Origin of the sequence: Pseudomonas paraversuta (genome assembly GCF_904067025.1) — a bacterium.
GTDB lineage: Bacteria > Pseudomonadota > Gammaproteobacteria > Pseudomonadales > Pseudomonadaceae > Aquipseudomonas > Aquipseudomonas paraversuta.
Map to the genome: position 1 here is coordinate 3,944,097 of NZ_CAJFDA010000001.1, position 57,671 is coordinate 4,001,767.

General features: G+C 59.2%; 49 protein-coding genes (1 of these 49 only partly in view). 22 read left to right on the top strand and 27 right to left on the bottom strand.

The window, feature by feature from the left end; translation table 11 throughout:
* Nucleotides 1–7: 7 nt before the first annotated feature.
* From nagA to nagE, 4 genes are read left to right on the top strand one after another with little or no spacing between them, the layout of a single operon-like run.
* Nucleotides 8–1,105 (top strand): N-acetylglucosamine-6-phosphate deacetylase, encoded by a 1,098-nt coding sequence (gene nagA / locus JQ848_RS17930; protein WP_003440214.1) that lies wholly within the window; start codon nucleotides 8–10, stop codon nucleotides 1,103–1,105.
* A 13-nt stretch (nucleotides 1,106–1,118) separates the two neighbouring features.
* Complete coding sequence (locus tag JQ848_RS17935) at nucleotides 1,119–2,129, top strand: SIS domain-containing protein (protein ID WP_160628436.1); 1,011 nt, start codon at nucleotides 1,119–1,121, stop codon at nucleotides 2,127–2,129.
* 36 nt (nucleotides 2,130–2,165) lie between these two features.
* Nucleotides 2,166–4,682, top strand: coding sequence for a phosphoenolpyruvate--protein phosphotransferase (gene ptsP / locus JQ848_RS17940; RefSeq protein WP_202210992.1), 2,517 nt, complete (start codon nucleotides 2,166–2,168; stop codon nucleotides 4,680–4,682).
* 31 nt (nucleotides 4,683–4,713) lie between these two features.
* The gene (nagE, locus tag JQ848_RS17945; RefSeq protein ID WP_202210993.1) at nucleotides 4,714–6,417 is read left to right on the top strand and encodes an N-acetylglucosamine-specific PTS transporter subunit IIBC; all 1,704 of its coding nucleotides are present in this window, start codon (nucleotides 4,714–4,716) and stop codon (nucleotides 6,415–6,417) included.
* A gap of 111 nt (nucleotides 6,418–6,528) precedes the next feature.
* Here nagE and JQ848_RS17950 read toward each other — a convergent pair whose 3' ends face one another.
* Together JQ848_RS17950 and purL are read right to left on the bottom strand one after the other, a co-directional pair.
* Nucleotides 6,529–6,840, bottom strand: coding sequence for a YqfO family protein (locus JQ848_RS17950; RefSeq protein ID WP_003440210.1), 312 nt, complete (start codon nucleotides 6,838–6,840; stop codon nucleotides 6,529–6,531).
* Between the two features lie 4 nt (nucleotides 6,841–6,844).
* Nucleotides 6,845–10,741 (bottom strand): phosphoribosylformylglycinamidine synthase, encoded by a 3,897-nt coding sequence (gene purL, locus JQ848_RS17955; RefSeq protein WP_010655988.1) that lies wholly within the window; start codon nucleotides 10,739–10,741, stop codon nucleotides 6,845–6,847.
* A gap of 285 nt (nucleotides 10,742–11,026) precedes the next feature.
* On the opposite strand from purL, the gene mltF reads away from it, so the two are divergent.
* Complete coding sequence (gene mltF / locus JQ848_RS17960) at nucleotides 11,027–12,484, top strand: membrane-bound lytic murein transglycosylase MltF (RefSeq protein WP_010655989.1); 1,458 nt, start codon at nucleotides 11,027–11,029, stop codon at nucleotides 12,482–12,484.
* A 37-nt stretch (nucleotides 12,485–12,521) separates the two neighbouring features.
* On the opposite strand, the gene pdxJ is transcribed toward mltF, so the two are convergent.
* The 8 genes from pdxJ to lptF all read right to left on the bottom strand — a co-directional run bounded on the left by pdxJ (nucleotide 12,522) and on the right by lptF (nucleotide 21,283).
* On the bottom strand, nucleotides 12,522–13,265 hold the full coding sequence (gene pdxJ / locus JQ848_RS17965; RefSeq protein ID WP_003440201.1) for a pyridoxine 5'-phosphate synthase: 744 nt from the start codon (nucleotides 13,263–13,265) through the stop codon (nucleotides 12,522–12,524).
* Between the two features lie 50 nt (nucleotides 13,266–13,315).
* The gene (gene recO, locus JQ848_RS17970) at nucleotides 13,316–14,005 is read right to left on the bottom strand and encodes a DNA repair protein RecO (protein WP_010655990.1); all 690 of its coding nucleotides are present in this window, start codon (nucleotides 14,003–14,005) and stop codon (nucleotides 13,316–13,318) included.
* 438 nt (nucleotides 14,006–14,443) lie between these two features.
* Nucleotides 14,444–15,346, bottom strand: coding sequence for a GTPase Era (gene era, locus JQ848_RS17975; protein WP_010655991.1), 903 nt, complete (start codon nucleotides 15,344–15,346; stop codon nucleotides 14,444–14,446).
* On the bottom strand, nucleotides 15,339–16,028 hold the full coding sequence (rnc, locus tag JQ848_RS17980; protein ID WP_003440162.1) for a ribonuclease III: 690 nt from the start codon (nucleotides 16,026–16,028) through the stop codon (nucleotides 15,339–15,341). The genes era and rnc overlap by 8 nt, the downstream gene beginning before the upstream one ends.
* A gap of 260 nt (nucleotides 16,029–16,288) precedes the next feature.
* A complete protein-coding gene (gene lepB, locus JQ848_RS17985) occupies nucleotides 16,289–17,143 on the bottom strand; it encodes a signal peptidase I (RefSeq protein WP_010655992.1) in 855 nt (284 codons plus the stop codon).
* A gap of 5 nt (nucleotides 17,144–17,148) precedes the next feature.
* Nucleotides 17,149–18,948 carry a translation elongation factor 4 gene (gene lepA / locus JQ848_RS17990; RefSeq protein ID WP_029612404.1) on the bottom strand — a complete coding sequence of 600 codons (1,800 nt, stop codon included), beginning with the start codon at nucleotides 18,946–18,948 and terminating at the stop codon, nucleotides 17,149–17,151.
* Between the two features lie 162 nt (nucleotides 18,949–19,110).
* Nucleotides 19,111–20,172, bottom strand: a complete 1,062-nt coding sequence (gene lptG / locus JQ848_RS17995) for an LPS export ABC transporter permease LptG (protein ID WP_003440153.1) — start codon at nucleotides 20,170–20,172, stop codon at nucleotides 19,111–19,113.
* Nucleotides 20,165–21,283: an LPS export ABC transporter permease LptF gene (gene lptF, locus JQ848_RS18000; protein ID WP_003440150.1), complete on the bottom strand. Its 1,119-nt coding sequence runs from the start codon at nucleotides 21,281–21,283 to the stop codon at nucleotides 20,165–20,167. Before lptF ends, lptG begins: the two co-directional genes overlap by 8 nt.
* Before the next feature lie 318 nt (nucleotides 21,284–21,601).
* Here lptF and JQ848_RS18005 point away from each other — a divergent pair, with 318 nt between their 5' ends.
* The 5 genes from JQ848_RS18005 (at nucleotide 21,602) to rlmF (ending at nucleotide 28,121) form a co-directional block, all read left to right on the top strand.
* A complete protein-coding gene (locus tag JQ848_RS18005) occupies nucleotides 21,602–23,092 on the top strand; it encodes a leucyl aminopeptidase (RefSeq protein WP_003440147.1) in 1,491 nt (496 codons plus the stop codon).
* Nucleotides 23,093–23,154: 62 nt separating this feature from the next.
* Entirely contained in the window at nucleotides 23,155–23,595 is a 441-nt protein-coding gene (locus tag JQ848_RS18010; protein ID WP_003440143.1) for a DNA polymerase III subunit chi, read from the top strand.
* Between the two features lie 7 nt (nucleotides 23,596–23,602).
* The gene (locus JQ848_RS18015; protein ID WP_003440142.1) at nucleotides 23,603–23,986 is read left to right on the top strand and encodes a hypothetical protein; all 384 of its coding nucleotides are present in this window, start codon (nucleotides 23,603–23,605) and stop codon (nucleotides 23,984–23,986) included.
* A 173-nt stretch (nucleotides 23,987–24,159) separates the two neighbouring features.
* A complete protein-coding gene (locus tag JQ848_RS18020; protein ID WP_003440140.1) occupies nucleotides 24,160–27,006 on the top strand; it encodes a valine--tRNA ligase in 2,847 nt (948 codons plus the stop codon).
* 98 nt (nucleotides 27,007–27,104) lie between these two features.
* On the top strand, nucleotides 27,105–28,121 hold the full coding sequence (rlmF, locus tag JQ848_RS18025) for a 23S rRNA (adenine(1618)-N(6))-methyltransferase RlmF (protein WP_003440138.1): 1,017 nt from the start codon (nucleotides 27,105–27,107) through the stop codon (nucleotides 28,119–28,121).
* 166 nt (nucleotides 28,122–28,287) lie between these two features.
* On the opposite strand, the gene JQ848_RS18030 is transcribed toward rlmF, so the two are convergent.
* Nucleotides 28,288–28,569: an HU family DNA-binding protein gene (locus tag JQ848_RS18030; protein WP_003440137.1), complete on the bottom strand. Its 282-nt coding sequence runs from the start codon at nucleotides 28,567–28,569 to the stop codon at nucleotides 28,288–28,290.
* 386 nt (nucleotides 28,570–28,955) lie between these two features.
* On the opposite strand from JQ848_RS18030, the gene yejK reads away from it, so the two are divergent.
* On the top strand, nucleotides 28,956–29,960 hold the full coding sequence (yejK, locus tag JQ848_RS18035; RefSeq protein WP_003440136.1) for a nucleoid-associated protein YejK: 1,005 nt from the start codon (nucleotides 28,956–28,958) through the stop codon (nucleotides 29,958–29,960).
* A complete protein-coding gene (locus JQ848_RS18040) occupies nucleotides 29,960–30,310 on the top strand; it encodes a glutaredoxin family protein (RefSeq protein ID WP_003440135.1) in 351 nt (116 codons plus the stop codon). The genes yejK and JQ848_RS18040 overlap by 1 nt, the downstream gene beginning before the upstream one ends.
* Before the next feature lie 159 nt (nucleotides 30,311–30,469).
* Here JQ848_RS18040 and JQ848_RS18045 read toward each other — a convergent pair whose 3' ends face one another.
* From JQ848_RS18045 to JQ848_RS18090, 10 genes are all read right to left on the bottom strand, one after another.
* Nucleotides 30,470–31,405 carry a glutathione S-transferase family protein gene (locus JQ848_RS18045; RefSeq protein WP_010655995.1) on the bottom strand — a complete coding sequence of 312 codons (936 nt, stop codon included), beginning with the start codon at nucleotides 31,403–31,405 and terminating at the stop codon, nucleotides 30,470–30,472.
* 43 nt (nucleotides 31,406–31,448) lie between these two features.
* Nucleotides 31,449–31,724, bottom strand: coding sequence for a GIY-YIG nuclease family protein (locus JQ848_RS18050; protein WP_029612406.1), 276 nt, complete (start codon nucleotides 31,722–31,724; stop codon nucleotides 31,449–31,451).
* The gene (locus JQ848_RS18055) at nucleotides 31,721–32,191 is read right to left on the bottom strand and encodes a nuclear transport factor 2 family protein (protein WP_161717976.1); all 471 of its coding nucleotides are present in this window, start codon (nucleotides 32,189–32,191) and stop codon (nucleotides 31,721–31,723) included. Before JQ848_RS18055 ends, JQ848_RS18050 begins: the two co-directional genes overlap by 4 nt.
* Before the next feature lie 65 nt (nucleotides 32,192–32,256).
* The gene (locus JQ848_RS18060; protein ID WP_127196034.1) at nucleotides 32,257–33,552 is read right to left on the bottom strand and encodes a CynX/NimT family MFS transporter; all 1,296 of its coding nucleotides are present in this window, start codon (nucleotides 33,550–33,552) and stop codon (nucleotides 32,257–32,259) included.
* Between the two features lie 524 nt (nucleotides 33,553–34,076).
* Nucleotides 34,077–34,910, bottom strand: coding sequence for an IS3 family transposase (locus JQ848_RS18065; protein ID WP_202210380.1), 834 nt, complete (start codon nucleotides 34,908–34,910; stop codon nucleotides 34,077–34,079).
* Nucleotides 34,907–35,203, bottom strand: a complete 297-nt coding sequence (locus tag JQ848_RS18070; RefSeq protein ID WP_010656393.1) for a transposase — start codon at nucleotides 35,201–35,203, stop codon at nucleotides 34,907–34,909. The genes JQ848_RS18065 and JQ848_RS18070 overlap by 4 nt, the downstream gene beginning before the upstream one ends.
* A gap of 128 nt (nucleotides 35,204–35,331) precedes the next feature.
* Complete coding sequence (locus JQ848_RS18075; protein WP_003440122.1) at nucleotides 35,332–36,096, bottom strand: amino acid ABC transporter ATP-binding protein; 765 nt, start codon at nucleotides 36,094–36,096, stop codon at nucleotides 35,332–35,334.
* Between the two features lie 13 nt (nucleotides 36,097–36,109).
* Nucleotides 36,110–37,207, bottom strand: coding sequence for an amino acid ABC transporter permease (locus JQ848_RS18080; RefSeq protein WP_003440119.1), 1,098 nt, complete (start codon nucleotides 37,205–37,207; stop codon nucleotides 36,110–36,112).
* 10 nt (nucleotides 37,208–37,217) lie between these two features.
* The gene (locus tag JQ848_RS18085; protein WP_003440117.1) at nucleotides 37,218–38,399 is read right to left on the bottom strand and encodes an amino acid ABC transporter permease; all 1,182 of its coding nucleotides are present in this window, start codon (nucleotides 38,397–38,399) and stop codon (nucleotides 37,218–37,220) included.
* A gap of 65 nt (nucleotides 38,400–38,464) precedes the next feature.
* Nucleotides 38,465–39,493 (bottom strand): amino acid ABC transporter substrate-binding protein, encoded by a 1,029-nt coding sequence (locus tag JQ848_RS18090; protein ID WP_003440115.1) that lies wholly within the window; start codon nucleotides 39,491–39,493, stop codon nucleotides 38,465–38,467.
* 419 nt (nucleotides 39,494–39,912) lie between these two features.
* Here JQ848_RS18090 and JQ848_RS18095 point away from each other — a divergent pair, with 419 nt between their 5' ends.
* On the top strand, nucleotides 39,913–40,569 hold the full coding sequence (locus JQ848_RS18095) for an alpha/beta hydrolase (RefSeq protein WP_003440112.1): 657 nt from the start codon (nucleotides 39,913–39,915) through the stop codon (nucleotides 40,567–40,569).
* Between the two features lie 84 nt (nucleotides 40,570–40,653).
* Nucleotides 40,654–42,144, top strand: a complete 1,491-nt coding sequence (rhlB, locus tag JQ848_RS18100) for an ATP-dependent RNA helicase RhlB (RefSeq protein WP_003440111.1) — start codon at nucleotides 40,654–40,656, stop codon at nucleotides 42,142–42,144.
* A 71-nt stretch (nucleotides 42,145–42,215) separates the two neighbouring features.
* Here rhlB and moaE read toward each other — a convergent pair whose 3' ends face one another.
* The 3 genes from moaE to moaC are packed head-to-tail and all read right to left on the bottom strand — an operon-like array spanning nucleotide 42,216 to nucleotide 43,386.
* On the bottom strand, nucleotides 42,216–42,668 hold the full coding sequence (gene moaE / locus JQ848_RS18105) for a molybdopterin synthase catalytic subunit MoaE (protein WP_003440110.1): 453 nt from the start codon (nucleotides 42,666–42,668) through the stop codon (nucleotides 42,216–42,218).
* Between the two features lie 2 nt (nucleotides 42,669–42,670).
* Nucleotides 42,671–42,916, bottom strand: coding sequence for a MoaD/ThiS family protein (locus JQ848_RS18110; RefSeq protein WP_003440108.1), 246 nt, complete (start codon nucleotides 42,914–42,916; stop codon nucleotides 42,671–42,673).
* A complete protein-coding gene (gene moaC, locus JQ848_RS18115) occupies nucleotides 42,913–43,386 on the bottom strand; it encodes a cyclic pyranopterin monophosphate synthase MoaC (protein WP_010655998.1) in 474 nt (157 codons plus the stop codon). Before moaC ends, JQ848_RS18110 begins: the two co-directional genes overlap by 4 nt.
* 147 nt (nucleotides 43,387–43,533) lie before the next feature.
* Here moaC and JQ848_RS18120 point away from each other — a divergent pair, with 147 nt between their 5' ends.
* Nucleotides 43,534–43,980, top strand: coding sequence for a DMT family transporter (locus JQ848_RS18120; RefSeq protein ID WP_010655999.1), 447 nt, complete (start codon nucleotides 43,534–43,536; stop codon nucleotides 43,978–43,980).
* A 215-nt stretch (nucleotides 43,981–44,195) separates the two neighbouring features.
* Here the strand turns inward: JQ848_RS18120 and JQ848_RS18125 are convergent, their stop codons facing one another.
* The 3 genes from JQ848_RS18125 to JQ848_RS18135 form a co-directional block, all read right to left on the bottom strand.
* Nucleotides 44,196–45,095 (bottom strand): LysR family transcriptional regulator, encoded by a 900-nt coding sequence (locus JQ848_RS18125; RefSeq protein WP_003440101.1) that lies wholly within the window; start codon nucleotides 45,093–45,095, stop codon nucleotides 44,196–44,198.
* Nucleotides 45,096–45,277: 182 nt separating this feature from the next.
* Nucleotides 45,278–46,672 (bottom strand): PhoH family protein, encoded by a 1,395-nt coding sequence (locus JQ848_RS18130; RefSeq protein WP_003440099.1) that lies wholly within the window; start codon nucleotides 46,670–46,672, stop codon nucleotides 45,278–45,280.
* 329 nt (nucleotides 46,673–47,001) lie between these two features.
* A complete protein-coding gene (locus JQ848_RS18135) occupies nucleotides 47,002–48,123 on the bottom strand; it encodes a polysaccharide deacetylase family protein (protein WP_010656000.1) in 1,122 nt (373 codons plus the stop codon).
* Between the two features lie 210 nt (nucleotides 48,124–48,333).
* On the opposite strand from JQ848_RS18135, the gene yaaA reads away from it, so the two are divergent.
* The 7 genes from yaaA to algG all read left to right on the top strand — a co-directional run.
* A complete protein-coding gene (yaaA, locus tag JQ848_RS18140) occupies nucleotides 48,334–49,113 on the top strand; it encodes a peroxide stress protein YaaA (RefSeq protein ID WP_003440096.1) in 780 nt (259 codons plus the stop codon).
* Nucleotides 49,114–49,746: 633 nt separating this feature from the next.
* A complete protein-coding gene (locus tag JQ848_RS18145) occupies nucleotides 49,747–51,063 on the top strand; it encodes a nucleotide sugar dehydrogenase (RefSeq protein ID WP_010656001.1) in 1,317 nt (438 codons plus the stop codon).
* A 75-nt stretch (nucleotides 51,064–51,138) separates the two neighbouring features.
* Nucleotides 51,139–52,620, top strand: coding sequence for a mannuronan synthase (gene alg8 / locus JQ848_RS18150; RefSeq protein WP_408003738.1), 1,482 nt, complete (start codon nucleotides 51,139–51,141; stop codon nucleotides 52,618–52,620).
* 35 nt (nucleotides 52,621–52,655) lie between these two features.
* Complete coding sequence (locus JQ848_RS18155; protein ID WP_161717964.1) at nucleotides 52,656–53,825, top strand: alginate biosynthesis protein Alg44; 1,170 nt, start codon at nucleotides 52,656–52,658, stop codon at nucleotides 53,823–53,825.
* Between the two features lie 2 nt (nucleotides 53,826–53,827).
* On the top strand, nucleotides 53,828–55,309 hold the full coding sequence (gene algK / locus JQ848_RS18160) for an alginate biosynthesis TPR repeat lipoprotein AlgK (RefSeq protein ID WP_003440091.1): 1,482 nt from the start codon (nucleotides 53,828–53,830) through the stop codon (nucleotides 55,307–55,309).
* Nucleotides 55,306–56,781 (top strand): alginate export family protein, encoded by a 1,476-nt coding sequence (locus JQ848_RS18165; RefSeq protein ID WP_010656006.1) that lies wholly within the window; start codon nucleotides 55,306–55,308, stop codon nucleotides 56,779–56,781. Before algK ends, JQ848_RS18165 begins: the two co-directional genes overlap by 4 nt.
* A gap of 26 nt (nucleotides 56,782–56,807) precedes the next feature.
* On the top strand, nucleotides 56,808–57,671 hold the 5' portion of the coding sequence (gene algG / locus JQ848_RS18170) for a mannuronan 5-epimerase AlgG (protein WP_202210994.1). 708 nt of this gene lie beyond the right edge of the window; only the first 864 of its 1,572 coding nucleotides appear in the window; its start codon is at nucleotides 56,808–56,810; its stop codon lies off the right edge, out of view.

Genomic DNA, 57,671 nt, shown 5'->3' on the forward strand with positions numbered 1-57,671 from the left:
GCTGTACATGTCCGAAGACAACATCCTCACGCCCCAAGGCTGGGTCCGCGGCCGCCTGCTGCACGAGAACGGCAAAGTCCTCGGCATCCAGGGCAGCCCTTGTGACCCGGCCGACAACGACTTGCCTTACCTGCTGCCCGGTTTTATCGACCTGCATGTGCACGGCGGCGGCGGCAAAGACATCATGCAAGGCGCACCGGCCTTCGACACCATCGCCCGCACCCACTTGCGCTTCGGCACCACGGCAATGCTGGCCACCACCATGACCGCGCCGAATCACGAGATCAGCCGCGTGCTCGGTGCCCTCGGCGAGTTTTGTCAGCAACGGCCGGCCGGCTGCGCCCGGGTACTGGGGGTGCATCTCGAAGGTCCGTTTATCAACCCCGGCAAACTCGGCGCTCAACCCAACTTCGCCCATACCGCGCTGATGGCCGAAGTCGAGGACTACCTGAGTCTGGCGCCGATCAAAGTCATCACCATCGCGCCTGAAATCGCCGGCCATATCGAATTGATCGGCGCCCTGAGCGCCCGGGGCATTCGCATGCAGCTGGGGCATACCCTGGGCAGTTATGAAGAAGGCGTGGCCGCACTGGATGCGGGCGCCACCAGCTTCACCCATTTGTATAACGCCATGAGCCCGCTGCATCACCGCGAGCCCGGCATTCTGGGTGCCGCCCTGGCCCATGCGCGTTTTGCCGAACTGATCCCCGACTTGCTCCACGTGCATCCCGGCGCCATTCGCGCAGCCTTGCGTGCGATTCCGTGCCTGTATTGCGTCACCGACTCCACTGCAGCCACCGGCATGCCCGATGGCGAGTACCAACTGGGCAGCCACACCGTCACCAAATGCCTGGGCGGCGTACGCCTGGCAGACGGCACGCTGGCGGGCAGCACGCTGACCATGGATCAGGCACTGCGCAACCTGGTGAAAATCGGCCTGCCACTGGCCGAAGCCTCGCAACGCCTGTCGCAGTACCCGGCCGACTACCTCGGCATTACCGAACGCGGGCGTTTGCAGCCCGGTAGCTGGGCCGACTGCGTGCGCCTGGACCGTTCATTGAATCTCACCGCTGTCATGGTCGAAGGGGAAGCACTTGTCTTCTAACAAGCCGTCAAAAATGCTGGAAGAGGCCCGGTCCGCGAGCGAAGCGGTGGAACGTCAACTATTCAACCTGGAGTCGCGCCTGATCGACCTTGCCCGCGACCTGCGGGCCAGCCCGCCCGACGTAGCCATGACCCTGGCCCGTGGCAGCTCCGACCATGCCGCCAGTTACTTTGCCTACCTGACCATGCAGCATGTGGGCGTGCCCGTGGCGTCGTTGCCGATGTCAGTGGTGACCTTGCGCCAGTCCCCGCTGCGGGTGCAGGGCCAGGCGGTATTTGCCTTTTCCCAGTCCGGCCAGAGCCCCGACATCATCGACAGCCTGAGCCTGTTGCGCGAACGCGGGGCACTGAGCGTGGCGCTGGTGAATGCCGAAAACACACCACTGGAAGCCGCCTGCGCCTACAGCTTGCCCTTGTGTGCCGGCGCCGAAATCAGCGTCGCAGCCACTAAAAGCTTTATCGCCACCTTGAGTGCCAGTGCCCGCCTGGTTGCGCACTGGGCCAATGATAAAGCCCTGCTTGAAGCCGGCCACCTGCTGCCCGCCGACTTGCGCGACGCCTGCACCCAGGACTGGAGCAAAGCCATCGAGACCCTGCGCGATGCCCAGCGATTGCTGGTGATCGGCCGGGGCGCGGGCTTTGCCATCGCCCAGGAAGCCGCGCTCAAATTCAAGGAAACCTCGACCCTGCAGGCCGAAGCCTTCAGCAGTGCCGAAGTGCGCCACGGCCCTATGGCCCTGATCGAAGAAGACTACCCGTTGCTGATTTTCGCTCCTCGGGGTGTGGAACAGGCGGGCTTGCTGACCCTGGCCCGTGACATGCGCCAGCGCGGCGCCCGGGTGCTGCTGGCGGCCCCGGATGATGTGGCCGAGCGCGACCTGACGTTGAGCCAGGCGGCACACCCGGATCTGGACCCGATCCTGGCCATTCAAAGTTTCTACGTGATGGCTGCCGGTCTGGCCGAGGCCCGGGGGCTGGACCCGGATCAGCCACGGTTCCTGAGCAAAGTGACCCGTACCCACTGAGTTGTCTTCCCCCGCAGGTTTAATGAGTATCGCGCCATGCACAATAATAAAAAGCTCACCCTCAGTGCGCCGCTCAGCGGGCCGATCATCAAACTCGCCCTGGTGCCGGATGAAGTATTTTCCAGCGGCGTAATGGGCGACGGGATTGCCATCGACCCATTGAACGACTGTTTGTATGCGCCCTGTGACGGGGTGATCGTGCACGTGGCCAAGACCGCCCATGCCCTGACCCTGCGTGCCGATAATGGCGCCGAGGTGCTTTTGCATGTGGGGCTGGACACCTTTGATCTACAGGGCGAAGGTTTTCAACTGCTGGTGGAAAACGGCGAGCAGATCAGCAACGGCCAGCCCCTGGTACGCTTCGACCCCGATTACATCGCCCAGCGCTGCACCAGCCTGATCAGCCTGCTGGTGCTGACCAATGGCGATCGGTTCGCGCTGCAACTGCTGCAACACGACACCGCCGTGGCCGGCGAGCCACTGCTGCAGATAGCCGCGCGCCAGATCGAGGCCGCCGTTACCGCGACCGACAGTTCTCAGGGGCAGGCCCAAGGCAGCGTGCGCATAACTCACCACGGTGGCCTGCATGCGCGTCCGGCTGCGCTGATACGGCAAACAGCACTGGGTTTCAAAAGCACTTGCCGGCTGCACATCGGCGCCAATTCGGCTCCGTGCGACAGTATTGTCCGGCTGCTGGCCCTGGGCATCAGCGAGCACGATGAAGTTCAAGTCAGCTGTGCCGGCGAGGATGCCGACGCCGCGCTGCAGGCCATTCTGGCCGCACTGGCCAAAGATCAGGTCAGACCGGCCGCCGCCACGCTGAAAGTGCTGCCGGCCGTCGATCGCCCCATCAATCAAGAAGGACAATTGAACGGAGTGAGTGCGGCCCCCGGCCTGGCCAGTGGTGCGCTGTATTTTTTAAGCACCGTGCAACTGCCACCCGACCTCGGCAATCACCTCCCCGAGGAGCAAATGCAGGCGCTGCATTCGGCGCTGGAGCAGGTGCGCGCCGAGATCCGCCGGACCCTGATCCAGGCCCGGGCCGAGGGTAACCTCGACGAAGAAGCCATTTTCGACACTCACCTGGCCTTGCTCGAAGACAGCGAGCTGCTGCAGGCCAGCCACGGCGCCATCGCCCATGGCCGCAATGCGGCCCACGCCTGGAGTGATGCGATCGAGCAGCAATGCGCGATTCTGCAGCAACTGGGCAATACCCTGCTGGCTGAACGCTCCAACGACTTGCACGACCTGCAACAACGGGTTCTCAGAGCATTACTGGGGGAAAGTGCCCAGTGCCAGGTGCCGCCCGGAGCCATTGTTGCCGCACACGAGCTGACCCCTTCCGACCTGCTGATGCTCAGCGCGCAGCAAGTTGCCGGTTTATGCATGGCCGCAGGGGGGGCCACCTCCCATGTCGCGATTCTGGCCCGGGGCAAAGGCCTGCCTTGCCTGGTGGCCCTGGGCTCAGGGTTGCTGGACTTGCCGGCCGGACAACAGGTGATTCTCGACGCCGACAGCGCCCGCCTGGAACTGAGCCCCGGCGCCGAACGCATCGAACAGGTGCAAAACAGCATTCTCGCCCGTCAGCAACGCTTTGCCCGGCAGCAATTGCACGCCCACGAACCGGCAGTGACCGGTGACGGCCTGCAGATCGAAATTGCCGCCAACGTTGCCTCCAGCCACGAAGCGGCCGGCGCCCATGCCGATGGCGCAGATGGCGTCGGACTGCTGCGCACCGAGTTCCTGTTTGTCGATCGCAGCACTGCTCCCAATGAACAGGAGCAGATTGCGGCCTACCAGGGCGTGGTCGATGCGATGGGTGACAAGCCGGTGATCATTCGCACCATTGATGTGGGCGGCGACAAGCAACTTGATTATCTGCCGCTGCCCGCCGAAGCCAATCCGGTATTGGGCCTGCGCGGCATCCGCCTGGCACAGATGCATCCGCACATCCTCGATCAGCAACTGCGCGCCCTGCTGCAGGTCAGCCCGGTACAACGCTGCCGCATCTTGTTGCCAATGATCACCGAGGTCGACGAGCTGCTGCATATCCGCCGTCGCCTGGAGGCCTTGCGCGGTGAAATGGGCCTGAGCCAGCGCCCGGAACTGGGGGTGATGATTGAAGTGCCGGCAGCGGCCCTGATGGCAGAACAATTGGCCGAGCACGCGGACTTTCTGTCCATCGGCACCAACGACCTGTCGCAGTACACCCTGGCCATGGACCGCGACCATGCAGGGCTGGCCTCACGGGTCGATGCCCTGCATCCGGCGCTGCTGCGCCTGATCGCCCATACCTGTGCCGGTGCGGCAAAGCACGGACGCTGGGTAGGCGTATGCGGTGCACTGGCCAGCGACCCTCTGGCCACCCCGGTGCTGATCGGCCTGGGGGTTCGCGAGCTGTCGGTCAGCCCGCTGCAAATCGGTGAAATCAAGGCCAGGGTCCGCCAGCTGGACGCCGGAATGTGTCAAACACTGAGCCAGAAACTGCTGAACATGAGCAACGCAAAATCTGTACGCGAGGCCTGTCATCAGTACTGGCCGCTTTCCGACTGACAACAACAAAAACAACGACGGAGAATTTCTCATGTATCAATACTTCATCGAAGGTCTGCAGCGGCTTGGCCGGGCGTTGATGCTGCCGATTGCGATTTTGCCCATTGCCGGGCTGCTACTGCGGCTGGGCGACACCGACTTGCTCAACATCGCAATCATCCACGACGCCGGCAACACGATTTTCGCCAACCTGGCGCTGATCTTCGCCATCGGCATTGCCGTGGGTTTTGCCCGCGACAACAACGGTACTGCGGGCCTGGCCGGGGCCATCGGTTATCTGGTGCTGATCTCGACCCTCAAGGCCCTGGACCCCCATATCAACATGGGCATGCTCGCCGGGATCGTCAGCGGCCTGATGGCCGGGGCGCTGTACAACCGCTTCAAGGACATCAAACTGCCGGAATACCTGGCGTTTTTTGGCGGCCGGCGTTTTGTGCCGATCGTCACCGGGTTTGCCGCCGTAGCCCTGGGGGCCCTGTTCGGCCTGATCTGGCCACCGATTCAGGAAGGCATCAATAGCCTGGGTGTGTTGCTGCTCGAAAGCGGCAGCCTGGGGGCGTTCATTTTTGGCGTGTTGAACCGCATCCTGATCGTCACCGGGCTGCACCATATCCTTAACAATATGGCGTGGTTCGTGTTCGGCAGCTTTACCACCGATGCCGGGCAAGTGGTGACCGGCGACCTGACCCGATACTTCGCGGGCGACCCCAAGGGCGGCCAATTCATGACCGGCATGTTCCCGGTGATGATGTTTGGCCTGCCGGCTGCGTGCCTGGCGATGTACCGCAATGCGTTGCCGGAGCGGCGCAAACTGATGGGCGGGATTTTCCTGTCACTGGCGCTGACCGCGTTTTTGACCGGCGTCACCGAACCCATCGAATTTGCTTTCATGTTCCTCGCGCCCTTCCTCTATCTGTTGCATGCGTTGCTGACCGGGCTGTCGATGGCCATCACCAACCTGCTGAATATCCATTTGGGCTTCACCTTTTCCGGTGGTGCCATCGATATGCTGCTGGGCTGGGGCAAGTCCACCAATGGCTGGATGATCTTTCCCGTCGGGCTGGTCTACTTCGCCATTTATTACCTGGTGTTTGATTACTGCATCCGCCGCTTCAAACTCAAAACCCCGGGCCGTGAAGACAACCCGGTGGCAGAAACCGCCGACCTCACCGAGAACCAGCGGGCCGATGGCTATATCCAGGCGTTGGGTGGCCCGGACAATCTGCTCACCGTCGGCGCCTGCACCACGCGCCTGCGCCTGGAGCTGGCCGATCGCAACAAGGCTCAGGACAGCGAACTCAAGGCGCTGGGCGCCATGGGTGTGATGCGCCCCGGCCGCGCGGGCAGCCTGCAAGTAGTGGTCGGGCCGATGGCCGACAGCATTGCCGATGAAATACGTTTGGCGCTAACCCGGGTCAGCCGTTCGCCCGCCGTCAGCAAGGCTCAAGCCCCTGCGGTGGAACCGGCGCACGAGGTCGGGCACGAGGCCGCCAACAAATGGCTGGGCGCGCTGGGCGGCAGCAGTAATGTATTGCACGTCGAGTGCGTAGCGCTCACCCGCTTGCGGATCAAGCTGGGAGACCAGCGTTCGTTGTCGCAGAGCCAGCTCAAGGCACTGGGCAGCCAGGGCATCAGCCAGCACGCCGATGGCGTTTGGCATGTATTGGTGGGGGAACAGGCGCAGGGGTTGAGCGAAGCGCTGGCGCGATTGATCAGGCCAGATCACGCACGCTGAACGAACTGTAGGAGCGAGCTTGCCTCACGATGGTCTCAATGCGTTCTCTCAGAAACCGCGCATTGTTTGCATCGCGAGGCAAGCTCGCTCCTACAGGTTGGTGTTTGGGGGTTACAAGTCCGCCAGTCGCCACACTTCATAAGCGGGCGTCTCATAGGGGTGACTGTGCTTGAGCGCAGCCACCACCCCATGGATCAGATCATCGGCAACGACCAGCTCAACTTTCCATTCCCCGACATATTCGACCTGACCGGTTTGCCCGATAAACGGCTGACTGCCGTCCAGCGCGCAAAACTGGCCCTGGCCCAATACCTGCCAGGCGCAGTGGTCATAGTTGCCGATCCGTCCGCCACCGGCAGCGAATACAGCATCCTTGACCACTTCGACATGGCTTGGAGGAACGAAGAAGCTGAGCTTGTACATGCCCTTAGTCGACCCACACGCGCGCGTTACGGAACATGCGCAACCAAGGCGCATCTTCGTTCCACTCTTCAGGACGCCACGAGTTCTGCACGGCGCGGAATACCCGCTCCGGGTGCGGCATCATGATAGTCACACGGCCGTCACGGCTGGTGAGACCGGTAATCCCGCGCGGCGAGCCGTTCGGGTTGGCCGGGTAGCTCTCGGTAACCTTGCCGTGGTTGTCGACGAAGCGCAGTGCCACGCAACCCGACAGATCGGCTTGCAGCAGGGCTTCAGGGCTGGCGAACTCGGCATGGCCTTCACCGTGGGCGATGGCGATTGGCATGCGCGAACCGGCCATACCCTGCAGGAAGATCGAGTTCGACTCCTGTACCTGAACCATTGCCACCCGGGCTTCGAACTGCTCGGAACGGTTACGCACAAAGTGCGGCCAGAACTCGCTGCCCGGGACCAGTTCGCTGAGGTTGGACATCATCTGGCAACCGTTGCAAACACCCAGGGTGAAGCTGTCGGTACGTTCGAAGAAGCCCTGGAACGCATCACGTGCACGGGCGTTGAACAGGGCCGACTTGGCCCAGCCTTCACCGGCACCCAGTACGTCACCGTAGGAGAAGCCACCACACGCAACCATGCCCTTGAAGTCATTGAGGTCGACACGGCCGGCCAGAATGTCGCTCATGTGCACATCGACCGCGTTGAAACCGGCACGGTCGAACGCCGCCGCCATTTCAACCTGGCCGTTGACGCCCTGCTCGCGCAGTACGGCAACCTGTGGGCGAATGCCTTTCTTGATATACGGCGCACTGATGTTGGCGTTGACATCAAAGCTCAGCTGAACGCTCAGGCCCGGATTGTCTTCTTCCAGCAGCACGTCGAACTCTTGCTGGGCGCAGTCTGCGTTGTCACGCATACGCTGGATCTGGTAGCTGGTTTCAGCCCACTGACGTTGCAGCAGAGGGCGCTGACCGGCGAAAACGGTCTCGCCATTGAAGGTGATCGTGACGTCTGCACAATTGCGCGGCTGACCGATTACCGACACGCACTCACCCAGGCCGGCGGCGCTGAATTGTGCGAGTACGTCAGCAGTAGAGTCCTGACGCACCTGGACCACTGCACCCAACTCTTCGTTGAACAGGATGGCCGGAATGTCGGCAGCGGTTTCAGCCAGGCCGTCGAGTGCCAGGTTGACACCGCAGTGACCGGCGAACGCCATTTCCATCACGCTGGTCAGCAAACCACCGTCGGAACGGTCATGGTAAGCCAGCAGGTGGCCATCGGCATTCAAGCCCTGGATCACGGCGAAGAAGGCCTTGAGGTCTTCTGCGTCATCCACGTCCGGGGCGTGTTTACCGAGCTTGCCGTACGTCTGGGCCAGGATCGAGGCGCCCATGCGGTTCTGGCCACGGCCCAGGTCGATCAGGATCAGATCGGTCAGGCCCTTGTCCATGCGCAGCACCGGGGTCATGGTCTGACGCACATCGAGCACCGGAGCAAAACCGGTTACTACCAGCGACAGCGGCGAGGTGACAGTCTTGTCAGTGCCCTCTTCGCTCCAGCGGGTTTGCATCGACATCGAGTCTTTGCCCACTGGAATGGTGATGCCCAGCTCAGGGCACAGCTCCATGCCGACCGCTTTTACGGTGTCGTACAGACGGGCGTCTTCGCCGGGGTGACCCGCCGCTGACATCCAGTTGGCCGACAGTTTGATGTCGCTGATCTTGCCAATCCGCGAAGCCGCGATGTTGGTCAGGGTTTCGCCGATGGCCATACGGCCCGATGCCGGAGCATCCAGCAGTGCCAGCGGAGTACGCTCGCCCATGGCCATGGCTTCACCGGTGTATACGTCAAAGCTGGTGGCGGTGACCGCAACGTCAGCAACCGGTACTTGCCACGGACCGACCATCTGGTCACGGGCTACCAGGCCGGTAATGGTCCGGTCGCCGATGGTGATCAGGAAGCTTTTGCTGGCCACGGCCGGGTGATGCAGTACGCGCTCGACACACTCGCCGATGGCCAGCGTGGACGGGTCGAAGTCATCCCCCAGTTCGGCTTCACGGACGGCCGAACGGTGCATGCGCGGTGCCTTGCCCAGCAACACTTCCAGTGGCATGTCCACCGGGTTGTTGCCGAAGTGGCTATCGGTAACCGTCAGCTGCGGTTCGGCAGTGGCTTCACCGACCACGGCAAACGGGCAACGCTCACGTTCGCAGATCGCTTTGAAGCGCTCGAAATCGGCAACGCCCACCGCCATTACATAGCGTTCCTGGGATTCGTTGCTCCAGATTTCGTGCGGGGCCATGCCCGGCTCGTCGTTGGGAATATTGCGCAGTTCGAAACGACCGCCACGCTCACCGTCGTTGACCAGTTCCGGGAAGGCATTGGACAGACCGCCCGCGCCCACGTCGTGGATGAAGCTGATGGGGTTTTTGTCGCCCAGTTGCCAGCAACGGTCGATGACCTCTTGGCAACGGCGTTCCATTTCCGGGTTTTCGCGCTGTACCGAAGCGAAGTCCAGATCGGCCGAGCTCGCGCCGGTGGCCATGGAGGAAGCTGCACCGCCACCCAGGCCGATCAGCATTGCCGGGCCGCCCAGCACGATCAGCTTGGAGCCAACGGTGATTTCGGCTTTCTGTACGTGTTCGGCGCGGATGTTGCCCATGCCGCCGGCCAACATGATTGGCTTGTGGTAACCGCGCACTTCTTCGCCACGGGGAGTCGTGATCGACTGCTCGAAGGTACGGAAGTAACCGGTCAGGGCCGGACGGCCGAATTCGTTGTTGAACGCGGCGCCGCCCAGCGGGCCTTCGATCATGATGTCCAGCGCGGTAACGATACGCTCGGGTTTGCCGTACGGCACTTCCCATGGCTGTTCAAAGCCCGGGATTTGCAGGTTGGAAACGGTAAAGCCGGTGAGGCCGGCCTTTGGCTTGGCGCCACGACCGGTAGCACCTTCGTCACGGATCTCGCCACCGGAGCCGGTCGCCGCGCCCGGGAACGGGGCAATGGCGGTCGGGTGGTTATGGGTCTCAACCTTCATCAAAATATGCACCGGCTCCTGCACCGCGCCGTACTGGCGGGTTTCAGGGTCCGGGAAGAAACGCCCTGCCACGCTGCCGACGATGACCGAAGCGTTGTCCTTATAAGCCGACAACACGCCTTCGCTGTGCATCACGTAGGTGTTTTTGATCATGCCAAACAGGCTTTTATCCTGGCTTTGGCCGTCAATGTCCCAGCTGGCATTGAAGATCTTGTGACGGCAATGCTCGGAGTTGGCCTGGGCGAACATCATCAGTTCGATGTCGTGCGGGTTGCGGCCAAGACCGTTGAACGCATTGACCAGGTAATCGATTTCGTCTTCAGCCAGAGCCAGGCCCAGCTCGACGTTGGCTTTTTCCAGCGCGGCGCGACCGCCGCCCAGCACGTCAATCGCTGTCAGCGGCTTGGGCTCGGCATGGCTGAACAGACCGCAAGCCTGCTCAAGGTTGCCCAGCACGATTTGCGTCATGCGGTCATGCAGTGCCGCTGCAATCAGCTCTGCATCAGCGTCGCTGAACTGACCGGCCACGTAAAACGCAATGCCACGCTCCAGGCGCTGGACTTTAGCCAGGCCACAGTTACGGGCAATGTCGCTGGCCTTACTCGACCAAGGGGAAATGGTGCCGAACCGCGGCAACACCAGGAACAGTCGGCCACTGGGCTCTTGGACCGGCACACTAGGGCCGTACTTCAAGAGACGAGCCAGGACCTGCTGTTCATCGCTGGTCAGCTCACCGGTAACATCGGCGAAGTGGGCGAATTCAGCATACAAACCAGTGACAGCCGGAACCTTCAGGCTCAGTTGTGCAAGGAGTTTGCTGTGGCGAAAGGCAGAAAGGGCAGGAGCGCCGCGCAGGATCAACATCTTCGGGACAGCCTCGGGAGGGGTATGCTTTGAGGCCCGGCATTCTAGCCTAAACCGGCGCTAACGGCACCCGAAACGGCACACCTGACGTGCGCCAAAGGCCGTTAACCGACCAAAGCCTTATTCTTTATAGCTATCAGAGCGTTTGTGGATGGGCGGTCATGATCTTTAAACAGCCCCCGACACCCCATTCCATAAGGGTTTTGTCGTTTTTGGCAGCTGTTATCAGAATGACCGTAAATTGTCGAGATATGGCACCCGTGCTGCTTTGCGTATACTGCGCGAATGTTTTCTCTAACTGCATTCCGCCAGCGTGGAGCCAGATGGCTACTCGTAACCGGACTCTTCCTGATGCTCGGTGCCTGCGTTGAAAAACCCAGTACCCTTGAGCGCGTAAAGGAGGATGGGGTACTGCGGGTGATCACCCGTAACAGCCCGGCCACCTACTTCGAAGATCGCAACGGCGAAACCGGCTTCGAATACGAGCTGGTGAAGCGCTTTGCCGACGATCTGGGCGTCGAACTGAAGATCGAAACAGCCGACAACCTGGACGACATCTTCATACAGCTGGGTAAACCTGACGGTCCCGCTTTAGCTGCTGCCGGTCTGGTCAGCAGCGAGAAACGCCTGCAGCAAGCCAAGTTCTCTCACCCGTACCTTGAAGTCACGCCCCAGATCATCTACCGCAACGGTCAGTCGCGCCCCACCAATGCCGCCGATCTGGTGGGCAAACGCATCATGGTGCTTAAAGGCAGCTCCCACGCCGAGCAACTTGCCGAACTCAAGAAGCAATATCCCGGAATCGAATACGAAGAGTCCGACGCTGTCGAGGTCGTCGACCTGTTGCGCATGGTCGATGAAGGGCAGATAGACCTGACCCTGGTCGACTCCAACGAAGTGGCAATGAACCAGGTGTACTTCCCCAACGTTCGCGTGGCCTTTGACCTGGGTGATGCCCGCAGCCAGCGCTGGGCGGTAATGGCCGGTGAAGACAACAGCCTGCTCAACGAGATCAACGCCTACCTGGACAAGGTCGAAAAGAACGGCACCCTGCAACGCTTGAAGGACCGTTACTACGGCCACGTCGACGTACTGGGTTACGTCGGCGCCTATACCTTCGCCCAGCACCTGCAGCAGCGCCTGCCCAAATACGAAAAATTCTTCAAGGATGCGGCCAAAAAGGAACAGGTCGACTGGCGCCTGCTGGCAGCCATGGGCTATCAGGAATCCTTGTGGCAGCCCACTGTCACCTCCAAAACCGGCGTTCGCGGCCTGATGATGCTGACCCAGAACACTGCACAAGCCATGGGCGTGTCCAACCGCCTGGACGCGCAGCAAAGCATCATGGGCGGTGCCAAGTACCTGGCACTGATCAAGAGCGAACTGGACGACGATATCGAAGAGCCCGATCGCACCTGGTTTGCACTGGCGGCCTACAACGTTGGCGGCGGTCACCTGGATGACGCGAGAAAGCTGGCCAAGAAAGAAGGCCTGAACCCGAACAAGTGGCTGGACGTGAAAAAAATGCTGCCTCGCCTTGCGCAGAAGCAGTGGTACAGCAAAACCCGCTATGGCTACGCCCGGGGCGGCGAGCCCGTGCACTTTGTGGCCAACATCCGTCGTTACTACGACATCCTGACATGGGCCACACAGCCACAGCTTGAGGGCGACCAGGCCGCTGACGGCAAGCTGCACATACCGGGTATCAACAAGACCAAGCCTAAAGAAGAGCCGCAGCTTTAAGCCAGCACCGCCAATACCCGTCGAGCCGTGACCGGGTTTAAGCCTTTGCCGCCGCCAGAATCAGCGCCTTCATCTCGGCCACTGCCGACTTGAAGCCAACGAACAGAGCATGTGCCACCAAGGCATGGCCAATGTTCAGCTCATTGATGCCCTTGATCGCCGCCACCGCTTCAACGTTGTGGTAGTGCAGGCCATGACCGGCATTAACGATCAGCCCTTGCGCCAGGCCAAATGCCACGCCATCAGCCACCCGTTGCAACTCTTCGGCCACTTCGGTCGGGGTTTGCGCATCGGCATAACGCCCGGTGTGCAACTCGACAGCAGGGGCACCAACGCGTTTTGAAGCCGCAATCTGCCGCTCATCGGCATCGATAAACAACGAGACTTCACAACCGATTTTCGCCAGGCGCTCGACGGCAGCCTTGATCCGCGCTTCTTGCCCGGCAACGTCCAGACCACCTTCGGTAGTCAGCTCCTGACGGGTCTCGGGCACCAGACAGACATGGGCCGGGCGAATGCGCTCGGCAAATACCATCATTTCTTCGGTGACGCCCATTTCGAAGTTCATGCGCGTTTGCAGTACATCCTTGAGCAGCAGTACATCACGCTCCTGGATGTGCCGGCGGTCTTCGCGCAAGTGCACGGTGATGCCGTCAGCGCCCGCCTCTTCTGCGTCCAGGGCAGCCTTGACCGGATCAGGGTAACGGGTGCCGCGCGCCTGGCGCAGCGTGGCTACGTGGTCGATATTCACGCCGAGAAGAATGCGGTTACTGGTAGTCACGAGGGCTCTCCTGAAGAGTTGAAGATTCGGCGCACAGCATACCGGTCTATTCAGGGCTTGCGAAACAACTCACGACTGGCCAGCGGCTTGCCTGCCAGATGCACCGCCAATGCCTGGCGCATCAGGCGCTTTGCTGCCAGCAATGCCCCCGGTGCACTCCAGTCAGCCTCAGCCATGGCGTGCAATTGCTCGCCATGGAACAGCCCGGGCTGCTGCAGCCATACCCTCTCCAGCCCGGCATCCACCTGCAACCGATACAGGCCGTCTGCCTGCACCGGCTCGCCATGGATATCGAGCGACAATGAGAAGCCGTAGCCCAGGTCATCCAGCAAACGCCATTCAAAGGCCCGCAGCAAAGGCTCCAGCGGCCGGCCTTCAGCCAGCGCCAACAAGGTCGCCGCGTAATGATCAAAGATAGAGGGATGCGGATCTTCAGCAGGTAACAGGCGAATCAGCAGCTCATTAAGGTAGAGACCGCTGAACAGCGCTTCGCCATTGAGCCAGGTTGAAATACCGGCGCTTTCCATGCGTCCGACGTTTTTCAGCTCGCCACGCCCACGAAACTCGATCTCCAGCGGGACAAAGGGCCGCGCCAGAGTCCCGGCCTTTCCGCGCGCACTGCGCAGCACCGCCCGCAGCCGGCCTTGGGGCGTGAGGAAATCCACCAGGGCACTGGTTTCACGATAGGGGCGACTGTGCAGGACGTAAGCGAGTTGCGGGATGGGGGTTTTGCTGGACATGGACAGTTTTAATCCTGAAAACCCTGGACGACTTCCAGGGAGCCATCGCTGGCAAGCCAGCTCCCACAGGTCTTGAACCGGTCTTGTGGGAGCTGACCTGCCAACCCACACAAGTCTTGAACCAGTCTTGTGGGATCTGAGCTGCCAACCCACACAAGCCTTGAACCTGTCTTGTGGGAGCTGACCTGCCAGCCCACACAAGTCTTGAACTGACCTTGTGAAAGCTGACCTGCCAGCCCACAAGTCTTGAACTGATCTTGTGGGAGCTGACCTGCCAACCCACACAAGCCTTGAACCTGTCTTGTGGGAGCTGACCTGCCAGCCCACACAAGTCTTGAACTGATCTTGTGGGAGCTGACCTGCCAGCCCACACAAGTCTTGAACTGATCTTGTGGGAGCTGGCTTGCCAGCGATTGTCGCGCCGCAGATTACAGCCTGTTACAGGTCGCCGTAGCCCAGGGAACGCAGGGCGCGTTCGTCGTCGGACCAGCCGCCTTTCACTTTAACCCACAGGTTAAGCATGACTTTGGAGTCGAACAGCAGTTCCATATCCTTGCGCGCTTCGGTACCGATGCGCTTGATACGCTCGCCCTTGTCGCCAATGATGATTTTCTTCTGGCCATCACGCTCAACCAGAATCAATGCGTGGATGTGCAGGGTTTTGCCCTGCTGCTTGAACTCTTCGATCTCGACAGTGATCTGGTACGGCAGTTCGGCACCCATCTGGCGCATGATTTTCTCACGTACCAGCTCTGCGGCCAAGAAGCGGCTGCTGCGGTCAGTGATCTGGTCTTCCGGGAAGAAGTGCTCGTTCTCCGGCAGATGATCGGCAATCACACGCTCAAGGGCTTCAAGGTTGTGACCATGCTGAGCGGAGATCGGAATGATCTGGGCGTTCGGCAGTTGTTCCTGCAGCCAGCTCAGATGCGGCATCAGCTCGGCTTTGTCTTCAATGCGATCGGTCTTGTTCAGGGCCACGATCAAAGGACCGGTCACGTACTGGACACGCTCGAGGACCATCTGGTCTTCGTCGGTCCACTTGGTGCGATCAACGACAAAAATCACCACATCAACGTCTTTCAACGCAGCCGATGCAGTTTTGTTCATGTAGCGGTTCAGGGCTTTCTCGCCACCTTTGTGCATGCCCGGGGTATCGACATAGACCGCTTGCACGTTGCCTTCGGTCTTGATCCCCAGCATGTTGTGGCGGGTGGTCTGTGGCTTGCGCGAAGTGATCGCCAGCTTTTGACCCAGAATGTGGTTCAGCAGTGTGGATTTACCCACGTTTGGTCGACCAACAATGGCGACATAGCCACAGCGTGTTGCAGTTGAATCAGTCATGGCCATTCTCCACGCCAAGGGCTATCAGTGCTGCGGCGGCCGCTACCTGTTCGGCAATACGACGGCTCACACCCTGACCCCGGCTTTTTTCATTCAATAGGGCAATTTCGCACTCAACGAAGAATGTGCGGCAATGCGGTTCGCCCTGGATATCTACCACTTCGTAACGTGGCAGATCACAGGCACGTGACTGCAAGAACTCTTGCAGGCGGGTCTTTGGATCTTTGTTGGTGTCGACCAGGGTCAGGGTCTCGAACTCGCTGGCAAGCCAGGCCAGTACGCGGTCACGGGCGGCATCCATGCCCGCATCCAGGTAAATGGCGCCAATCAGCGCTTCGAGGGCATCGGCCAGAATCGACTCACGGCGAAAACCACCGCTCTTGAGCTCACCCGAGCCCAAGCGCAGATACTCGCCCAGTTCAAAACCACGGGCCAGGACGGCCAGGGTTTCACCTTTTACCAGGCGGGCACGCAAGCGCGACAGCTGGCCTTCCCGGGCCAGCGGAAAGCGGTCAAACAGCGCTTCGCCGGCTACAAAATTAAGAATGGCATCCCCCAGAAACTCGAGACGCTCGTTATTGCGCCCCGCGAAACTGCGGTGTGTCAGGGCCAGAATCATCAGCTCCTGGTCTTTGAAGGTATAGCCGAGCTGACGCTCTAAACGCTCTAAAGAAAAACTCACGATTTACCCACGCTGAGTTCGTGGCCGAATGTCACCACCGGACCGATATTAGGGATCAGTGATGCTCGTTTATCGCATAGCAAATGGACAGGGAACAGGCTGTTCGCCGCCGTCACACTTAACGCTTTGTTCAAATCCACATCCTGAATACTGTTGGCCGGCATGCCTGAAGCGGCATGACGACCTTAAGAACCGCGACCTCCGAATTTATTCGGACGCCTGAAAAGCATTCGGCGCTGTTATTAACAGCGCCGTCTTGGCTACTTGATCAATCCAACCCGCGAGAAGTTCGGCAGGTTGCTTGTCTTGGGTTCCGGCCAGCTCATCCAGACAGCGAAGGCCTTGCCGACGATATTCTTGTCGGGAACCATGCCCAGTTCGTCTTTGGGAATGTTCGGATCATCCCAGTAACGGCTGTCGTTCGAGTTGTCGCGGTTGTCACCCATCATGAAGTAGTGACCGGCCGGAACCGTCCACTCCTTGTCAGGCGGCGCGCGATAACGGCTCATTTCCTTGCGGATCATGTGCTCGACTTCGCCCAGCTTCTCTTTGTAAAGCTCCGCGCTGCCCAGGGTGCCCGGCTCCGTTCCCACCAGTTGCTCGGCAACCAGTTGATCGTTGACGTACAAATGCTTGTCGCTGGTGTAGCGAATCTTGTCGCCCGGCAGGCCGACTACACGCTTGATGTAGTTGACCGTCGGATCGCTAGGGTAGCGAAACACCATCACATCGCCCCGCTTCGGATCACCCACCTCGATGATTTTCGTATCGAGAACCGGCAAGCGGATCCCGTAGGAAAATTTGTTCACCAAGATGAAATCGCCCACATCCAGGGTTGGCTTCATCGAGCCGGACGGAATCTGGAACGGCTCAACCAGAAACGAACGCAATACCAGCACGATGAACAACACAGGGAAGAACGATTTGCCGTATTCAACCAGCAACGGTTCCTTGTTGAGCTTTTCGATTACCTGCGCATCAGCCGGTGTAACACTGGCTTGATAGTTGGCAATGGCCTTGCGCCGGCGAGGTGCCAGGAAGACCAAATCGAGCAGCGCCAGCAAACCGCACACGGCAACAGCAATGACCAGCAACAGCGGGAAATTTAGTGACATAGGACCTAGCTATCCAACCTGAGCACTGCAAGGAAGGCTTCTTGTGGAATTTCCACGTTACCCACTTGCTTCATGCGTTTTTTACCGGCTTTCTGCTTTTCCAACAGCTTGCGCTTACGGCTAACGTCACCACCGTAGCATTTGGCCAGTACGTTTTTTCTGAGCGCTTTAACAGACGAGCGCGCAATGATTTGGCCACCAATGGCAGCCTGAATTGCCACATCGAACATCTGACGCGGAATCAGCTCTTTCATCTTCTCGGTCAGCGCACGCCCTTTGTAATGAGCGTTGTCGCGGTGAACGATCAGAGCCAGTGCGTCAACCTTCTCGCCGTTGATCAAGACATCAAGCTTGACCAGATTGGCCGATTGATAACGGTCAAAATGATAGTCGAGCGAAGCATAGCCGCGACTGGTGGATTTGAGACGGTCGAAGAAGTCCAGAACCACTTCGTTCATCGGCAAATCGTAAGTCACTTGCACCTGGGAGCCGAGGAACAGCATGTCATGCTGAACGCCGCGCTTTTCAATGCACAGGGTAATGACGTTACCCAGGTGCTCTTGAGGCACAAGGATATTGGCACGAACGATAGGTTCGCGAATGTCTTCAATGGAGGACACGTCCGGCAACTTGGACGGGTTATCCACATAAATGGTTTCACCGGTCTTGAGCAGCAGCTCAAAAATTACGGTAGGTGCCGTGGTGATCAGGTCCAGGTCGTATTCGCGCTCAAGGCGCTCCTGAATGATCTCCATGTGCAGCATGCCGAGGAACCCGCAACGGAAGCCGAAGCCCAGGGCGTCGGAGCTTTCCGGGGTGTACTGCAGCGACGAGTCGTTCAGCGTGAGCTTTTGCAGGGCCTCACGGAAGTCTTCGAAGTCGTCAGAGCTGACCGGGAACAAGCCCGCGTAGACCTGCGGCTGAATCCGCTTGAAACCTGGCAGTACGTCAACATCCGGGGTGGAGCTCAAGGTCAGGGTGTCGCCCACTGGCGCACCGTGAATGTCCTTGATACCGGCGATGATGAAGCCTACTTCACCGGCTTTCAGATCAGTGGTCGCGGTGTGCTTGGGGTTGAACACACCCACGCTGTCGACCAGATGCACCTTGCCGGTGGACTTGACCAGGATCTTGTCGCCCTTTTTCACGCGGCCGTGGCGCACGCGAACCAGGGACACAACGCCCAGGTAGTTGTCGAACCAGGAGTCGATGATCAACGCTTGCAGCGGATCTTCGTAGTTGCCGGTCGGCGCAGGAATGGTCTGCACCAGGCGCTCAAGCACTTCGTCGACGCCCAGGCCGGTTTTGGCGCTGCATGTCACGGCATCAGTGGCATCGATACCAATGATTTTTTCGATTTCATCCCTGACGCGATCAGGATCGGCCTGGGGCAAGTCGATCTTGTTCAAGACCGGCATAACCTCAAGGCCCTGCTCGATGGCGGTGTAGCAGTTGGCTACGGACTGGGCTTCTACGCCCTGCCCGGCATCGACCACCAGCAACGCACCTTCACACGCCGCCAGAGACCGGCTGACTTCGTAGGTGAAGTCAACGTGGCCCGGGGTATCAATGAAGTTCAGCTGATAGGTTTTGCCGTCTTTGGCCGTGTAATACAGGGTGACGCTGTGGGCTTTGATGGTGATCCCGCGCTCGCGCTCGAGGTCCATGGAGTCCAGAACCTGGGCTTCCATTTCGCGCTCGGCGAGGCCGCCGCACATCTGAATAAAACGATCGGCCAGCGTCGACTTGCCATGGTCAATGTGGGCGATGATGGAGAAATTGCGGATATGACTCAAATCACTCACGGGTCAACACTCAAAAAAAGTCGCAGGCAGACTGCCCGCCGAAAAATAGCCGGGAATTGTACCTGATCCGCGCGCCAAGCGTCACGTCCGCAGGCCAATAGCCCCGCACAAAAAAGCCCCTATCGCGTGATAGAGGCTTCTGATTGCATCAAGAGCAGTTCATCAACGTGCCCGGCGCAACAGCCAGATACCGGCCAGCGCACAAATACCGGCCGGCAGCAGTACCGCAAACAGCGGTGAGAAGCCAAACACCAGACTGGCCGGCCCCAGCAAGTCTTGCGCGATTTTGAAAGCAAAGCCCACCAACACACCGGTAAACACGCGCTGCCCCAGGGTGACGGAACGCAACGGCCCGAAAATAAAGGAGATGGCCATCAATACCAGCGCCGCCGTAACCAGTGGCTGCAGCACTTTCACCCAAAATGCCAACCAGTAACGGCCGTTGTTCAGACCTTGATCTTTCAGGTAGTGGATATAATTCCACAGGCCGCTGATGGACAGCGCATCCGGAGCCATGACCACGGTATTGAGCAACTGCGGACTCAACGAAACATCCCAACGCTCTTCAGGCACCTTGATGACTTCAGTGCTGCGCTCATGGAAAACCGTGGTTGCAATATCGCTCAACAACCATTGATCCTGGTCGAACTGGGCCTTCTTGGCGAAACTCGCCGACAGCAGATGACGTTCTTTATCAAACCGGTAGCGGGTTACGCCCAACAGCATGCCGTTTGGTTGAACAGCGTTGATATGGATGAACTCATCACCCTGGCGATGCCACAGACCATGCTTGGAGCTTTGTGCGTCACCGCCACCCTGGGCCAGTGCACGGTTGGCCTGGGCAACGGTTTCAGTTGCCGGGGCGACATACTCGCCGATCAGGATGCCGGCCAGCACCAGCACCAGCATTGGCTTCATGACCGCCCAGACAATACGCCCGGTGGACACACCGGCCGCACGCATGATCGTCAGTTCGCTGTTGCTCGCAAGACTGCCCAGACCAATCAGGCAGCCGATCAGCGCCGCTATCGGCAACATTTCATACATGCGGCGCGGCGCTGTCAGCATGACAAAACTGAAAACGTCCATGATCGTGTAGGTATCGGAGACGCTCTTTACCTCATCGATAAACGCGAACAGCGACGCCAGCCCCAGAATGATCCCGGTTACCGCCAGGATCGCCAGGAACACACTTTTACCAATATAGCGATCGAGCTTAACCACGGGCCATCTCCTTCACGCTACGGCGATTCGCCAGTTTCAAGCGCAAAGGCTCCCAGTAAAACAACAACAGACCAATGATCAGGAACAGGCCATGCACCCACCACAAACCGAGCGCCGGTGAAATCTTGCCTTTTTCCAGGGCACCGCGGACCAGAATCAAAGCGGTCACATACGCCATATAAAGAAGAATGGCTGGTAACAGCTTGAGGAAGCGCCCCTGACGCGGATTGACGCGAGACAGCGGAACCGCGATCAGCGTCACGATAAAGACCAGCAGCGGCATGGAAAAACGCCATTGCAGTTCGGCTTGCGCACGAATATCCGGGTTACCGACAAGATCCATGGTCGGCATCGCATCGCGGTCGGTCACTTCATCGCTGACATCAGGCTTGGGCAGCAACACACCATAGGTGTCGTACTGAATGGCACGGTAGTCGGCCTGCCCCGGGTTACCGTCATAACGGTAACCGTTATCCAGAATCAGCCAGCGACTGCCGTCGGCACGCACTTCCTGACGCCCCTTCTCTGCCACCAGCACGGTAATGCCACGATCCTTGCCGTTCTGAGCCGCGGGCTTCTGCGTAATGAACACCCCGTTCAGGTGGGTCCGGTCATTGGTCAACTGTTCGGTATAAGTGACCCGCGAACCGTCATTCAATGCCTGAAAGCGGCCCGGCTCCAGCGTGTCGAATTCGGTCAGCGCATCTTGCTTGTTCAGCAGCAGCTGAAACTGATTGGCGCCTTGCGGGGCCAGACTCAGGCTCAACCAGGCCACAATCAGGGCGACGATGACAGCCGGCACCATGGTAATGCCCAGCAAGCGCTGCTGACTCATACCGGTGGCCGACAGCACGGTCATCTCGCTTTCGAGATACATGCGCCCGTATGCCAGCAAAATGCCCAGAAACAGCCCCAAAGGCAGAATCAGCTGCATAAAGCCCGGAAGACGAAAGCCCATGATCAAGAACAACGAGCTCGGATCCATAGCCCCGGATGCAGCCTGGGCCAGGTATTTGATGAAACGACCGCTCATGATGATGACCAGCAGCACAGCGCTGACAGCGCTCAATGTAAGCAGGACTTCGCGGGACAGATAACGGAAGACGATCAAACCAGACACTCCAGGGTCGTCAGGCTAAGGCGGCCAAACAAGCGACATAACCAGTCGACACAGGCTCAAATGGATGAGCCGGGCCATTGAAAAAGATTGCGCATTATCCTGTGAATGACCCCGCCTGTCACTGCGCATGCTCACCCAAGTATTCAAAGCTGCAATATGCGCGCAAGCGAGGGTTGTCAGGCCCGACTGACGGGGTTCAAACTGCCTGCCTTGACGCCCGCCTGGATCACAGGTGAGGCGCCTCATTTATCAGGCAAGCAAACACTGCCGTTTGTGCGCACGTTGACCATTTGATTCAGGGACCCGGACATGGAACTGGTTGTAAAAAGCGTCAGCCCAGAAACGTTGAAAACGGCCACTCTCGTGGTCGCCATCGGTGAAGGCCGCAAGCTCGACCACACCGCCAAGGCCATTGACGAACTCACCGGCGGCGCCATCAGCGCCGTACTCAAGCGTGGCGACATCACCGGCAAAACCGGCCAGAGCCTGCTGCTGCACAGCCTGGCGAACCTGAAAGCCGAACGCGTTTTGTTGCTGGGCACCGGCAAGGATGAAGAACTGGGCGACCGTCCGTTCCGCAAAATCATCAGCACCGCACTTAACGTACTCAAAGGCCTGGGCGGCAGTGATGCCGTGCTGGCGCTCGACGAACTGGTGGTCAAGGGTCGCGACAGCTACGGCAAAACCCGCCTGCTGGCAGAAACCCTGGCCGACGGCGAATACAGCTTCGACCGTTTCAAAAGCCAGAAAGCAGAACCCCGCGCCCTGAAAAAAATCACCCTGCTGACCATCAAGGCTGCACAGGCTGAAGTTCAGCGTGGCGTTACCCACGCCCAGGCCATTGCCAGCGGCATGGCGTTCACCCGCGATCTGGGCAACCTGCCGCCCAACATCTGCCACCCGACTTTCCTGGCCGAACAGGCCAAAGAGCTGGGCAAGGAACACAAAGGCCTGAAAGTAGAGATCCTTGACGAGAAAAAAATCAAGGACCTGGGCATGGGCGCGTTCTACGCCGTCGGCCAGGGCAGCGACCAGCCGCCACGCCTGATCGTGATGAACTACTCGGGCGGCAAGAAATCCGAGAAGCCGTTTGTACTGGTCGGCAAGGGCATCACCTTCGACACCGGCGGCATCAGCCTCAAGCCGGGTGCCGGCATGGATGAAATGAAGTACGACATGGGCGGTGCTGCCAGCGTGTTCGGCACCCTGCGCGCCGTGCTCGAGCTGAAACTGCCGATCAACCTGGTGTGCATTCTGGCCTGCGCCGAAAACATGCCAAGCGGCGGCGCGGCTCGTCCGGGCGACATCGTGACCACCATGAGCGGGCAAACCGTGGAAATCCTCAATACCGACGCCGAAGGCCGTCTGGTGCTGTGCGATGCCCTGACCTACGCCGAACGCTTCAAGCCCCAGGCCGTGATCGACATCGCCACCCTGACCGGCGCCTGCATGGTTGCACTGGGTGCTCACACCTCGGGCCTGATGGGCAACAACGACGAACTGATCGGCCAGCTACTGGAAGCCGGCAAGCAAGCCGACGATCGCGCCTGGCAGCTGCCGTTGTTCGACGAGTACCAGGAACAACTGGACAGCCCGTTTGCCGACATGGCCAACATCGGCGGCCCTAAGGCCGGCGCCATCACTGCCGGCTGCTTCCTGTCGCGCTTTGCCAAGGCCTTCCACTGGGCGCACCTGGACATCGCCGGTACCGCATGGGTCAGCGGCGGCAAGGACAAGGGCGCCAGCGGCCGCCCTGTGCCACTGCTGACTCAGTACCTGCTGGATCGCGCCAACGCTTGAAGCTGACAATCGAAGGCTGCGCTGCTTATTAATAGCGGCGCGGCCCCGATTCAGGAATTGCAATGACCCCAGAATTAAGCAAAGTCGACTTTTATATCCTTCCCAGCGCCGACCCTTCGGCACGCCTGGATTTTGCCTGCAAACTCGCGGACAAAGCCTGGCGCCTCGGGCACCGGGTGTACCTGCACTGCAGCGATGCAGCGCAACGCCAGGATCTGGATGAGCGTCTGTGGCGCTTCAAGGGCGAAAGCTTCGTCCCCCACAGCAACGCTGAAGACCAGCCCGATGGCGTGATACTGATGGGCCTGGGCGAGGCACCAGCCAGCCATCAGGACTTACTGATCAACCTGGACCTTAAAGTCCCCGAATTCTTCAAACGCTTCGCCCGCGTGGCTGAAGTCGTGGTCGAAGACCCCGCCGTCCGACTGGCCGCACGGGAGAGTTTCCGCTTCTACCGTGAACAGGGCTATCCTCTGCAAGACCACAAGCTACAACGACTCTGAGCACACGATGGACACCTCCAATTCGCCGCAAAAAGCCGCACACCTGCTCGATGATCTTGAATCCATTCGCCAGCTGCTGGGAGATGAAGATCTGCAACCTCCCCTGCTGACTGAAATGGTGGGTGGCGAAGAAGCGCAAATTCCGTTGCTCTCTGAAGTGATCAGCGAAGAGCCCGAACCTGCGCAAATACCGCTGGCCGGCATAGCGCCAGCCCCCAAAGCCGAAAAAGCGCCGGACGCACTGCTGGTTCATCTGGACAAAGAGCTGCGCACTGCGGCGCAAGCGATCATGCAAGACGTGATCAACGACTTCGCCCCGCACATCGAAACCGAAATCAAACGCCGCCTCGATGCACATATGGAGCGCTTGCTCGCCCAGCATCAGAGCTGATCGGCGATGTAGCACATGCCGCTCCTGTGGGAGCTGACTTGCCAGCTCCCACAGGTTTTACCCTGCAGCGTTCCCGCAGAAGCAATAGGTTCCCTGCACAACTCGCCCTCTGCCTCCCGCCCCGCTATACTTGCCGGCTTTCCTGAATTAATGCCAATAGGGTCCCGCCGCGCATGGATAAGACCTACCAGCCGCACGCCATTGAAACTTCCTGGTACAAAACCTGGGAAGAACAGAATTATTTCGCCCCGCAAGGCGCGGGCGACCCGTACACCATCATGATTCCGCCGCCGAACGTCACCGGCAGCCTGCATATGGGCCACGGCTTCAACAACGCGATCATGGACGCCCTGATCCGTTTCCGCCGCATGCAGGGTCGCAACACCCTGTGGCAGCCGGGCACCGACCACGCGGGTATCGCTACCCAGATGCTGGTTGAGCGTCAGATCGAAGCACAAGGTCTGAACCGCCACGACCTGGGCCGCGAGAAGTTCCTGGACAAGATCTGGGAATGGAAAGATCAGTCCGGCGGCAACATCAGCCGTCAGATTCGTCGCCTTGGCTCGTCCGTAGACTGGAGCCGCGAACGCTTCACCATGGACGACGGTCTGTCCGAAGCCGTGAAGGAAGCCTTTGTGCGCCTGCACGAAGACGGCCTGATCTATCGCGGCAAGCGCCTGGTCAACTGGGACACCAAGCTGCACACCGCCATTTCCGACCTTGAAGTGGAAAACCACGACGAGAAAGGTTTCCTGTGGAACCTGCGCTACCCGCTGGCTGATGGCGCCAAAACCGCTGAAGGCCTGGACTACCTGGTAGTTGCAACCACCCGTCCGGAAACCATGCTCGGCGATGCTGCCGTTGCGGTAAACCCGGAAGACGAACGCTACAAGGCCCTGATCGGCAAATTCGTCGAGCTGCCACTGGTTGGCCGTCGCATCCCGATCATTGCTGACGATTACTGCGATCCTGAATTCGGCACTGGCTGTGTGAAAATCACGCCGGCCCACGACTTCAACGACTACGAAGTCGGCAAGCGCCACAACCTGCCGCTGCTGAACATTTTCGACAAAAACGCGGTGGTACTGCCTGCCGCCCAGGTGTTCAACCTCGACGGCAAACTGAACGAAACCATCGACGGCACCCTGCCGGCCAAGTATGCCGGTCTGGACCGCTTCGAAGCGCGCAAGCAAATCGTCGCCGACTTCGAGGCCGCAGGCCTGCTGGTGAGCGTCGACGATCACGCGCTGAAAGTACCGAAGGGCGACCGTTCGGGCACCATCATCGAGCCGTGGCTGACCGATCAGTGGTACGTATCGACCAAGCCGTTGGCTGAACCGGCCATTGCCGCCGTTGAAGATGGCCGCATCGCGTTCGTACCCAAGCAGTACGAAAACATGTACTTCTCGTGGATGCGCGACATCCAGGACTGGTGCATCAGCCGTCAGCTGTGGTGGGGCCACCGGATTCCGGCCTGGTACGACGAGTCGGGCAAGGTCTATGTAGGCCGCGACGAAGCCGAAGTCCGGGCCAAGAACAACCTGGGCCCGGATGTTGCGCTGCAACAGGACAACGACGTGCTCGACACCTGGTTCAGTTCGGGTCTGTGGACGTTCTCCACCCTGGGCTGGCCGGAAAAAACCGACGCGCTGAAAACCTTCCACTCAACTGACGTGCTGGTTACTGGCTTCGACATCATTTTCTTCTGGGTTGCCCGGATGATCATGCTCACCATGCACCTGGTGAAAAATGAAGACGGCACCCCGCAAGTTCCGTTCAAGACCGTGTATGTACACGGCCTGGTACGTGACGGTCAGGGCCAGAAGATGTCCAAGTCCAAGGGCAACGTCCTGGACCCGCTGGACATCATCGACGGCATCGAGCTCGAAGACCTGGTGGCCAAACGCACCACCGGCCTGATGCAGCCAAAACTGTTGAAGAAGATCGAAAAACAGACCCGTGACGAATTCGCTGACGGCATCGCCAGCTACGGCACCGACGCCCTGCGCTTCACTTTCTGTTCGCTGGCATCCACCGGTCGCGACATCAAGTTCGACATGGGCCGCGTTGAAGGCTATCGCAACTTCTGCAACAAGATCTGGAACGCCGCGCGCTACGTGCTGGACAAGGGCGAAGACTGCGGCCAGAACGGCGAAGCCTACGAACTGTCGCTGGCTGACCGCTGGATCATCTCGCAGCTGCAGCGCACCGAAGCCGAAGTGACCCGTCACCTCGACCAGTTCCGCTTCGACCTCGCCGCTCAAGCCCTGTACGAGTTCATCTGGAACCAGTACTGCGACTGGTACCTGGAACTGTCCAAGCCTGTGCTGTGGGACGAAAACGCTCCGGTTGAACGCCAGCGTGGCACGCGTCGCACCCTGGTGCGGGTACTGGAAGTGGCCTTGCGCCTGGCACACCCGTTCATGCCGTTCATCACCGAAGAAATCTGGCAGCGCATCGCGCCGCTGGCCGGTGTCGAAGGCAAGACCATCATGCTGCAACCATGGCCGGTGGCGAATGAAGCCCGCATCGACCAGGCTGCCGAAGATGATATCGAATGGCTCAAGGGCCTGATGCTCGGCACGCGCAATATCCGTGGCGAGATGAACATCGGTCCTGGCAAGCCTTTGCAGCTGTACCTGAAAAACGTCAGCAGCGAAGATCAGCGCCGTTTGACCGAGAACGACGCCCTGCTCAAAAAGCTGGCTAAACTCGAATCCATCACCGTGCTGCAAGACGGCGCCGAAGCACCGCTGTCCGCCACCGCTCTGGTTGGCGAGATGGAAGTGCTGGTGCCAATGGCCGGCCTGATCGACAAAGATGCAGAGTTGGCGCGCCTGGACAAGGAAATCCAGCGCTTGCACGGCGAAGTTGCCCGCGTTGGCGGCAAGTTGTCGAACGCCGCATTCGTTGACAAGGCTCCGGCCGAAGTCATCGAGAAAGAACGTGCCAAGTTGGCCGAAGCCGAACAGGCCTTGAGCAAACTGGCAGAACAGCACGCGCGGATTTCCAGCCTGTAATAACGCTGCGCACCTGATCGCGGGCAAGGCCGCTCCCGCAGGGTTCAACCCTGCTGGGGCGGCCTTGCCCGCGATTGCTTTTGTGGAATGAATTGAACATGACGACCCCACGTACTTCCAAAGCCACACGCCACAAGCCCAAGTCCGCTGCCGAGGCCAAACCGGCCGAGCCGCGCGTCAAGCCCAGCCTGCACCCGCGCAACCGTCACCAGGGCCGTTACGACTTCCCGCAACTGATTTCGGTCTGCCCTGAACTGGCCGAATTCGTCATCATCAACCCGTACGGCAAAGAGAGCATCGACTTTGCCAACCCGACCGCGGTACGCGTGTTCAACCGCGCCCTGCTCAAGGCGTTCTACGGCATTGCCCACTGGGACATCCCGGCCGACTACCTGTGCCCGCCGGTTCCGGGACGCGCCGACTACGTGCACTTCCTGGCCGACCTGCTGGCCAGCATGAACGACGGCGAAATCCCCCGCGGGCAGAACGTTCGCGTGCTGGACATCGGCATGGGCGCCAACTGCGTCTACCCGCTGATCGGCCATAGCGAGTACCGCTGGCAGTTCCTGGGTACTGAAGTCGATCCGACTGCAGTCAAGGCGGCCAAGGCGATTGTGCAGTCCAACGGTCTTAACAAAGCCATCAGCCTGCGCCTGCAACCTAACCCGCAGAAGATCCTGCTGGACCTGCTGGAGAGCACTGAGCGTTTCGACCTGACCATGTGCAACCCGCCGTTCCACGCCTCCCTGGACGAAGCTACACGCGGCAGTGAGCGTAAATGGCGCGCACTGGGCAAGGCAGATCCCAAGCGCAAGCTGCCGGTTCTGAACTTTGGTGGCCAGGCGGCCGAATTGTGGTGTGAAGGCGGCGAGCAGCGCTTTGTGACCCAACTGATCCGCGAAAGCGTGCATGTGGCCCGTCAGATCCTGTGGTTCAGCGTACTGGTGTCCAAGGCGTCCAACCTGCCGGCAATCCAGACCGCGCTGAAAAAAGCCGGTGCCCGTGAAAGCCAGGTCGTCGACATGTCCCAGGGTAACAAGCAGAGCCGCTTTGTAGCCTGGACGTTCCATGACAAGGACCAGCAGCAAATGTGGCGCGAAAAGAACTGGAAGTAAGCACCCTGTAACCCCGCAGGAGCGAGCTTGTCTCGCGATCTTTTACAAAATCAAAAGATCGCGAGACAAGCTCGCTCCTACAAGGGAAGACGGTGTTTTCAGGGTTTGCGCCCAAAAAAAAGCCGCGCTTCGAAGTGATTCGAAGCGCGGCTTTTTTAAAACAGTCTTACTTGTTAACAGCGTCAGTCAGGCCTTTGGCCACAACGAGCTTGATAACTTTTTTGGCGGCGATTTCGATGGCAGCGCCAGTCGAAGGGTTACGGCCAGTGCGGGCAGGACGCTCGGTCACTTTCAGTTTGCCAATACCTGGCAGAGTGATTTCGCCGCCATTTTCCAATTGATCAGCAACGATCTGGGCCAGTTGGTCCAGAGCGTTACGCGCGGTAGTTTTTGGCGCGTCGATAGCTTCAGCGATATCGGCAATCAGTTGGTCTTTAGTAATAGCCATTGAGATGTTCCTTCCCTATCAAATTCATTTGGTTTGCAGAGTGCAATGTCAGCCATCGAGCCAGATCTCAAGGGTCTGGCACACCCGCCAGCTTTCACGACGAATCGCGGATGTAGATAGCTAAAACGGGGTTTGGTTCGACCTGACACATGCTGAATGCATGCATTGCGCCGTTTCCGAGCGCAAGACCGGGCAAAACTAGCACAGAGACAGCGAAATATCCGCCTCTACCTAGCCATTTGGTCAGCTTTATAGGCTTAAAACCGTAAAAAAACCGTCAACACCCGTCTCAAGCGCCCCAAACCCCGACCCGGCGCTCAGGTGGGGTACACTTGACGCCTTTGCGGGGTGCGCACCCTGTCCTCTCATTACTCGCCGAGAAACCCATGCCGATCCGTCATTGCATCGTCCATTTAATTGAGAAAAAACCCGACGGTACGCCCGCTGTTCTCCACGCTCGCGACTCTGAACTGGCCGAGTCCCAAGCCATCGAGAACATGCTCGCGGACCTCAACGAAAGCTATAACGCCAAGCAAGGCAAAGCCTGGGGCTTTTTCCATGCCGAGTCCGGAGCCCACCCGTTCAGTGGCTGGCTCAAGGAATACCTGGAAGGCGGCACGGACTTCACCGCCTTCAGCCGCGTGGCTGTGGAGCACCTGCAAAAGCTGATGGAAGAATCCAACCTGTCGGTGGGTGGTCACGTGCTGTTCGCCCACTACCAGCAAGGCATGACTGACTACCTGGCTATCGCCCTGCTGCACCACAGCGACGGCGTGGCGGTGAACTCGGAACTGGACGTCACCCCTTCGCGGCATCTGGATCTGGGCCAGTTGCATCTGGCCGCACGGATCAATATTTCCGAGTGGCAGAACAACAAGCAGTCCAAGCAGTACATATCGTTTATCAAGGGCAAGAACGGCAAGAAAGTCTCGGAGTATTTCCGCGACTTTATCGGCTGTCAGGAAGGCGTCGACGGCCCCGGCGAAACCCGCACCCTGCTCAAGGCGTTCAGCGATTTTGTCGAAAGCGAAGACCTGCCTGAAGAGTCGGCCCGGGAAAAAACCAAGACTCTGGTGGATTACGCCAGCAGCCAGGCCAAGATCGGTGAACCCATGGGCCTGGTCGAGTTGTCCGAACTGATCGACGAAGAGCGCCCGAAAGCCTTCTACGACCATATCCGCAACAAGGACTACGGTCTGTCCCCGGAGATCCCGGCAGATAAACGCACCCTGAACCAGTTCCGGCGCTTCACCGGACGTGCCGAGGGCCTGTCCATCAGCTTTGAGGCCCATCTGCTGGGCTCCAAGATCGAATTCGACGAAGAAGCCGGAACCCTGGTCATCAAAGGCCTGCCCACCCAGTTGCTCGACCAGCTCAAGCGCAACAAATAATGCTCAACGGCATCTTGAAGAAAGTCCTGTTTGTTCTGGTGGTGGTGGTCATCTTTCAGAACTGGGGCAAGATCGAGCGAGTGCTTGACCCCTCGGCGGCGGTGCCCGAGCAAACCCGGGCCAGTGCCCGGGTGGTGCTGTACTCCACCGAGTGGTGTGGCTACTGCAAGGCCACCCGGCGCTTTCTGGATCAGAAAGGCATCCCGTATCAAGAGTTTGATATAGACAAGGATACCGCCGCCCGCCAGGCCTATGAGGCACTGGGCGGACGTGGAATTCCGATTCTGGACGTGAACGGCACACTGCTCAGGGACTTCAACCCGGATGCGATAATGGCCGCGTTGAAATAACCCTGCGGCTCAGCAAAACCGTAATTTCCCGAATCTAATCGCTGGCAAGCCAGCTCCCACAAAAGCAGCAGTGGGAATCGTTTTGCCTGAATTACATCGTTGGCCAGCTCCCACATAAACTGTGGGAGCTGGCTTGCCAGCGATTCAAGCGCCCCGTGCTTATTGACCCACCGCCTCAATCCGAAACCCGATCCGCGGAAAGTGCACATGCACCACCCCGGTTCGTGGGTCTTCGCGACGCACTACCAGCTCTTCTGCGCCGATATGGACCAGCTCGCCCGCTACCGGGTCAACCCCGTAGTCGGTTGCCGCAACCGTAACCCGCTGGCCCTTGCTGAAGCCAAAAGCCGAATCGAACTCAGGCAAGGCAACCGGCTCAACGCCTTTGGCAATCGCCAGCGCCTGCTCGGCGGTGATTTCAATCGGTGTGCCCTGGCCGAAGTCCAGAACTCGCTGCAACCAGGCCGCAACGGCCGGATAAGCATCAACCAGAGGTGCAGTCACCGGCGTGGCTTTAAGGAACCACAGCGAGTGCGCCAGCGCGAAGTCGGCAATCGAGGGCTCACCGAACAGGTAATCGCCCTGCTCGTGTTGCAACTGCTGCTCGAGCCGGCCCATGATCACTGGCCATTGCAATACCGCCTGTTCGGCGGGAATGCGGGTGGCGCTGCCACCGCTGAACAATGCCGCGCGATCGGCCACGAACGCCTTGAGCATGTCCGGGGGCATTTTGGCAAACCGTACCGCGGCAGACTCCGGCTGGAACACCAGGCTCACCGCATGTTGAAACACCACCGAGTCAGCCCACGCAGCAAAGGCACTGACCACCATTTCCTGACCGAGAGGAAACAGGGCGGGGATCGATTTCTCCTGCTCCAGCCGGCGCGCAATCAAAGCCGTGTCGCAGTAGACATCCGCCCCCACCTGCAATACCGGAGTCTTGCGATAGCCACCGCTCAGCGCCGTCAGATCGGGTTTTGGCATCATGGGCGGGACATGTACCGAATGCCAGGACAGCCCTTTGAAGCCCAGTAGAAGGCGGGCCTTTTGTGCGAAAGGGGAAGCCGCGTAGTGATGAAGAATCAAATCTGACATTCAGTTATCCGCCGCAAAAGAGTAAGCCAGCAGCATAACGCACTTAATCAAACTGCCCTGCCTGGCTTTGCACCAGGCATTCTTTGGCACTCTTTTTGAGCTTTTTGATCAGTCGTTCCTGACGCAGCGCTTCACCTTTATCGGGCCAGGACTCGGTATAGACCAGGGCAACGGCAGGGCTTGAAGCAAAAAAACGCGCGCCCTTGCCACTTTGATGTTTGGCAAAACGACGCACCGGATCATCACTGATCCCGCAATACAGCGAGCCGTTAGCAGCCCGCACCAGGTACACAAACCAGGGTCTGGAACTCACCTTCAACGACTGGCCTCAAAGGCTTCGAGCCCTTTGCGCGCCTGAGCCCGAATGGCATTTTTCACCAGTGGCGTCCAGCCCAGCAACAAACCCTTGGTACCCAGCGCCTGACGCGACCAGCGCCACAGGTCGAACTGATCGTGGTGCTCGCAGATTTTTCCGTCGCGAAACACAAAGCGCGCCTGAATATCGTTGATAACGGTAAACCCGGTCGGGATAAACCTATAAGTGGCTACCCAATGCGCACTACCACGTTGGGCATCTGCTTGCACCTGATCGAAGGTCAGGCTGAAATCCTTGGCCCGCGAGGTCAGCATGAGCCACATATCGCTGGCACGGCGACCGCGCAATTCACCAAATACCGGGTCGCTGAACAATACATCTTCGGTGTAACAGGCACTCATTGCCTCAGCATCCAGCCGCTGGAAAGCTTGATAGAAGCGAGTAATCAACGCTTGGTGGTCTTGGCTCATGGCAGGATCCGCGGGGTTCAGGGGTCTACAAAAGATAATCTGCAAGGAGCCGAAACACTATGGCTTCAAATCTTTTCACTCAGCGCATTCACATACAGCGCCCGCCCTGCCCCGAGCCCGGCGGCGATGGCGATGATGCCGATCACCCCGAAAATCCAGCCCACGGCACTCCAGCCACCGGTCATTTCATGCACCACACCCACCGCCAACGGCCCCATGGATGCCACCGTATAGCCGATCCCCTGGGCCATGCCCGACAGATTGGCCGCCACATGGGCATCGCGCGAGCGCAGCACGATCAAGGTCAACGCCAGGCTGAATGCACCGCCCTGCCCCAGACCCAGCACAATCGCCCAGCCCCACAAGCCATCCAGCGGTGCATACAGACAGCCGAACAGGCCAGCCAGGGTCATGCTCATCATCAATACGATTGCCAGGCGCTGATCCTTGCCCCGCGTCGCCAGCCAGGGAGCGCTCAGCGCCGTGATCAGTTGCACAATGACTGAACCCGACATCACCAGCCCGGCTTGGGTCGGGGTCAGGCCACGGCCCATCAGAATCGAAGGCAGCCAGCCAAAAACGATGTAGGACAGAGAAGACTGCAAACCCATGTACAGCGTCACTTGCCAGGCCAGCGGGTCACGTATCAGGCCACTCACCCGATAGGCCACCTTGTGCGCCCCCTGGCGCTTGCCGGCCTGGGGCAGCCAGAAAATGGCCGCCACCAGCGCAGGTAACGCCCAAAATCCCAGCCCCAGCGCCCAGCTGTCGTTCAGATAATTGCTCAACGGCACGGTTGCACCCGCCGCCAGGGCAGCCCCCAGGCACAAGGCCATGGTGTAGACCCCCATTATCGTCCCGGCATGTCCGGCAAAATCGCGCTTGATGATGCCGGGCAACAACACACCGATCACACCGATACTGGCGCCCGCCAGAATACTTCCGGCAAACAGGCCGACTTCCCCCAGGTAGCTGCGCAGGACAATCCCGCCGCCCAGCGTCAGCAAAATACCCAGCACCACCCGCTCAGTACCGAAGCGCCGGGCCAGAATCGGCGCCAGAGGCGCAAACACACCCAGACAAAGCACAGGCAAGGTGGTCAACAAGCCCGCCTGGGCAGCAGACAGGCCCAGGCTGGTAGACACTTGTGAGAGCAAAGGCGCCATGCTCGACAACGCCGGACGCAGGTTCAACGCCACCAGCACCAGACCCAACAGCAGCAGCCAGGGACGTAACACCGCCACTGGTGCTTGCTGTACTTGCTCGTCGTCGGCTTCGGCGTCGATCAGCAACTCCTCCAGATCATCCAGATGACGCACCGGTTCGGTATTGTTTATCGATGGCGAGGCATTGCGCGGCATGGGATCTCCGGTGTTGGGCAGTCAAGAAGTCCGGCAGAGCGCCATGACTTGATAGCGGGAAGTGTCTGACATGCGGTACGCCTGTCAGCACAGTCCTCTGATGAGTTGCCCAACATGGTAGTCAGCCCCCTGCGCAAGGGCAATCGACCACGGGCTAAAAGGTCTGCAAAAGCCTTGGCGGGAAGCGGAAGAGCTCGCGAGCAAGCTCGCTCCTACGGGGAGGTGTGCGGTTAATGCAGAATCTGATTCAGGAACAGTTTGGTCCGGTCATTTTCTGCGGGAGACGGGAGATACCTAACGCCACAAAACTGTAGGAGCGAGCTTGCTCGCGAGCTGTTTACCGGGGCGCGGAAGAGCTCGCGAGCAAGCTCGCTCCTACGGGGAGGGGTGCGGTTAATGCAGAATCTGATTCAGGAACATTTGGGTCCGGTCATTTTCTGCGGGGACGGGAGATACCTAACGCCACAAAACTGTAGGAGCGAGCTTGTAGTGGTCCAGTTTTTTTGGACCATTGCGTAGGAGTATTAAGCCGCCATTTCCTCAAAAGTAACTGGCGGCAGGTTATTCGAGGCGGAGTGACAACGCCGGTGGTTGTAATGGGCAATAAAATCCATCACGTCCCGCTCTGCCTCGAAATGATTCTGGTAGCCGTTTTCCGGTGACCAATCGTGCTTCTGTGATCTGAAGTAGCGCTCAACGACGGCATTATCCCAGCAATTACCGCGTCGGCTCATACTCTGCACAATGTTCTTTTCAGCCAAATATTTTACGAAACGCTCAGCGGTGTACTGGCAGCCCTGGTCCGAGTGGAAAACCAGCTCAGAAGTAGGACGGCGTATGCCCACAGCCAGCTGCAACGCCTTAAGTGAAAGCTCCGTATCCGCCGTTCTCGAAAACGCCCAGCCTACAATCCTGCGCGAGAAAAGATCCATGACAACCGCCAAATACAGCCAGCTCCCACCGACCCTGATGTAAGTAATATCTCCTGCCCAAAAAGTGTTCGGGGCCGCGGGATTAAAGCGACGGGCCAGGATATTAGGTGCGATGTTGGAGGGCTTGGTCATTCGCCGATAGTGGGCGTAACGTGCGCGCCGCCTGACCAGCCCGAGGGTTTTCATCAGGCCACGCATTCGATGACGCCCCACTTTCATCCCCTGTTTCTTCAGCGCTTTGCTAAAACCCCTACTACCCAAAGCACCACGATGCTCTTTATGCAGTTGGCGAATTTTCTTCTCCAACTGACGCTCAACTCCGCGCGGTCGCTTGGGATGACGTTGCGCGTAATAGCTGCTGCGAGGGACACCGAAAAGACAGCACAGGTGTCGTACCGACATCGCGCCTTTGGTGCCCTCGATCATTTTATTCGGCTGAAAAGCACCTTTAGATGAGAGGGCAACTGCTTTTTTAAGACGTCATTCTCTGCCTCCAGCAGCGCTAATCTGGCCTGAAGCGAATCAATCAGATCTTGATCCTGCGGGCGGGTGGTTTGCGAGGCTCCTACATGCTCCTTGTGCCATCGGGAAACCCACCGCCGCAAAGCCGTCGGTCCCACGCCGGTTTGTTCGCACGCCTTTGGCACGGAGTAATTCATTTCCACGACCAAGCGAATGGCCTCGGCTTTTTCTTCGGCAGTTACGACCCGAAATCCCATGGTGAATCCTTAAGTTGATACTCCTACATGATGGTCCATAAATATTGAGCCACAACAGCTTGCTCGCGAGCTGTTTACCGGGGCGCGGAAGAGCTCGCGAGCAAGCTCGCTCCTACAGGGGGGTGCGGTTAATGCAGAATCTGATTCAGGAACATTTTGGTCCGGTCATTTTGCGGGTTGTCGAAGAAGTCGTTCGGAGCTGCCTGCTCGACGATTTCACCCTTGTCCATAAAGATCACGCGGTTAGCCACGGTACGGGCAAAGCCCATTTCATGGGTCACGCAGAGCATGGTCATGCCGTCTTCGGCCAGGCCGATCATGGTATCCAGCACCTCCTTGACCATCTCCGGATCGAGGGCTGAAGTCGGCTCATCGAACAACATGATTTTAGGCTTCATGCACAACGCCCGGGCAATCGCTACCCGCTGCTGCTGACCACCGGACAACTGCCCCGGAAACTTGTGCGCCTGCTCCGGAATCCGTACCCGCTCCAGATAATGCATGGCGATCTCTTCGGCCTGGCGCTTGGGCATCTTGCGCACCCACATCGGCGCCAGCGTGCAGTTCTGCAGGATGGTCAGGTGCGGGAACAAGTTGAAGTGCTGAAACACCATGCCAACCTCACGGCGCACCGTTTCGATCTGCTTGATGTCGTTGGTCAGCTCAACCCCATCAACCACGATACGCCCCTGCTGGTGCTCTTCGAGGCGGTTCAGGCAACGGATAGTGGTCGATTTGCCGGAACCGGAAGGCCCGCACAATACAATCCGCTCCCCGGGTTGCACGTTAAGGTTGATGTCCTTGAGCACGTGGAACTGGCCGTACCATTTATTGACGCCCTGCATTTGAATAATGCCTTCAGGGCTCGCAGGTTTCTTGATTGCTTCACTCATGTCGCACTCCTACCTAACGCTTGTGGCCAGTGTCCAGCTTGCGCTCCAGATGCATGGAGTAGCGGGACATACCAAAACAGAAAATCCAGAACACCAACGCCGCAAACACATAGCCTTCGGTGGCCATACCCAGCCAGGTCGGGTCGGCAGCAGCCTGTTTGACGCTGTTGAGCAGGTCGAACAGACCGATGATGATCACCAGGCTGGTGTCCTTGAACAGGGCGATAAAGGTGTTGACGATGCCGGGGATCACCAGCTTCAAGGCCTGGGGCAGAATGACCAGCCCCATGCTGCGCCAGTAACCCAGCCCCATCGCGGCGGCGGCTTCGTATTGCCCCTTGGGAATGGCCTGCAAACCACCACGCACCACTTCCGCGACATAGGCCGACTGGAACAGGATCACGCCAATCAAGGCCCGCAGCAGTTTGTCGAAGTTCATGCCTTCGGGCAGAAACAGCGGCAACATCACCGAAGACATGAACAGCACGGTGATCAATGGCACGCCGCGCCAGAACTCGATGAACGTCACGCACACCACGCGAATGGCCGGCATGTCCGAGCGTCTTCCCAGTGCCAGCAAAATCCCCAGCGGCAAAGCACCCGCGATGCCGACCGTGGCAATTACCAGGGTCAGCATCAGGCCGCCCCACTGGCTGGTGGCCACGTTGCTCAGCCCCCAGTAACCGCCATGCAGCAGGCTGTAAGCCAGCACCGGGTACAGCACCAAAAAGCCCAGACCGTAGATCGCCTTGTGCTTGAAGCGCGAGATAAACAACGGCGCCACACCGATCACGGCCAACCACACCGTCAGATCGACCCTCCAGCGCAGGTCGCGGGGGTAATAGCCGTACATGAACTGGCCGAAGCGCTGCTGAATGAAGACCCAGCAGGCGCCGTCCTTGGTGCAGTCGGCCCGGGTCGTGCCCACCCAATTGGCGTCAAAGATCGCCCAGCTCAGAAGCGGCGGCACGATCAACCAGATCAGGTAAAAGGCAAACAGCGTAAGCAAGGTGTTGAGCCAACTGGAAAACAGATTGGCCCGGGCCCAGGCGACGATGCCGATGCGGTTACCCGGCGGCGGCATGTCGGGTTTGAAAACATGAGTTGTCATAGTCCCGTCCTCATCGCTCGATCAGCGCAATGCGCGTGTTGTACCAATTCATCAGCAGCGAAATACTGATGCTGATGGCCAGGTAAACGCTCATGGTGATGGCGATGACTTCAATCGCTTGCCCGGTCTGGTTAAGCACCGTACCGGCAAACAGTGAAACCATTTCCGGATAACCGATACCTGCCGCCAGCGACGAGTTTTTCACCAGGTTGAGGTATTGGCTGGTGAGCGGCGGGATGATTACCCGCAGCGCCTGGGGAATGATCACCTTACGCAGCGTCGGCCCGGGGCGCAGGCCCAGCGAGCGCGCCGCTTCGGTCTGGCCATGGCTGACCGACTTGATCCCCGAGCGCACGATTTCGGCAATGAACGCCGCCGTGTAAACAGTCAACGCGATGGTCAGCGCCAGCAGCTCCGGAATCAGCACCCAGCCACCGACAAAGTTGAAGCCCTTGAGCTGCGGCATTTCCCAGTGCACCGGCGAGCCAAAGATCAGCATGCACAGCCCCGGAATCACCAGCAGCAGGCCCAGCCCGGCCCAGAACTTGTGGAACGGCACACCGGTCGCTTCAAACCGCTTGTTGGCCCAGCGTGCCATCAGCACCACTGCCACAATCGCCAGCAGCACGCTGACCACAAACGGCCAGAACCCGTCGGTGCCAATGGCCGCAGGCATGTTCAGGCCACGGCTACTCATATAGAAAGTGTCAGCAAAGTTATGGCTGTTACGTGGCCCCGGCATGGTCAGGAAGACCGCGAAGTACCAGAACAGGATTTGCAGCAAAGGCGGGATATTGCGGAACACCTCGACGTAAACCGTCGCCAGCTTGTTGATCATCCAGTTGGGGGACAACCTGGCAATACCGATGATAAAGCCGAGGATGGTCGCCAGGATCACACCTATTACCGACACCAGCAGCGTGTTCAGCAGGCCGATCACGAACACCCGGGCATAACTGTCCGACTCGGTGTAATCAATCAGATGCTGCGCAATACCAAACCCGGCACTGCGCTCAAGAAAGTCAAAACCCGAAGTGATACCCCGGTGTTGCAAGTTGGTCTGGGTATTGTTGAACAGATACCAGCCCATGAAGACCACCAACGCGACGGTGATGATCTGAAATAACCACGCACGCACACGTGGATCGCTGAGGCTGAGCCTCGGCTTGGGTGCGCCGACTTTAGTCTGCATGAAGTGCCCCTGAAAAAATGGATCAGAACGTCACCCGGTGGTTGGCCCACCGGGTGACAGGTCCATCAGCGCACAGGTGGTGCGTATTGGATGCCGCCGTTGTTCCACAAGGCATTCAGCCCGCGGTCGATGGCCAGAGGAGTGCTTTTGCCGAGGTTTTTCTCAAACACTTCGCCGTAGTTGCCGACCTGGCTGACGATCTGCACCACCCAGTCTTTTGGCAGTTTCAGGTCTTTGCCATATTCGCCGTCAGCACCCAGCAAGCGGGCAACATCGGGGTTCTTGGTGGATTTGGCTTCAGCCAGGACGTTTTTCGAGGTGATGCCGGCTTCTTCAGCGTTGAGCATGGCGAACAGGGTCCACTTGACGATGCTGAACCAGTCCTCGTCACCCTTGCGAACCACAGGGCCCAGGGGCTCCTTGGAGATGGTTTCCGGCAACACCACGTAGTCATTCGGGTTCGCCAGCTTGCTGCGCTGTGCATATAGCTGCGATTTGTCGGAGGTCAGCACGTCGCAACGCCCGCTTTCCAGCGACTTGGCGCTTTCGTCGGAGGTGTCGAAGGTGATCGGAGTGTATTTCAGGTTATTGGCGCGGAAGTAATCCGACACGTTGAGCTCAGTGGTAGTACCGGCCTGGATGCAAATGGTTGCACCGTCCAGTTCCTTGGCACTTTTTACCCCCAGCTTGTTATTGACCAGAAAGCCGACGCCGTCGTAATAGGTAACCCCGGCAAACACCATGCCCATGCCCGCATCACGGGAGCTGGTCCAGGTGGTGTTGCGCGACAGCACATCGACTTCGCCCGATTGCAGCGCGGTGAAACGCTCCTTGGCGTTCAACTGGCTGAACTTGACCTTGGTTGCATCGCCAAACACGGCGGCGGCCACTGCACGGCAGATGTCGGCATCGATCCCCAGAATCTTGCCGTCTTTGTCAGGCACCGAAAAACCCGGCAAACCATCGCTGACGCCACACTGCACAAAACCCTTCTTTTTAACGCCATCGAGCGTCGCGCCTGCGTGAGCAAAACCGCTAACGCTCAACACGATGGCTGCGGTGGCCAAAGCCAGGGTGGATTTCAACTGCTTCATTCAAACCTCCAAGTACTGCTTTTGTTGTGTTTGAACAAGACCCGCCGCCCCCTTGTGAGGCGATGTTGACCCGTGTCGGCTTTTTATTGGGTCACGCGGCATAAGCCTTGAGCGATGGGTATATCGCACCAGCCTTCGAACCGAAGCGCTCCCTTGAGCTGTTGAATTCCATGTCTAACTTCAACCTCGGGCTTTTGCTGTCCCTCCATCGGCAGTAGCCTGTTAGTGTTACCGCCGAAGGTGAACGCATTAACGTCCCTGTCCACATAGCAAAGCGCGTACCACTCTGAAGCCTTGAACATTTCAGGTCGCATTTGCTGATAAAACGTTCAAGCAGGCGACATCTTCTGTAATTTCCTGACGAACACGCACCTTTGCCGCGCACCCAAGCCGCGCGCACGCACAACGATGGAGCAGCCATGACCGAACCCCTGTTTATCCAGCCCCAAAAGCCTGCAGATGCCTGTGTTATCTGGCTCCACGGCCTGGGCGCCGACCGTTATGACTTCATGCCGGTGGCCGAGATGCTGCAAGAGAAGTTATTGACCACCCGCTTTGTTTTGCCCCAGGCCCCCACCCGCGCGGTGACGATCAATGGCGGTTATGCCATGCCCAGCTGGTACGACATCAAGGCCATGAGCCCGGCGCGTTCCATCAGCGAAGAAGAGCTGGAAGAGTCCGCGGCAACCGTCCTCAGCTTGATCGAAGATCAGAAAAGGGCCGGAATAGACGCCAGCCGGATTTTCCTCGCCGGATTTTCCCAGGGCGGCGCCGTGGTCTATCACACCGCCTATGTGAGATATGAAGGTGCACTGGGTGGCGTACTTGCCCTCTCCACCTATGCCCCGACCTTCACTGACGTGCTGCCGTTATCCGCCAGTCAGCAACGGATCCCGGCCCTGTGCCTGCATGGCCAGTACGACGAAGTGGTGCAAAACGCCATGGGCCGTACGGCCTATGAGCGATTGAAGGCTGCGGGTGTGGCCGTAACATGGCAGGAATACCCAATGGGTCATGAAGTGTTACCCAAAGAGATCAGCGACATCGGTGCCTGGCTGGCCAAACATCTGGGCTAAAACCGAAACATCCTGTCGTTCACTACGCCGAGCACGCGACTTGCATTACACTGCCCGGCGTACACTCCTTAACCAACTGATGAGATGACCGTGCTCAAAGCACTCAAAAAAATATTCGGTAAAAGCGAGGCTGAGCCACTCGCATCAGCTTCAGTGACACCTTCGAGCACCACCAGCCCGCGCACCGACGCGCAACAGCCTGGCCGCTCTGCCCCTGCTCAAGCCTCGGTGGACACTCCCGACGTACAGCCCGCTCCTGAACCGGTTCAGATCGAACAACCCAAAGTTGCAAAACCACGGCGTGAAGCGGCCCCCAAGCCGCCGGTCACTCCCTGGAAACTCGAAGACTTCGTGGTCGAGCCACAAGAAGGCAAAGTCCGTTTTCACGACTTCAAGCTCGCCCCGGAGCTGATGCACGCCATTCAAGACCTGGGTTTTCCGTACTGCACCCCGATTCAGGCTGGCGTACTGGGCTATACCCTCAGCGGCCGTGACGCCATCGGTCGCGCCCAGACCGGTACCGGCAAAACTGCCGCGTTCCTGATTTCGATCATCAGCCAGCTGACCCAGACCCCGCCGCCCAAAGAACGCTACATGGGCGAGCCGCGCGCACTGATCATTGCGCCGACCCGCGAGCTGGTGGTGCAAATCGCCAAAGACGCAGCCGACCTGACCAAGTACACCGACCTCAATGTCATGACATTCGTCGGCGGCATGGACTTCGACAAGCAGCTGAAACAGCTCGAAGCCCGCCATTGCGACATTCTGGTAGCCACCCCGGGCCGTCTGCTGGACTTCAACCAGCGCGGCGAAGTGCATCTGGACATGGTCGAAGTCATGGTGCTCGACGAAGCCGACCGCATGCTTGATATGGGTTTTATCCCGCAAGTACGCCAGATCATTCGCCAGACCCCACCGAAAGCCGAGCGCCAGACGCTGCTGTTCTCTGCGACCTTTACCGAGGACGTGATGAACCTGGCCAAGCAATGGACCACCGACCCGGCCATTGTCGAAATCGAAGCGCTCAACGTCGCCAGCGACATGGTGGAGCAACACGTTTACGCGGTTGCCGGGGCAGACAAGTACAAGTTGCTGTTCAACCTGGTGAACGACAACGGTTGGGAGCGGGTCATCGTCTTCGCCAACCGCAAGGATGAAGTGCGCCGCATCGAAGAACGCCTGGTGCGTGACGGCATCAACGCCGCGCAACTGTCGGGTGACGTGCCGCAGCACAAACGCATCAAGACCCTCGAAGGTTTCCGCGAAGGCAAGATCCGCGTACTGGTGGCCACCGATGTGGCAGGACGCGGGATTCACATCGACGGTATCAGTCACGTAATCAACTTCACCCTGCCCGAAGTGCCGGACGACTACGTGCACCGCATTGGCCGTACTGGCCGGGCGGGCGCCAGCGGCGTCTCGATCAGTTTTGCCGGTGAAGACGACTCCTATCAGTTGCCGTCGATCGAAGCCTTGCTGGGCAAAAAAATCAGCTGCGAAACACCGCCGACTGAATTGCTGCGACCTGTAGTACGGGCCGTGCGCAAGCCCCATGATCCGACTGTAACGGCCTGATCATCTCCCTCTGGGGCGAGCTGGCTCGCGAGCTTTTAACGGCTCGTAAGCAAGCTCGCTCCCAAGGGGTATTATTTCTTCCAGCGGTCCGCTGCTTCCTCATCGCTCACGCGACCTTCGACCCAACGCGGTCCATCGCCGGTCTGTTCTTTCTTCCAGAACGGTGCCCGGGTTTTCAGGTAGTCCATGACAAAGGCGCAGGCATCGAATGCGGCCTGACGATGGGCGCTGGCAACACCGACAAAGACTATCGGCTCCCCCGGTTCAAGCGCGCCAACCCGGTGCAGCACTTCAAGCCTGAGTAGCGGCCAGCGTTGTTCGGCCTCCAGGACGATCTTGTCCAGGGCTTTTTCGGTCATACCCGGATAGTGCTCCAGAAACATCCCCGCCACATCGCGCCCGTCGTTGAAGTCGCGCACATAGCCGACAAAACTCACCACCGCGCCCACCCCCAGGTTGGCCGCGTGCAGCGCATTGACCTGCGCCCCCGGATCAAAGGCTGCCGCTTGCACCCTAACGGTCATCTTCAGCCTCCTGTCACGGGCGGGAAAAACGCCACTTCGTCGCCGTCCGCCAAGGGCTCGTCAGGCTTGCACAGCTCTTCATTGCGCGCGCACATCAGGTTGGGCTCGGCCAATACTTGCCAGGCTCCGCCGCGCTGCACCAGGTGCCCGCGTAACTGCTCAATGGAGGTGAACGGGCCTTCGACAGCTTCGCCATCCAGCCCCAGGGCTTCGCGGTAACGGGCAAAGAACATCACCTTTAGCTTCATGAGGCATCAGCCTGAAAGTGCCCGCTCTTGCCACCGAGCTTTTCAAGCACGCGTACGCTTTCGATGCTCATGCCGCGGTCGACAGCCTTGCACATGTCATAAATAGTCAGGGCCGCGACGCTGGCGGCGGTCAGAGCCTCCATCTCGACGCCGGTCTGCCCCGACAGTTTGCAGCGCGCCACGATCAGTACTGCATCGCTGCCCTGGGCACTGAGTTCAACCTTGACGCTGGTGAGCATCAGCGGATGGCACAACGGGATCAAATCCGAGGTTTTTTTCGCGGCCTGGATTCCGGCGATCCGCGCCACGGCAAAAACATCGCCCTTGGGGTGACCGCCGCTGACGATCATTGCCAGGGTTTCAGGGCGCATGCGCACCACCGCTTGTGCCGTCGCTTCACGGGATGTCACGGCTTTATCGGTGACATCGACCATGTTCGCGCGGCCTTGGGAATCCAGATGAGTCAGCACAGGGGAGTACTCCAGAGGGGAGCCGCGATTGTAAACCCGGGGCCCGGCTCAAGGCCATCGACCCCGCGAATACCGCGTATCAGAACATCGAATTGGCCACCTGCGCGTCTTGGCCGTACAACGGTTGAAACTTTGGAGACCGTACTCATGCCACTATTTATTGCCATTGCGCTGAGCCTGCTGGCGGGCGTTGCGGTGCCCTTGCAGGCCGCCAGCAATGCCCGGCTGGGGATGACGCTGGGACATCCATTCTGGGCCACCGTCATTTCATTGCTGGTCAGCAGTGTCGCCATTGCGCTGGTGATGCTTATCGTCAAAGTCCCGCGCCCCCACCTTGGCGCCTTGCTGAGCGGCCCCTGGTGGATCTGGCTCGGCGGCCTGGCCGGCGTGTTCTACATCACCGTCGCGCTGATCAGCGTACCGCGCCTGGGTGCACTCAATTTCATCATGGCAGTGGTGCTGGGCCAGTTGATTATTTCCCTGGTGATTGATTACTTCGGCTTGCTCGGACTACCAAAGAACACTCCGGGCCTGCAGAAAATCCTCGGGGTGAGCGTAGTGCTGGCGGGGTTTGTCATCGCCTCACGGGGCTGACGGAATGATTCAACTGTCTCAACTGCCTCAACCACCAAAACTGCTCCAAATGCCAACACTGCCAAAACTGTAGGAGCGAGCTTGCTCGCGAGCTCTTCAAGATCAAAAGCTCGCGAGCAAGCTCGCTCCTACAGATCGAAAGATCGAAAGATCGAAAGATCGGGAGATCGGGAGATCGGGAGAACAGGAGATCGAAAGATCGAGAGATCAGAGGATCAGGCGCTCACCTGCCTGACCAGTTCGCGCAACCAGCGATGGGCCGGGTCCTGGTTAAAACGGTTATGCCAGGCCTGCACATAGTTGAACGGGGCAACCGTCAGCGGCGGCGCCATTGCCACCAGGGTGTCGCCAAACGGCACGTTGGTCAGGGTGCGGGTGGCCACGGTGAGGATCAGGTCGGTATCGGCAATCATCCCGGGGGCCGTGCCCCAATGAGGCACGTTGACCGCCACCCGACGTTTTAAACCCCGGGCCCGCAGGACGTTATCGACCTCTCCCCGGGTGTTGCCGTCCATCGACACCAGCAGGTGCGGGCGCGCCAGGTAGCTGTCCAGATCAAGCACACCATTTTCAGGGAGAGAACGGCGGTCGAGCAGGCAGGTAAAGGTTTCTTCAAACAGCACCTCAGTGCAGATATCCGCCCCCGGAGCGGGAAACACACCGATGGCCAGGTCGATCCTGCCCTGCCCCACTTGCTCAAGCATGCCAAGGCGGCTGTCCTGGATTACCACCAGCGAGGTGCCCGGCGCCTGCGCCCTGAGTTGCACCAGCAATTTTGGCAGCACGATCGCGGCCCCGTAATCGGACATGGCTATGCGCAAGGTACGTTGCGAGTCTGCCGGCACAAAGTCGATGGACTGGCCGAGCAAGGTTTCAATCTGCCCCAGGATCTCCTTGAGTGGCGCCTGAAGGTTTTGCGCCAACGCACTGAGCACCACCTCGTTGCCCTGGCGAATCAGCAACGGATCATCGAGCAACACCCTGAGTTTATTCAGCGAGTGGCTGATGGCGGGCTGACTCAAATGCAAACGGACTCCGGTACGGGTCACGTGTTTTTCAGTCAGCAGCGCATCGAGCACCACCAACAAATTCAAATCGATATTACGCAATAACACCCGACTCTCCTGTCTTGGCCAACTCCTGGGAGCGCTGCATGCCTGAACCCGAACAACACACTGCAACAGCGCGTAAGCCGAGCAAGCTTACCTCAGGCTACTGAAGCAGGAGCGAGCTTGCTCGCGAGCTGTTCAAAAGCTCGCGAGCAAACTCGCTCCTACAGGTTTATTGCCGGGTTAACTCAGAGGTGAGATTCGGCGTACTCGGCCAGAATCGAACGCGGTACCCCTTGCAGGGCGATGTGCACACCGTTGGGGAAGTCCTTGAAACGCTCCGTCAGGTAGGTCAGCCCCGAACTGGTGGCCGACAGGTAAGGCGTATCGATCTGCGCCAGGTTGCCCAGGCACACCACTTTCGAACCTGCGCCCGCACGGGTGATGATGGTTTTCATCTGGTGCGGTGTCAGGTTCTGGCACTCGTCAATCAGGATCAGGCTTTGCTGGAAGCTGCGGCCACGGATGTAGTTCAGGGATTTGAACTGCAACGGCACCTTGCTCAGGATGTAATCAACGCTGCCATGGGTGTTTTCGTCCTCCATATGCAAGGCTTCAAGGTTATCGGTGATGGCCCCCAGCCAGGGTTCCATTTTCTCGGCTTCGGTGCCCGGCAAGAAGCCGATTTCCTGATCCAGCCCTTGCACGCTGCGGGTACAGATAATGCGCCGGTAGCGCTTGCTGACCATGGTTTGTTCGATGGCGGCGGCCAGCGCCAGAATGGTTTTCCCCGAACCCGCCGCACCCGACAGGTTGACCAGATGAATGTCCGGATCAAGCAAGGCAAACAGCGCCAGCGCCTGATAGATATCCCGCGGTTTGAGCCCCCACGCTTCCTGATGCAGCAGCGGCTCCTGATGCAGGTCGAGAATCAGCAGGTGGTCCTTGCGGATCTCTTTGATCCAGCCGACAAAACCCTGTTCATCAATGATGAACTCGTTGATATGCACGGCCGGCAGGTTGTCGATCAACTGCACCTGATGCCAGGTACGGCCATGGCCCTGACGGGTTTCGACTTTGCTGACCCGGTCCCAGAACGAGCCCGTCATGGTGTGATAGCCACGGGGCAGCAGCGCCACGTCGTCAACCAGCTGGTCAGTGCTGTAGTCCTCGGAGGCGATCCCGCACGCCCGGGCCTTGAGGCGCATGTTGATGTCTTTGGTCACCAGCACCACACGCCGCGCAGGGTCACGGGTATGCAGATCGATCAGCTGGTTGATGATGATGTTGTCGTTGAGGTTTTCAGGCAGTAGCGCGTTGGGCTCCCGGCGCTTGTTCATCAGAATCGATAAAAAGCCTTTGGGACCGCTTTTGCCCCGCAGAATAGGTACGCCCAACTCGACGTCTTCGGGAGAAGACGCGCCCAGTGTCTGATCAATCAGACGGATCGCCTGGCGACACTCCGCAGCCACCAGTAATTTGCCGGTTTTGAGTTTGTCGAGCTCTTCGAGCACCGTCATCGGGATGGTGACGTGGTGTTCCTCGAAGTTAAGCAATGCGTTTGGATCGTGAATCAGAACATTGGTATCGAGCACATAAAGGATTGGCTGGTTGGAAGAAGGAGTGCGTCCGTGATCATCCATACTCGGTCACCTTTGTGGGAGCCATTCGACGCAATACCTCAACAGTGCTGCGCCTCGAAGTGACTGCCGAACTCATCTGATGCGTTCAGATGAATACCCTTCCCGATGGGTCCTGGAAGACGCCACCTGTGGTGCAGGTTTCGGCGGTCTGTCTTCGTAATACTCCTAAACGTGTGACAAAAAAAAGGATTTTTAACGAATAAGGAATTTATTTTTCAGACTGACGAATAGCCTTGGCGGATGCCCGAAGCGCAGCTAGAGTCAGAGGTCTATATGTAATCTTTTGTTACCCCAGCCCCGCAGGAACGAGCTGTTTGAAAAGCTCGTTCCTACATAGCCTTCGCGCAATCCTCCCAGCCAAGCCCGCTCTGCGCCGTCGCCTTCAATAGCCAGGGCACTGCACTGCGCACCTTGTCCTGGGTATCGTGAAAGACAATAACCCCATGGCGCCACAGCAGCATCAGGCTCAACACCCGTTGCGCCGACTGTTCGGCGGTCAGGCTGGCAGCCAGGTCCCGGGAATCAATGTCCCATAGCGCCACTTTCAAGCCTTGTGCCCCAAAGAACCCGGCGCTGTCCGCCCGACGCTGCCCATAAGGCGGACGAAACAGGGGAACGTAGTTCTGCGGCAGCACTTGCCTGACCAACGCCACACTGCGCAAGATCGAACCCTGCCAGTCTTGCCAATGGCTATGGGAACGATACTCCCAGCCCTGCACGCCCACGCATTGCCCCTTGTACAGCGCTTGCACTGCCGCTTCCGAGCTTTTATCGAGTCGCCCTTGCAGACCGTTGCCCAAGACAAAGAAAGTGGCACTGATGGACTGCTTGCGCAGATAGTCGGTCAACCAGTCCGTGTTGCCCGGCAACTGTGTCGGACCGCTGTCAAAGGTCAGCATGAACAGCCGGTCATTCATCTCGTCGCCGTTGAATTCCTGATCGCCAAACAGACCGATTTCGCTGCTGATTTGCGGGAACAGTGCCGCCAGGCGCAATTGCTCATCCAGATAGCGCCGGTGAAACTCGCGACTCGGCCCGGCCCAGGCGGCATAAAACGAATCATCGGCGACTTCGAACTTGCCGGCCTGCTCACGCAAACTGGCCATGTCGTCGACGTAATAACAAAACGATGCGTCCTGGTCGCAGCTTTGCTGGGCAAAATCATAATTGGCCAGCAGCCGCAGCCACATCCTGCGCCGAACGCCATCAATCTCGTCGATGTTGATGATTTTCAGATTCAGGCGCTGCTTCAGGGCGTCGTCATCAAGTGCCTCGCTGGTCAGCAATTCACGGGCGAAGGTCAGGATTTCGGCACGCGAGGCCACATCGAACAAGGCCGGGCTGAGCAATTGTTCGGGCCAGGTGCTGCGGTCCAGCGTCGCGGGTTCATTGGTTGCGGCGACAGCCCCCGAACCCAGCAGCCAGGCGCAGAAAAAAAGAGCAATGCGCACGGATCAGTTCCCCTTTAAATAACTGCCAGCACTATAACCGCACCGTAGTCCCTGACGAGGCACGAGGTTGCGAAAGGATTTGCTGAGGCTGCTTCGACCCTTGTTGCAACCTCGTACCTTGTCAGCGACGAGGGCTTTCTATCACCACCATAGGTGGAGTCAAAACCCGCCAGCGCCTAGAATCGCCCGACGCTAAAAGGAGACGACCCCATGCTGATGGTGATTTCACCCGCCAAAACCCTCGATTACCAGACGCCGCCGGCCACTGCGCGGTTCACTCTGCCGCAATACCTGGACCACTCCCAGGAGTTGATCGAGCAATTGCGCGAGCTGAGCCCGCAACAGATTGGCGAACTGATGCATCTATCCGACAAGCTGTCGGGCCTCAACGCCGCCCGTTTCGGTAGCTGGACACCGGCCTTCACCCCGGAAAACGCCAAGCAGGCGCTGCTGGCCTTCAAGGGCGACGTGTACACCGGCCTCAACGCCGTGGACTTCAGTGAAGCCGACTTTGACTACGCCCAGACTCATCTGCGCATGCTCTCGGGCCTGTACGGCCTGCTGCGCCCACTGGACCTGATGATGCCGTACCGCCTGGAAATGGGCACCAAGCTGGCCAATGCCCGGGGCAAGGATCTTTACGCGTTCTGGGGCACGCGCATCAGTGAATGGCTGAACGAGGCTCTGGCCGAACAGGGCGATGACGTGCTGCTCAACCTGGCGTCCAACGAGTACTTCTCGGCGGTCAAAAAACCGGCCCTGAACGCGCGCATCATCAACACCGAATTCAAAGACCTGAAAAACGGTCAGCACAAAATCATCAGCTTCTATGCGAAAAAAGCCCGGGGCATGATGAGCCGCTTTGTGATCAAGGAGCGGATCAATAACCCGGAACTGCTCAAGCAGTTCGATGAGCAGGGCTATCGCTACAGCGCCGAGCAGTCAAAACCTGACCTGCTGGTCTTCTTGCGTGATCACGCCCCCGAGTAACCCCCGCCCTTATGACGCAGCTCTGCCCCACAGAGCATGCGTCGCGCTGTAAAAATCCTGTCTCTGTGCTCCATGAACTTAAATTCACTCGACAACGGTGAATTTTTTTCGTAATGGCACCCTGTTTTTTGTCCGGTAATGGCACTTAACTATTAGCCACAACTAACTACCCGTAATTAAAGGGCCAAACCTCAAGTGCCATCAATATGAGACCAGTGCCATCTTTTTCGTAAATGTTCATATTCCGAGAAAACGCGATCAACGGATTGGAACTATGTCCATAAGCGCCGCTCAGAGAACCCGTAACATTTATTACAAGGATTGTAGGATATGACTTACAACCAAGGCTCCAACTTCGAAGGTATATACGACTGAAGTAAGCGTGATAAAGATGAGCGTCACCCCTCATCACGAGCGGCATTAAATCGTTTAAAAACCAACGATTTACAGACGATCATCGACAATACACGGCTACCCCCTTCACCCGGCACGCCTTGCAGTAAATCATCAGTTGACTGCCATTCGCACAACTTAAAAAAGTTTGAACATTAACAATGCCGATTCCTGGCGTTGCGGACTTTATTCGCCGTAATTCCTGGCTCGCCCACACTTTAGATGACAGAGGTATACGCGATGCGCATTAGCATATTTGGTTTGGGTTACGTCGGTGCCGTGTGCGCCGGTTGCCTCTCTGCACGTGGCCACGAAGTTATCGGAGTGGATATTTCCCAGGATAAAATCGACCTGATCAACCTCGGCAAGTCGCCCATCGTTGAACCCGGCTTGGGCGAACTGCTGGCCCGGGGCATCCAGACCGGCCGCCTGCGCGGTACTACCCATTTTGCCTCGGCGATTCGTGAAAGCGATCTGTCGATGATTTGCGTCGGCACGCCGAGCAAGAAAAACGGCGACCTGGAACTCAACTACATCGAAGCGGTGTGCCGTGAAATCGGCGCGGTGCTGCGTGACAAAACCTCGCGCCATACCATCGTGGTACGCAGCACCGTATTGCCGGGCACCGTGAAAAATGTCGTGATCCCGATCCTTGAGCAATGCTCGGGCAAAAAAGCCGGTATCGACTTCGGGGTCGCAGTAAACCCTGAGTTCCTGCGTGAAAGCACCGCCATCGCCGACTACGACCAGCCACCAATGACCGTGATCGGCGAACTCGACACCGCCTCCGGGGATGTGCTGCAGGCACTGTACGAAGAACTCGACGCCCCGATTATCCGCAAGGACATCGAAGTGGCCGAGATGATCAAGTACACCTGCAACGTGTGGCACGCCACCAAAGTGACCTTCGCCAACGAAATCGGCAACATCGCCAAAGCAGTCGGCGTGGATGGCCGCGAAGTGATGGACGTGGTGTGCCAGGACAAAACCCTCAACCTCTCGCAGTACTACATGCGCCCCGGCTTTGCCTTCGGCGGCTCGTGCCTGCCCAAGGATGTCCGTGCACTGACCTTCCGCGCCGGCTCCCTGGACGTTGCAGCACCGTTGCTCAACTCACTGATGCGCAGCAACGAATCACAAGTACAGAACGCCTTCGACATCGTCGCCAGCCACGACAAACGCAAAGTCGCCCTGCTCGGTCTGAGCTTCAAGGCCGGTACCGATGACCTGCGTGAAAGCCCGCTGGTTGAACTGGCCGAAATGCTGATCGGCAAGGGGTTCGAGTTGAGCATCTACGACACCAACGTCGAATACGCCCGCGTTCATGGTTCGAACAAAGACTACATCGAATCGAAAATCCCCCACGTCTCGTCCCTGCTCAACTCGGACTTTGACGCAGTGATCAACAACAGCGACCTGATCATCCTGGGTAACCGCGACGAAAAATTCCGCGCCCTGGCGCAAAACGCCCCCCACGGCAAACAAGTGATCGACCTGGTGGGCTTCATGTCCCGGGCCACCAGCGTAACCGGCCGCACTGAAGGCATCTGCTGGTAACAAACCGATATCCCCCCGCAGGAGCGAGCTTGCTCGCTCCTGCGGGGCCGCGCAGAACCCAAACGGATACTGATCATGCCCAGGCTTAAAAACGGCCTTCTCCAGGCCGCCGGTTGGCTGTTTTACCTGACACTGTTGATGGGTCTCGCCCTGGCGCTGCCGACATCGATCTTCGACGCCGAATCGAAAAGCTTTATTTTCCTGATTGGCGCCGTGGGTATCTGGCGCTACTCAATGGGTGCCACGCACTTCCTGCGCGGCATGCTGTTTTTATATGTGGTGTACCCGCACCTGCGGCGCAAAGTGCGCAAGCTGGGCACGTCTGCCGACCCCTCCCACGTGTTCCTGATGGTCACCAGTTTTCGCATCGACGCCCTGACCACCGCCCAGGTGTACAGCTCGGTGATTCGTGAAGCGATCGACTGCGGCCTGCCCACCACCATCGTCTGCTCGCTGGTCGAGATGTCCGATGAGTTGCTGGTCAAAAGCATGTGGCAACGCCTCAACCCGCCAGCCCGGGTCAAACTGGACTTCGTACGCATCGCCGGCACCGGCAAGCGCGATGGCCTGGCCTTTGGTTTTCGCGCCATCTCCCGCCATCTGCCGGATGACCGCGCAGTGGTTGCAGTGATTGACGGCGACACCGTGCTCGCCCCCGGCGTAGTACGCAAAACCGTGCCCTGGTTTCAGCTGTTCGGCAATGTCGGCGGCCTCACCACCAACGAATTCTGTGAAGTGCGCGGCGGCTACATCATGAGCGAATGGCACAAGCTGCGCTTCGCCCAGCGCCATATCAACATGTGCTCCATGGCCCTGTCCAAACGCGTACTGACCATGACCGGGCGCATGTCGGTGTTCCGCGCCAATGTAGTGACCGACCCGGCCTTTATCGCCGATGTGGAAAGCGACTCGCTGCAGCACTGGCGCCTGGGCCGCTTCAAGTTTTTGACCGGCGATGACAAGTCCAGCTGGTTCAGCCTGATGCGCCTGGGTTACGACACCTTCTACGTGCCGGACGCCGCCATCTACACCGTGGAACACCCGCCGGAAAAAAGCTTTATCAAGGCCAGCCGCAAACTGATGTTTCGCTGGTACGGCAACAACCTGCGCCAGAACGCCCGGGCCCTGGGCCTGGGGGTCAAACGCCTGGGCCTGTTCACCAGCCTGGTGCTGTTCGACCAGCGGGTATCGATGTGGACCTCTTTGCTGGGCCTGACCGCGGCGCTGATCGCCACGGCCCGATACGGCATCAGTTTCCTCATCGCCTACCTGCTGTGGATCGGTTTCACCCGCCTGATTCTGACCCTGTTACTCGCCTGCTCCGGGCACCGGATCGGCCCGGCCTACCCGCTGATTCTTTATTACAACCAGATCGTTGGCGCCCTGGTGAAAATCTACGTGTTCTTCCGCCTCGACCAGCAATCCTGGACCCGTCAGGACACCAAATTGACCCGTGATCTGGCCAGCTTTCAACGTTGGTTCAACACCTGGTCGTCCCGGACCATGACCTTCTCCGCCGGCAGCATCTTCGTCGCCGTGCTGTTGCTGATGGTCTGAACCGCTTCGATCGAATTAACCAGGAACAAGACCTTATGAACACTCAAGTAAACGCCAACGTTGTCCACGAATCTGAAGCCCAGCGTCAACATGCGCGGGTCAAAATCCCGGCCAGGCTGCACTTTTCCGGCGCCGATCGTACGCCGATGGAGGTCAAGCTGATTGACCTCTCGGCCGGGGGCCTGAGCTTCAACGCCGCCAACCAGACCTTCAAGGCCGGCGACCTGATCAAGGGGCGCTTACAGTTTGTGATCGACAACCTGGGCCTGACGATGGACGTCGACCTGCTGGTGCGCAACGCAGACCGCCAGACCGGTCGCGTCGGCTGCCAGTTCCAGAACCTCGACCTGCAAGACATTGCCACCTTGCGCCACCTCATCACCTCGCACCTGAGCGGCGACATCGTGACCATGGGCGAAGTCCTGGCCACCCTGCAGCGCGACAACTTCACCAAGGCGCGCAAGGTCAAGGACGGTGGCAGCGGCATGAGCCCATTCGGGCGGTTCAAAGCCGTCACCTTCAGCGCCGGGATTTTTGTCGTCGGCCTGCTGGCCTTCGGCTTCGTGGCCAAATCGGTCTACGGCCTGTACTTCGTGACCCACGCCCAGTCGGCACTGGTCAGCGTGCAGGGCCTGAACATCACCATGCCCCGCGACGGCACCGTGCAAAGCCTGATCAAGGATGACCAGCTGGCGGCCAACGGCGCGCCCCTGGCCACCTTCAGCACCAGCATGCTCGATGTGCTCAAGGGCCATCTGGACGAAAACCAGCTGCAACCCGAAAACATCGAAACCCTGTTCGGCAAGCAAATGACCGGCACCCTGACCTCGCCTTGTGACTGCGTGGTTGCCGAGCAACTGGTCGCCAACGGCCAGTACGCCAGCAAGGGCGACGTGATTTTCAAACTGGTACCGCGCAACAGTGAAGCCGACGTGGCAGCACGCTTCAGCTATCGCCAGTTTGGCAACGTACTGCCCGGCACCCGGGTCAACTTCCAGGTGGCCGGTGAAGACGCCGTGCGCAGCGGCAAGATCATCAGCAGCACCAGCCTGGACAGCGACAACCTGTCCTCGGACATCCGCGTGCAAATCAAGCCGGACGCCCCGCTCGACAGCGCCCTCACCGGCCGCCCGGTTGAAGTCAGCAGCGACCGGGGGCCGTCGCTGAACTGGCTGATCGACAAAGCCATGGCCGCGGGTCTTTAACCATGACAAACCCTACCCCCAATCAGCTGTGGGAGCTGGCTTGCCAGCGATTGCATCCCCCCGGTGTTGCAGGCCAACCCCATGGACCGTATCGCTGGCAAGCCAGCTCCCACAAGATTACCGCGCTATGTCTGCTGGCCATCGCCCTGGCCGGCTGTTCCGGCCTGCCCGATCAACGCCTGGCCAATGAAGCGCTCAAGCGCGGCGATATCGCCACCGCGCAACAGAACTACCAAGTGCTGGCAGACCTGGGCTACACCGAGGCCCAGGTTGGCCTGGCCGATATCTGGATGCAAAGCCGCGACGCCGGGCAATTGAAAAAAGCCGAAGCCACCTACCGGGCAGCGGCGAAAACTTCGCCCCGGGCCAAGGCGCGCCTGGGTCGCTTGCTGGCAGCCAAGCCAGGCGCCAGCGAAGCCGAACTGCACGAAGCGCAAACCTTGCTCAAGCAAGCCTTTGCCAGCGGCGACGCCAGCAGCCTCACGCCTTTGGCCATGCTGTATTTGCAGCACCCGCAGAGCTTCCCCGAGGTCAACCCGCAACAACAAATCAGCCAATGGCTCGCGGCCGGCTATCCCCAGGCGGGCCTGGCACAAATTGCCCTCTATCGCATCCAGGACACCTACGACCAGCATCTGGATCAAGTCGAATCCATCTGCAAACAGGCGCTGGCCAGCAATGACAGCTGCTACGTCGAGCTGGCCACGGTTTATCAGAAACAAGGCAAAACCGAGCAACAGGCACACCTGCTCAAGCAACTGCAAAACGCTTACAGCCGTGGCACGGCATCAGCCCAGCGGGTCGACGGGGTCGCCCGGGTGCTGACCGCCTTCGGCACTCCCGACCCGGACACGGCCAAGTCGTTGCTGGAGAACATCGCACCGGTTTACCCGGCGTCCTGGGTCAGCCTCGCGCAACTGCTCTACGACTTCCCGGAACAAGGCGATGTCGCGCAATTGCAGGAGTACCTGGACAACGGCCGGGCCGCAGACCAGCCGCGAGCCGAGCTGTTGCTGGGCAAGCTGTACTACGACGGCAAGTGGCTGACCCCGGACGCGGCAAAAGCCGAGGCGCATTTCCTGCAGGCAGTGGATAAAGAAGTGGCCGCCGATTACTACCTGGGGCAGATCTACCGCCGGGGCTACCTGGGCCAGGTCTACCCGCAAAAAGCCCTCGATCATTTGCTCAAGGCCGCCCGCAACGGCCAGAACAGCGCCGACTTCGCCATCGCCCAGCTGTTCTCCCAGGGCAAGGGCACCCGCCCCAACCTGCTCAATGCCTATGTATTCAGCCAGTTGGCCAAAGTCCAGGACACCCCGCAGGGCAACGAGCTGGCCGCGCAACTCGACGAGCAGTTACCCGTAGAGCAGCGCGCACAAGCCCGGCGCCTGCTGCAAAAAGAACAAGCGCTGCGTGCCAGCCTGAGCCAGAACGCCCTGGCCGTGCAGTCGCTGGAACAAGAAAACGGCGAGGAAGCCCTATGACCCTGAATCCCTTTGTGAAAGCCGGCATTGGTCTGTCTTTCGCCCTGCTGTGGTCGTGTCCGACCCTGGCCGCCCTGACCGACGAGCAGAATTTCGGGCTGGACCTGAAAGTCACCGCCCAGTCCGAAGACGACCGCGACCTGGGCACCCGCGAGGGAGGCGACGTCAACGGCGTGGGTCTGGACCTGCGCCCCTGGGTATATGGCGAGCGCGGTAACTGGAGCGCCTACGCCATGGGCCAGGCCGTGACCTCCAGCGACATTATTGAAACCGATACCCTGCAGCAGTCCGATCAAGAGCAATCGAGCAGCGGCAATGACGCGCGCCAACCGGACAAAAGCTATCTGGCTTTGCGCGAATTCTGGATCGGCTACAAAGGCTTCACCGCTTACCCCGGCGAGCAGCTCAAACTCGGACGCCAGCGCCTGCACAACGATGACGGCATGTGGCGCGATACCAATATCGAAGCCCTGAACTGGACCTTCGACACCACCCTGCTCAAGGCCAACCTCGGTGCTGCGCAGCGCTTCAGCGAGTACCGCACCGACCTCAGCGAACTGGCCCCGGACGATCAGGACCGGTTGCACCTGTACGGCGACATTTCGGCGCAATGGCAGCCCGGCCAATGGGTCGGCGTCCGCGCCCACCACAGCCACGACGACGGCAAGCTCAAACACGAAGGCGCAGAAGTCGACGCCCTGGATAAAACCCGTAACGGCGACCTGACCTGGCTCGGTATCGAGGCCAACAGCGACGCCTACAACTACCGCAACAGCAACACCGTCAATTACTGGGCCAGCGTCACCGGCATGACCGGCAAGCGCGACACCCTGGCCACCTCGACGGTCGACGGGCGCACCCTCGCCGGCGCCAAAACCAGTGACGACGTCGACGGCTGGGCCACCGACCTGGGGGTACGTTTGCGCCTTGATCCGAACTGGCAAGTGGGCGCTGCCTACTCCCGGGCCAGCGCCGACTACCAGCAGACCGGGCTTGAGAGCAACCGCTCCAGCTTCACCGGCACCCGCTCGCGGGTCCACCGTTTCGGCGAAGCCTTCCGTGGCGAGATGCAGAACATCCAGAGCGCCAGCCTGTTCACCTCGTGGCAGTTGCGCGAGGACTACGACGCCAGCCTGGTCTATCACAAGTTCTGGCGCGTCGACGCCAGCAAACCGGTGGGCAGCAACGGTATCAATGCCGTAGAAAACAGCGAAGACCCCACCAGCGGCCTGCTCTCCAGCACCTCGCTGCCGCTGGTCGACGGCAAAAACGACCTCGGTCAGGAAATGGACCTGGTGGTCACCAAGTACTTCAAACAAGGCCTGCTGCCGGCCGCCCTCAGCCAGTCCATCGATGAACCTTCGGCGCTGGTGCGCTTTCGCGGCGGTGTATTCAAGCCCGGCGATGCCTACGGCAAAAGCGTCGACTCATACATGCACCGCGCGTTTGTCGACGTGATCTGGCGCTTCTGATGACCACGCCAACGGGAGTGCGAGAGATGAACCATCCTGCCAATAAAGGCGCAATCAGCCTGCTGGCCGGCGCCCTGCTGCTGGCAAGTTCAGTCGCCTTTGGCAATGTCGAGCCACTGCGCCCGGGCCTGGCCAAAGAGCTGCAACAGGCCAGGACCTATACCGTGCGTACTGCCCCCAGTGCGCCGCTGGAAATAGCCAAACCGGCACTGCCCGACACCAGCGGCTACACCGCCGAAGCAGTTGCGGCCAAGATCGTGCGCAGCACCGCCGGCAAGGTCAGCGTGCGCCGCATGATGCAGGAAAACGCCCTCAAGGATTTCATCGGCGGCGACAACAAGATGGCCGAATGGGTGGTGCGCCAGGGCGGTATCCCCCAGGCAATTTTCATCGACGACGGCTATGTAAACCTCAAGGATCTGGCCCGCCGCCTGCCGAAAAAATACTTCAGCGAAACCGCACCGGGGGTGTACCTGGCACGCTTGCCGATCGTGGTCGGGCACAAGGGCATTCTGGACATCGACAGCAGCACCAGGGAGCTGCGCCTGTCCGAAGAAGCCGGTGCGTTCATGGTCAACGACGGCCAGCTGTTCGTACGCGACACCAAGGTTACCGGCTGGCGCGAAAAGGCCAACGGCCCGGCGACCTTCCGTGATGCCAAAGAGTTTCGCCCGTTCCTGCTGGCCTGGGGTGGCACCGAGACTTATATCGTCAACAGCACAATGGCCAGCTTCGGCTACGCCAACAGCAAGTCGTACGGGGTGAGTATTTCCCAGTACACACCCAACATGGCCAAGGTGGTCAAGCGCGATGAGCCCACCGGCTGGATCCTGGGCTCCGAATTCTCGGACATGTGGTACGGCTTCTACTGCTATGAAACCCGCGACTTT

Coding starts and splice junctions, on each gene's coding strand:
- JQ848_RS17935 (WP_160628436.1), top strand. CDS start 1,119: ATGCTGGAAGAGGCCCGGTCCGCGAGCGAAGCGGTGGAACGTCAACTA.
- lepB (WP_010655992.1), bottom strand. CDS start 17,143: ATGTCACTAAATTTCCCGCTGTTGCTGGTCATTGCTGTTGCCGTGTGC.
- yejK (WP_003440136.1), top strand. CDS start 28,956: ATGCCGATCCGTCATTGCATCGTCCATTTAATTGAGAAAAAACCCGAC.
- JQ848_RS18155 (WP_161717964.1), top strand. CDS start 52,656: ATGAACACTCAAGTAAACGCCAACGTTGTCCACGAATCTGAAGCCCAG.
- alg8 (WP_408003738.1), top strand. CDS start 51,139: ATGCCCAGGCTTAAAAACGGCCTTCTCCAGGCCGCCGGTTGGCTGTTT.
- JQ848_RS18045 (WP_010655995.1), bottom strand. CDS start 31,405: ATGTCAGATTTGATTCTTCATCACTACGCGGCTTCCCCTTTCGCACAA.
- JQ848_RS18145 (WP_010656001.1), top strand. CDS start 49,747: ATGCGCATTAGCATATTTGGTTTGGGTTACGTCGGTGCCGTGTGCGCC.
- JQ848_RS17950 (WP_003440210.1), bottom strand. CDS start 6,840: ATGTACAAGCTCAGCTTCTTCGTTCCTCCAAGCCATGTCGAAGTGGTC.
- JQ848_RS18055 (WP_161717976.1), bottom strand. CDS start 32,191: ATGAGCCAAGACCACCAAGCGTTGATTACTCGCTTCTATCAAGCTTTC.
- recO (WP_010655990.1), bottom strand. CDS start 14,005: ATGTCCAGCAAAACCCCCATCCCGCAACTCGCTTACGTCCTGCACAGT.
- JQ848_RS18095 (WP_003440112.1), top strand. CDS start 39,913: ATGACCGAACCCCTGTTTATCCAGCCCCAAAAGCCTGCAGATGCCTGT.
- yaaA (WP_003440096.1), top strand. CDS start 48,334: ATGCTGATGGTGATTTCACCCGCCAAAACCCTCGATTACCAGACGCCG.
- mltF (WP_010655989.1), top strand. CDS start 11,027: ATGTTTTCTCTAACTGCATTCCGCCAGCGTGGAGCCAGATGGCTACTC.
- JQ848_RS18030 (WP_003440137.1), bottom strand. CDS start 28,569: ATGGCTATTACTAAAGACCAACTGATTGCCGATATCGCTGAAGCTATC.
- JQ848_RS18065 (WP_202210380.1), bottom strand. CDS start 34,910: ATGATCGAGGGCACCAAAGGCGCGATGTCGGTACGACACCTGTGCTGT.
- JQ848_RS18165 (WP_010656006.1), top strand. CDS start 55,306: ATGACCCTGAATCCCTTTGTGAAAGCCGGCATTGGTCTGTCTTTCGCC.
- ptsP (WP_202210992.1), top strand. CDS start 2,166: ATGCACAATAATAAAAAGCTCACCCTCAGTGCGCCGCTCAGCGGGCCG.
- rhlB (WP_003440111.1), top strand. CDS start 40,654: ATGACCGTGCTCAAAGCACTCAAAAAAATATTCGGTAAAAGCGAGGCT.
- JQ848_RS18060 (WP_127196034.1), bottom strand. CDS start 33,552: ATGCCGCGCAATGCCTCGCCATCGATAAACAATACCGAACCGGTGCGT.
- rlmF (WP_003440138.1), top strand. CDS start 27,105: ATGACGACCCCACGTACTTCCAAAGCCACACGCCACAAGCCCAAGTCC.
- JQ848_RS18040 (WP_003440135.1), top strand. CDS start 29,960: ATGCTCAACGGCATCTTGAAGAAAGTCCTGTTTGTTCTGGTGGTGGTG.
- JQ848_RS18120 (WP_010655999.1), top strand. CDS start 43,534: ATGCCACTATTTATTGCCATTGCGCTGAGCCTGCTGGCGGGCGTTGCG.
- algK (WP_003440091.1), top strand. CDS start 53,828: ATGACAAACCCTACCCCCAATCAGCTGTGGGAGCTGGCTTGCCAGCGA.
- JQ848_RS18110 (WP_003440108.1), bottom strand. CDS start 42,916: ATGAAGCTAAAGGTGATGTTCTTTGCCCGTTACCGCGAAGCCCTGGGG.
- JQ848_RS18015 (WP_003440142.1), top strand. CDS start 23,603: ATGGACACCTCCAATTCGCCGCAAAAAGCCGCACACCTGCTCGATGAT.
- JQ848_RS18005 (WP_003440147.1), top strand. CDS start 21,602: ATGGAACTGGTTGTAAAAAGCGTCAGCCCAGAAACGTTGAAAACGGCC.
- purL (WP_010655988.1), bottom strand. CDS start 10,741: ATGTTGATCCTGCGCGGCGCTCCTGCCCTTTCTGCCTTTCGCCACAGC.
- JQ848_RS18090 (WP_003440115.1), bottom strand. CDS start 39,493: ATGAAGCAGTTGAAATCCACCCTGGCTTTGGCCACCGCAGCCATCGTG.
- JQ848_RS18010 (WP_003440143.1), top strand. CDS start 23,155: ATGACCCCAGAATTAAGCAAAGTCGACTTTTATATCCTTCCCAGCGCC.
- JQ848_RS18085 (WP_003440117.1), bottom strand. CDS start 38,399: ATGCAGACTAAAGTCGGCGCACCCAAGCCGAGGCTCAGCCTCAGCGAT.
- JQ848_RS18070 (WP_010656393.1), bottom strand. CDS start 35,203: ATGGGATTTCGGGTCGTAACTGCCGAAGAAAAAGCCGAGGCCATTCGC.
- nagE (WP_202210993.1), top strand. CDS start 4,714: ATGTATCAATACTTCATCGAAGGTCTGCAGCGGCTTGGCCGGGCGTTG.
- JQ848_RS18075 (WP_003440122.1), bottom strand. CDS start 36,096: ATGAGTGAAGCAATCAAGAAACCTGCGAGCCCTGAAGGCATTATTCAA.
- JQ848_RS18080 (WP_003440119.1), bottom strand. CDS start 37,207: ATGACAACTCATGTTTTCAAACCCGACATGCCGCCGCCGGGTAACCGC.
- moaE (WP_003440110.1), bottom strand. CDS start 42,668: ATGACCGTTAGGGTGCAAGCGGCAGCCTTTGATCCGGGGGCGCAGGTC.
- nagA (WP_003440214.1), top strand. CDS start 8: ATGTCCGAAGACAACATCCTCACGCCCCAAGGCTGGGTCCGCGGCCGC.
- JQ848_RS18130 (WP_003440099.1), bottom strand. CDS start 46,672: ATGGATGATCACGGACGCACTCCTTCTTCCAACCAGCCAATCCTTTAT.
- era (WP_010655991.1), bottom strand. CDS start 15,346: ATGACTGATTCAACTGCAACACGCTGTGGCTATGTCGCCATTGTTGGT.
- JQ848_RS18020 (WP_003440140.1), top strand. CDS start 24,160: ATGGATAAGACCTACCAGCCGCACGCCATTGAAACTTCCTGGTACAAA.